The following is a 57,671-nucleotide window of genomic DNA, read 5'->3' as shown; positions in this document are numbered from 1 at the left end:
ATGTACAAACAGTTACCACATGGAGTGAAGATCGGGATTACGCGATCAATTGTTGTTTCTTTTGAGAAGTATATGAAAGAAATTGAATGGCATGAAGAAAAATTTGATATGCAGCAATTTGTTGAACAGTGGAAACAGTATTTATACACAAAATCAACTTGGATTAATAAAGTAGACGAAGAGTTGAAAGGACATCCAGATTTCCATCAAGCATTAGCGATGAAAGTGAATGAAAAAATTAACGAGTTTATTAATGAAAAACCGACCGAAGAGCAAGTGGAGCAATTAAAGAGAAATAAAGTGAACCATGCAGATGAAATGTGCAAATTAGAAGCTGAATATCATATTGAACGTTTATTAGTAACGAAGTAAATTTTACATAAAGAATAAGCTTGTCCAAGGAGGTGTGATGACCATCTTTTTGAACAGGCTTTTTTGTACGAAAAAGAAGAAGAGAGGTAGCTTTGGAAGCAGCCTCTCTTTATTATTAGTCTTGTGGTACAAATGCTTTCCAAGAAGATAGATCCATATCTTCTTTTAATATAGATGAAGCAGGGAAGACAAATGACCACGGTTTTGTAGTGTTCGTTTTAATTTCAAGGTTCGGTAATGTGAAAGCACCTTTAACAACAACTGCACCTGCTGCATCTTCAATGTGAAGAGGAAGTTGCTCTAGTTGAATGTCGTCTTTGCAACCGTTACGAATAAGAAGCGTTGTATGTAAATCACCGTTTTCTTTTCTTGCAGCTTGCAGACCTAGGAAGTTAATTTCACCATCATTTGGAGGTGTTAAATTGTCTACGAAATTACGTAAAGCTTCTTTGCTTGCTTCAGGTAACTGAGCTTCCCAAGATGGGTCTAAATCTAATACATGCTTACTTTCAAGTTCAAACGCTAATTCCCAATCTGTTTGCGATAATTCGGCACCTGTAATTGTTTCTTGCTCAAATGTAAAGATGAATGGCATATTTACATTTGCAGGAATATCTCCTAATGCAGAAAGGTTAAATGTTTTGCGGGCACATAGTTTCTTCTCTTTATTTAGAAGGATTAATGTAACCTCTTCGAAAGAAATTGGTTTCGGGACAGTGCTACGAATAAATACAGCTACGTCATAACCATTATCACGTTTTTCAATCTCAATTCCAGATAAAGAAATTTGATATTCTTGTAAACGTGTTAGTTCTTTATGTAAAAATTGATAAATGTATTTTTGTTCTTGTGCTACTGCACCCCAGCTAGGGTGGAAGTAAAGCGTTGGTTTTACTGTTTTATTTTCAGTATTTGTTTCTTCTTGTCCGAATAATTGATTACTAGAGACAGTCGTATCTTTTCCGCTTTTCTTAGCTCTTTTTAGGAATGATAACATAATCTTTCACCTCGTTATTGTACGTTTTCAGGAACACCTAAATGTCTTGCAACATAGCGGCACATTTCTTTTTCGAAATTACCATATGTGTATAAAAAGATATCTAAGCCTTCTTTTTGATAAAGACGAGTAGGGTCTTCCTGTTGATATTGTCTTAGCCCGATGCCTTCTTTTAAGTGAGTCATTGCATCTAAGTGATTTACCCAGTTCTGATCTAGGAAATGAAGGGAAACATATCGTAGCGACTGCTGTAAATCAGTATGGCTATTTAGCTCATTTACGCGCTCTTTATAAAGAGATAATGTTTCTTTCAAAACGGATTGTAAATCTTCCGGTGAATGTACATTATTCGCTGATAGTGATGGCATGTTTTCTACTGGTAAAATTTCATTTATATTTGCTGTTAAACTAGCGAAATCCCATTCTTCTGGAAGCATACCTTCCAAAAGATATTGCTTAGAAATGGCTTCTACAGCATGATCAATCATTGGAATAATAATTTCAATCATATTTATATCTTCTTGTAACAAGTTATTACGTAATTTATAAATAACGTTACGTTGGTCATTTATTACATCATCTAACTTTAAATTGTACTCACGCATTGAGAAATGGCTACCTTCACAAATTAATTGTGTACGGTTCACGAAGTCATGAACTTTAGAAGTTAGAATAAGTCCTGTTTCATCTGACTTCAGTGATTTATTTAATTTCTCCATTTCTTCATGTGCGAAACGTTTTAACATTTCATCTTCTAAAGAAAGGAAGAACTGAGAACTACCTGGATCTCCTTGACGACCAGCACGACCTTTTAACTGATTGTCAACGCGTCTTGATTCATGGCGTTCTGTCCCGATTACATGTAATCCACCAAGTTCGTGAACACCCTCACCTAGTATAATATCAGTACCTCGTCCGGCCATATTCGTCGCAATTGTAACTTGTCCTTTTTGTCCAGCTGTTGCAATTAAATCGGCTTCTTGTTCTGCGCTTTTCGCATTCAATAATTGATATGTAATATGCGCTTCATCTAAGTAACGCGCAACGGTTTCAGATTGTAAAATAGACATTGTCCCAATTAAAATCGGGCGTCCTTGTTTATTGTGCTTTAAAACATCTTCACGTACAGCTTTATATTTAGCATCGGCTGTTACGTACACGACGTCATTTTTGTCTTCACGAATGATAGAACGGTTTGTCGGAATTGGCATAACTTCCATGTTATATACACGGTTAAATTCTTTTTCTTCCGTTTTTGCTGTACCTGTCATACCAGATAATGCTGGATACATACGGAAGAAGTTTTGAATTGTAATGGATGCTTGCGTTTGGTTTTCTTCCGTGATTTCTAAACCTTCTTTTGCTTCAAGAGCTTGGTGTAAACCGTCACTTAAAGAGCGACCATCCATAACGCGGCCCGTGAAAATATCTACAAGTAAAATTTTTTCATCATGTACAATATAGTCAACATCACATTGGAAAGCGACATGAGCTCGTAATGCTTGGATCATATAATGATATAAAGTTTGATGTTCTAAATCATATAGGTTATCGATATCAAATAAATCTTCTATTTTTGTAATACCGTCTTCTGTAAAACTAGCAGATTTCGATTCTGCATCGTACGTGTAATGAAGAGTATCCTGGAATGATTTAATAACTTTTGCACATAAATAGTGTAAATCAGTGCTGCTTGATTTCTTACCCGCGATAATAAGAGGCGTCTTCGCTTCATCAATTAAAACGCTATCAATCTCATCGATAATAGCAAAATGATAGGGACGTTGTACCTTTTCATTTTTTGAAGAGGCCATATTATCACGTAGATAGTCAAAGCCGAATTCTGTTCCAATACCATATGTAATATCAGCTTCGTAAGCAAGTTTCTTTTCGGTAGGATCGATTTGAGGAATATTCAATCCAACCGTTAAACCTAGAAATTCATGAACTTGGCCAATTAATTCTTTATCTCGTTTTGCTAAATAGTCATTTACAGTAATAACGTGAACGCCTTTTCCTTCAAGAGCACGTACGTATGTTGGAAGAGAAGAAACTAATGTTTTTCCTTCGCCAGTTGGCATCTCTGCAATATTACCTTCTAATAGTACAAGGCCACCAATTAACTGCACATCGTAGTGTCGTAATCCAAGTACACGCTTTGCTGCTTCACGTACAACAGCGAACGCCTCTACTTTTATATCATCCACTGTTTTTCCATCATGTAGCATGTTTTTAAATATAATAGTTTTATGACGTAATTCTTCATCAGATAAATCAGATAGTTTTGCTTCTAGATTATTAATGTCTTGAACAAGTTGTTCATATTTTTTTAGTTTTCTCTTTTGAGAATCTCCTAACAGCTTTTTTACCGAATTCAGCATGTTGTAAACACTCCTCTTACTGACAATAGCTACATTATAGCACATGTTTATCTGGAATAAGTAGAAGTAGTAAATTGAAGAAAAAACTGGATATAAATAAGGTGTTATTGCACATGCTATATTTGAAGGGCATAAAGAAAGAGAGTATTCAATGTATAAGAAATTTGGTATGATAGCTAAATGAGATAAAGTGAAAATTTTCAAAAAAGAGAAGAATATAGCTATCTCGTTTTATGATGTAATAAGTATTTAAATTATATATTGAAAGAAAAGAGCTAGAAGATGAATAATAAGTTTGTGAAAGGCGCTGCGATTTTAACGATTACAACGTTTCTATCGAAAGTGTTGGGAAGTTTTTTTCAAATCCCATTACAAAATATAGCAGGAGATGAAGTGCTTGGGATTTTCCGCCTTGTTTTTCCTGTATATATGATAGCTTTAACTTTATCAGTAGCGGGAGTACCGCTAGCTATATCACAGTTAATCGCTGAACTTCATGAGAAGAATGACCAGGGCGGGATTGCCAAACTATTTACGTCAGCATCTATTATTGGAGTAATATTTGGGGTGCTTGGATTTTCGGTTATTATGATTGGATCAAGTATGTTTGCAAATATGCTTGGTGGACAAGATACGAGACTCCCATTAATTGTCACTTCGTTTGCTTTATTAATCGCACCATATATGGCGGTATATCGAGGGTATTTCCAAGGTTTTGGAGATATGATTCCTACCGGGGTGTCACAAGTGATTGAGCAGTTCATTCGTGTTTTCTTTATGTTAGCAATTGCATTCTTATTCGTATCTTGGAATAAAGATAGTGATGTTGTAACAGGCGGCGCAATGATTGGTTCTTGCCTTGGGGTAATTACGTCACTTATCTATTTGAGATTGAAGTATGTAAAAAGTATATATCGTTATAAAAGTAATACATATTCACTGCAAGATTTTAAAGAAAATGCAAAAAAGATACTTCAGGTTTCGATTCCAATTGCGATTGGAGCATTATCGATGCCGTTGTTAAATTTAGTTGATTCTGTAACGATTCCACATATGTTGCATGAATCCACTACAACGATTCAAGAACAATTTGGTATATATAGTCGTGGCTTTGCGTTTACACAATTAATTGTCGTGTTTGCAAGCGCGATGGTATTTCCGTTAATCCCGTTGTTAACTGCTGCATTAACAAAGAAAGATATAGCGTTAGCAAAACACACAATTGAACGAACAAATGAGCTTGCTCATGTTTTAACAACGCCGATAACAATCTGGCTCATGGCACTTACAGTCCCGTTAAATGTTGGGTTGTTTACAGATGCTAAAGGGAGCGGCATGTTAGCTATTTTAATTGGTAGTTCGTATTTCACATCACTTATGGTATTATCAATAGGGATTTTGCAAGGAATTAACCGTTCTAAGCAAGCGGCGTGGATAGTTGTTGGAGCGAGTTTTGTAAAAGTCATATTAAATATAGTACTCGTAAGTCAATTTGGCATAACTGGTGCGGCTTATAGTACACTGATCATATATATCATAATTTGTATCGTAAATTATATATACATTCGAAAAGAATTGGCTTATTCAATTCGCATGGGGAGATTTTTTGCTGTAATCGGAGTATCTAGTATAGTAGGTATAGGATTATATTTCACATCTACTGTAATAAATGTGGTAGATTCTAGATTTATTGCAATGATGTATAGTGGTTTAGCATTTTGTGTGGCCTTGTTCATATATGGCATATGCGCATTAAAGTTGAACTGGATATCCAAAAAGCAAATTCCATTTTTAAGTAAGTAAATTTGTCTATAAATGAGTATGGCTATGTATATGTTTGTGAAAGAAATCAATTTGAAGTTATCCAACTTTTCTTATTAAAGAGTTGATAGCAATTTGTTGAATGACAAAAAGTTGATTGCGAAATGTTGGAGGAGATTAAGAGTGCGGTTAGTTTTATCAGGATATTATGGTTTTTATAATGTTGGGGACGAAGCAATTTTGCAATCAATTATTAAAGCGCTACATGAAGAGAATCCTACTCTTGAGCTTGTTGTACTTTCGAATGACCCCGACTATACAAGAAAAATGTACGGTGTAGAGGCAGTAAATCGCTGGGATATAAGAGCAATTTATAAGGAAATAAAGAGAAGTAACGGTTTAATTAGCGGAGGGGGAAGTCTCCTTCAAGATAAAACGAGTATTAAAAGCATTTTGTACTATACAGGTATTATGCGGATTGCTCGTTTTTTGAAGAAGCCGTATTATATTTACGCGCAAGGAATTGGTCCAATTACGAAAAGACAAAATCGTTTATTAGTGAAATGGCAAGTATCAAAAGCGGCATATATATCAGTTCGTGATGAAGATTCATTTTTGTATTTAAAAGAAATGGGTATTAAGAAAGAGATCGAACTAGTTCCAGATCCAGTATTGGCATGTCAACCAGAAGGAATGAAGTCGGATTGGCTGCAAAAACATTCGATTCAAGGGAAAGTAATTGCAGTTAGTGTGAGGTATTGGGACGCGAAAGAAGATTATATGAAGAAGCTAGCAGATACGCTGAAAAAATTTAAGCGTGAAGGATACCATATTTTATTCGTACCAATGCACGGACCATTTGATCAAAATGCATCACGCGATATTATTAACTTAATGGGAGAAGAAGCTCATATGCTTCCGTATAAGCTGGATATTCATGAGAAAATTTCAATTTTGTCGGAATGTTCGCTTCTAATAGGTATGAGACTTCATGCGCTTATATTATCAGCGGTTGCTAATATTCCTATGGTCGGTATTTCATATGATCCAAAGATCGATTCATTTTTACAACAAGTAAATCAGCCGATTATCGGAAACGTAGATGGTGACTGGACGGCTGAAACTTTGTATAACGTGGCAACGAAACAACTGGAACAAAAAGAATATGTACAAGAAACATTGGAACAAAGAGTAGAAGAATTGAGAGAACAAATTTCAACAGCGTCTCGCTACATCATAAGTGACTTGAATTCAAAAGAGTTCGAAAAAAGGGGAATGTAATCTTAATTTAAGAGGACATCCTCTTTTTTTATTAGTTGAAAAATATAAAATGTCGAAAGAAAATAAATATTTGTAGAAAAATGTCGAATTGTATAAATACTTTTAAATGTATGCTCATAAAAAAGAAGTTTGAGAGATAAGATGTATGTTTGATAATCCTAACATTCTTATATAGAGAATGTTAGGATTATGCGTTTTATTTGGTAAATTATAAGAAAATAGGTTTGTTAATTTTAAAGAATGAGAATGTAATAAAAATGTCGAAGTATATAAAAATAAGCTGTCGATTAATGTCGTAATATCTTTATAGTTAAATATTAAAATTGGAAACGTTTTTCTGTTATAGTTGTAAATGGTTATAAGAAGATGGTTGAAAATGTAATTCTGACGCGTTTTTCCGTTCATTTAAAATATTCTGATTTTATAATCTGGATGTTTTAAAATAAAAGTCGAAAAAATGATCGTTCAGAATTTCGAAAATTCACTTTTTTGTCGAATTTGAGATTTTAAATTGGATGAAAAGGGTGTATGATTTCTTTACGATTCCGTAATACAGGATATTCTATTATTCTGTACAAAGAATACGTTAACCACATTTATATCTACTAGTTTCAAAAATAAATAGAATATCTATTTAAAAACTTATGGAACTAGTATTACATTCCTAAGGAGGAAATATATAAAATGGCAAAGACTAACTCTTACAAAAAAGTAATCGCTGGTACAATGACAGCAGCAATGGTAGCAGGTGTTGTTTCTCCAGTAGCAGCAGCAGGAAAATCATTCCCAGACGTTCAACCTGGTTCTTGGAGTGCAGAGTACATTGATTATTTAGTAGCAAAAAAAGCAATCGAAGGTAAGCCAGACGGAACATTCGCTCCAACTGAAGCAATTGACCGTGCTTCTGCTGCGAAAATTATGGCAATTACATTAGGTTTAGAAGTTAAAGAGGGTGCAAAACCATCTTTCAAAGATGCTCAAGATTCATGGGCTGCTAAATATATCGCAGCTGTTGAAAAAGCTGGTGTGATTCAAGGGGATGAAACTGGTAAGTTTAATCCAAACAACCAAATTAATCGTGCTTCTATGGCAACAATGATCGTAAAAGCATACAAATTAGACAGCAAAGTAAGCGGAGAATTAGAAACTAAATTCTCTGATTTAGAAAAGCACTGGGGTAAAAAAGCTGCTAACATTTTAGTTGCTTTAGGTATCACTAATGGTACTGGTAATGGTTGGGAGCCAGATAAATCTGTAACTCGTGCAGAAGCTGCTAAATTCATTGCTAAGACTGACATGCAGTTCGGACAAAAAGCAGAAGCTAAAGTTGAGTCTATTAAAGCAATCAACGCTAAAGAGATCGAAGTTAAATTCGGTACTGAAGTTAAAGATGTAACTGCTGCAAACTTTGCAGTTGTAGAAGGTTCAAAAGAACTTGATATTGAAAAAGTTGAGTTAAGCAAAGATAAAAAATCAGCAACTATTACACTAAAAAATGCACTTGTAAATAAACAAGCTTATGTTGCACATGTTAAAGATGTTAAATCTGTAGATGGAAAAGACATTCCAAAAGCATTAGAAGTAATTTTCTTTAACGATGAAGTAGCTCCAACTGTATCTACAGTATCTACTCCAGACGGAAATGTTAAAGTAGTATTCAGTGAAAAGTTAAGTGCAGATGAAGTAACTGTTGTTATTAACGGTACGAAATTCACAGCTTCTCCTGTAGACAATACAGTTACATTAACAAAAGCTGATGTTGCATCTGTAGTTAAAAACGGTGAAGCATTTAACGTAATCGTAACTGGTGCTAAAGATTTAGTTGGTAACACAATGGAAATGTACGAAGGTAAAGCTACTTATAAAGTAGAAAAAGATGTTACAGCTCCAGAAGTTAAAGAAGTTAAAGTGAAAGAACTTGCTGAAGGCGTAGCTACATTAGAAGTTACATTCTCAGAAGAACTTTCTGCAGAAGGTAAAGTAGTAGTTAAAAAAGGTAATAAAGTAGTAGAAGGTACTACAATCGCTCTTGATCAAGATACTACAAAAGCAATTGTTACAGTACCAGGAGCTCTTACAGAGAAAGAAACAGCTGCAAACATTACAGTTGAATTTGTTGGCTACAAAGATGCAGCTAACAATGTAGGTACTAAAGTAACTAAAGAAGTAAAAATTACAAAAGATGTTGTAGCTCCTAACTTCGTAAAAGTTGAAGCTAATGAAAATAAAGCAGCAACACTTACTTTCGATAAAGATGTAACTGCGCAAGAAGGAAAACTTCGTGTAATTAACTTAGATACAAGTAAAGATGTAACTAAAGAAGTAGCTGTTGCTCCAGTTGAGGATAATAAAAAAGCTATCACTTTAACATTCCCAGAAAAGGGTAACTATAAAGTTGCTGCTACAAAAGGATTTGTAAAAGATACAGCTGGTAATGAATCTGCAGCATTTACTAAAGAAGTAAAAGTTGTAGAGAAAAAAGAAGAAGGTAAAAAAGATGAAGTAGCACCAAAAGCAACTAAAGTTGAGCGTGTTGCAGATAGCAAAACTAAGTTTACAGTAACATTTGATAAAGAAGTAAAAGGTGGCCAAGGCACTGATTCAGCTTCTAATGCAAACAACTACACTTTAGCTGGTGCTAAATTACCAGAAGGTACTTTAATCGTTGTTAATGCTGATGGAAAATCAGTAACAATTGAATTACCAGAAACATTTACTTTCGAAAAATCAGAAACAGTGAAATTCACAGTAGCTAACGTTGCAAACAAAGATGGAGTAAAAATGGGTACAACAAACTTATTAGTAAATGTTGTAGATACAAAAGCTCCTGAATTCAAATCAGCTAAAATTACAAAAGTTGATGCTAAAGAAATCACTTTAACATTCTCTGAAGCTGTAAACGTTGATGCAAATGACTTTGTAATTGACCTAAACGGTGTAGTATTAACTACGACAAAAGCTGATGTAACAGCTGAAGCTTCTAAAGACGTAGTTCTTAAAGTAACAGCTCCAACAGATGTTAACTTAGCAACTGGTACAGTTACAGTAAAAGCTAAAGAACTAGAAAATAATGCTAAATATGAGTTTAAGACTACTGACAAAGCAGGAAATGCACTTGCTGCTTTCAAATCAGTAACAGCAACTCGCTAATTGAAATTTATTTCAATGAAAAGAGTCCACAATATGTGGGCTCTTTTTTTATGGTTAATTTCTATATAAAACGATCTCTAAAAAATAGATTATATTTTGCAAATTAGTAGTTCGTTTTATTGAGAAATAAATCGAAAGCGTTTTCAAAAATAGAAGAATATCTCATTAATATGTAAATTATTTGTAAATTCACACCTTTTTTTGTTAAAAAAACATTCGAAAAGAAGAATAAAATGTCGAAATTCAATAATTTTAGTCGAATGCAGTCTGAAAATTGTATTTATTGTAAAAAACATTTAAGTGATGAAGTGGAAATATGTGCTATAATTCCAATTGTGTATTCGATATGAAAAATATACGAAGCGCAGTGAGAGTGGTTTATAGGAAAACAGTTTGTTCATTTCTATATTTGAGTATTATTAATATACTAATAATACAATGAAAAGACTGAATTATCAGAATGTGTCGAATCTTCTTTTGAGAAAGTTCTTGATAACGAATAGTTTTGTATAGTATGATGAACTTGTTTCAAAAAATGGTATTTAAACCTTATATTTACATTTAACGGTTTGTATCATTTTATTATATGAACTACTTTTCATTATAGTATTTTTGTTTGTGCTTTTATTGTTTTATGGTTTTTCTAACTAGCTAGTTTTCAAATTTAATATGATATGAAACTAGTAGCATATTCCTGAAGGAGGAAATTTATAAAATGGCAAAGACTAACTCTTACAAAAAAGTAATCGCAGGTACAATGACAGCAGCAATGGTAGCAGGTGTTGTATCTCCAGTAGCAGCAGCGGGAAAATCATTCCCAGACGTTCCAGCTGGTCATTGGGGATTAGATTCTATCAATTACTTAGTAGATAAAGGTGCAATCGAAGGTAAGCCAGATGGTACATACGCTCCAGCTGAAGAAATTGATCGTGCTTCTGCTGCGAAAATTATGGCAATTACTTTAGGTTTAAAAGTTGAAGAGGGTGCACAACCATCTTTCAAAGATGCTAAAAATCATTGGGCTTCTAAATACATTGCAGCTGTTGAAAAAGCGGGTGTTGTTAGAGGTGATGGTAAAGAAAACTTTTCTCCAGATAAAAAGATTGACCGTGCTTCTTTCGCTTCTATGATAGTAGGTGCTTATAACTTAAAAGATAAAGTTAACGGCGAGTTAGTTACAAAATTTGAAGATTTATTAGATCATTGGGGTGAAGAAAAAGCAAACATCCTAATCAATCTTGGACTTTCTGAAGGAACAGGCGGAAATAAATGGGAGCCAAATAAATCTGTATCTCGTGCAGAAGCAGCTAAATTTATCGCAGTAGCAGATAAAAAATATGGCAAAAAAGATAATGCACAAGCATATGTAACTGATGTGAAAATTTCTGAACCAACGAAATTAACATTAACAGGTACTGGTTTAGATAAGCTTGCTGCTGAAGATGTAACTCTTGATGGAGACAAAGCTGTTGCGATTGAAGCAAGTGCTGACGGTACTTCTGCAGTTGTAACACTTGGTGGTAAAGTAGCTCCAAATAAAAATCTTACTGTAAAAGTGAAAAATCAATCATTCGTAACGAAATTCGTATACGAAGTGAAAAAATTAGCAGTAGAAAAACTTACATTTGACGATGATCGTGCTGGTCAAACAGTTGCTTTCAAATTAAACGATGAAAAAGGTAACGCTGATGTTGAGTACTTAAACTTAGCAGATCATGACGTCAAATTTGTAGCAAATAACTTAGATGGTACATCAGCAAACATCTTTGAAGGTGGAGAAGCTACTTCTACTACAGGTAAACTAGCTGTTGGCATTAAGCAAGGTGACTACAAAGTAGAAGTACAAGTTACAAAACGCGGTGGTTTAACAGTTTCTAACACTGGTATTATTACAGTGAAAAACCTTGATACACCAGCTTCTGCAATTAAAAATGTTGTATTTGCGGTAGATGCTGATAATGATGGTGCTGTAAACTATGGCAGCAAGCTTGCTGGTAAAGACTTTGCTTTAAATAGCCAAACTTTAGTTGTTGGTGAAAAAGCATCTCTTAGTAAATTAGTTGCTACAATTGCTGGAGAAGATAAAGTAGTTGATCCAGGGTCAATTAGCATCAAATCTTCAAACCACGGTATTATCTCTGTAGTAAACAACTATATTACTGCTGAGGCTGCTGGTGAAGCTACACTTACTATTAAAGTAGGTGACGTAACGAAAGATGTTAAATTTAAAGTAACGACTGATTCTCGTAAATTAGTATCAGTAAAAGCTAACCCAGACAAATTACAAGTTGTTCAAAATAAAACATTACCTGTTACATTCGTAACAACTGACCAATATGGTGATCCATTTGGTGCTAACTCAGCTGCAATTAAAGAAGTTCTTCCAAAAACAGGTGTAGTTGCAGAAGGTGGATTAGATGTAGTAACAACGGATGCTGGCTCAATCGGTACAAAAACTGTATCGGTTACAGGTAACGAAGTAGGCGAAGGTACAGTTCACTTCCAAAATGCTAATGGAGCTACTTTAGGTTCATTATATGTGAATGTAACAGAAGGTAACGTTGCATTTAAAAACTTTGAACTTGTATCTAAAGTAGGTCAATACGGCCAATCACCTGATACGAAACTTGACCTAAATGTTTCTAACAAAGTTGAGTATCAATTATCTAAGTACACTTCAGATCGCGTATACTCTGATCCTGAAAACTTAGAGGGTTATGTAGTTGAGTCTAAAAACAAAGATATAGCTGATGCTAAAATTGTTGGAAATAAAGTTGTTGTAACAGGTAAAGCACCAGGTAAAGTTGATATCCACTTAACGAAAAATGGTGCAACTGCTGGTAAAGCGACAGTTGAAATCGTTCAAGAAACAATCGCTATTAAATCTGTAAACTTCAAACCAGTTCAAACAGAAAACTTCGTTGAGAAGAAAATCAACATCGGTACTGTATTAGAGCTTGAGAAGAGTAACCTTGATGATATCGTAAAAGGTATTAACTTAACGAAAGAAACACAACATAAAGTACGTGTTGTAAAATCTGGTGACGAGCAAGGTAAACTTTACTTAGATAGAAACGGCGATGCTGTATTTAACGCTGGCGATGTAAAACTTGGAGATGTAACAGTATCTCAAACAAGTGATTCTACACTTCCAAACTTCAAGGCAGACCTTTACGATACTTTAACTACTAAGTACACTGACAAAGGTACATTAGTATTCAAAGTATTAACAGATAAAAATGTTATTACAAGCGAAATCGGTTCCCAAGCTGTACACGTTAACGTTCTTAACAACCCAAATCTATAATTCAATTATAGATGAAGTGAAAAATCAGTGGGGATTCATCCCCACTGATTTTTTAATAGAAAGAAGGCTCTTGTACATTTACAAGAGCCTTCTTTCTATTTCTTAAACTTAAACATATCCCCACTCAAATTTGAATCACTATACACGAACAATACCATGTTAATGTTGTTGTCTTTAATGTATTGATATACATCTTTTTCGTGATAGTGACGCAGGTCGAGGATAGATGTGTGTTTGAAGCTTTGTGCTAAGTGTGGCACGATTGCGTTTGCGAATGAGTCTTTTAGGACTAAGGCGCGTACTTCATTTGGTGCATTGTTATTTTCGGTGACGATTTCTGGATAGTCGTCCGTGTAATATCCTGCGTATGATGTTGTATCTTTTTGTTTTTCTACGCCGTATATGTCATCTAAGTTTTGATGAACAGTACCTTTCACATCTTTTGCGGTAACGCTTGTGAAGTTGAAACCGCCTTTCGGTGTGTAGTAGCACAATTTTTCCCCAGTTGCATCGATGAGTTGGTATAGTTGGTTGTTGAAGCTTCCGACTAAATGTTTATTTTGCGCACATGTACGAGTGTAGTCTTCTTTTTTTATTTCTTTTCCTTTATATATAGAAGACTGTTGCCCGATTGTGTTCATTATATATTGGTAGCCTAAGAAGGCACCGTCCATATTCCAATGATGATCTGTTTTGAAATACATGTCCTGTATTTCTTCGTTCGTATAGTTCTGTTTATAGTGTTCCATAAGTTTTATTGGCTTTACGTCAGCTGGAAGTTTTGTTAGAAAGTAATTTAAATTGTCCTGTGCATAAGTGTGAATATGAGAAGGTAATTTAAATGATAATGCATTCGTTTTTGACGGTGGTAAAGCAAAGTAAAACTCGACGTTTTGTTCTTTTAAAAACTGAGATAAGTCGTTTATAGCAGGCATGGATTGGTCAATTTCGTTATATTTTGTCGTCCACGCCGGGTTTTTTAGGAGCCATTTATCATCAGTTAAAATAATGTCGTTAATGAGAGACTTGCCCATATTAATTTGGGCAATCGTATAGTTTTTAATAAGCTCATCTCGTCCGATTAATTGATCATTTGTGTATGTTTCAAAATCTTTAAAGAAGCTGCCAGTTAGGAGAGCTTCTTTCGTAAGTGCTGGTTTTTGAGCGAGCGGCCGATTTTCAACTGGTGAAATGTCTCGGTCTGTTTTGAGTAACGATAATATGCCAAATGAAAAGATAATGGTGAGAAAACCGATAAACAGGATGAGGTTCCCCAATTTTTTCATAATAACTTTTCCTTCCTACATCAGTTAAAACCTGAAATAAATAAATGGATTATATGTTGAGTTAATCAAGTACATAACCGAAATCATAAATAATGTTAGTAATAATATAGGACGTACAAATTGCGTCGTGAACATATACGTTTTTGGCGCAAGTTCTAGTATGTTTTTCATTCGTTTTAAAATTGGTGTCGCTGCGATAAAGGCAATGAGAAATACGATAATGTATTCATGTACGTATAACATTGTATTGTCATCGATGAAAGAGTGCCCACCTATGCCGAACATCGCTTTTAAATATTGGAACGAGTAAGCGAAGTTGTCAGCTCGGAAGAAGACCCAACCGATCATAACGATTAATAATACGTATGCATGTTGCAGCGGTTTCCATAGTTTGTTTAATATTTTTTCGAATCCAGCTTTTTCAATTGAAATAATAAAGCCGTAATATAAGCCCCAGGCGATAAATGTCCAGCTCGCCCCGTGCCATAAACCAGTTAATCCCCATACGATGAAGAGGTTACGATAATTCGCTAGTTTTGAAACACGGTTTCCGCCGAGCGGGATATATATGTAATCGCGGAACCAAGAACCAAGTGTAATATGCCATCTTCTCCAAAACTCTGAAATAGATTTAGAGATGTACGGGTAGTTGAAGTTTTTCGGGAAATCAAATCCGAACATTTTTCCAATTCCGATTGCCATATCAGAGTACCCTGAGAAATCGAAATAAATTTGGAGAGTGTAGGCGATAATACCAATCCATGCCGTTCCAACACTTATTTCAGATGGTGGTAAGGCAAATATTTTATCGGCGACAAATCCTACTTGGTTGGCGATTAATATTTTTTTTGCTAGTCCGAGAACGAAAATTTGAATACCTTCTGTGAATCGTTCAAAAGAATGGATGCGCGTTTTAATTTGCTCAGCGACGATATTGTAACGAACAATTGGTCCGGCAATAAGCTGAGGGAAAATAGATATATATAGCGCTAAATTAAGTGGATTTTTTTGAACATCCCCATCTTTACGGTATATATCGATGACATAGGACATCGCTTGGAATGTATAAAATGAAATTCCGATTGGTAGTGGAATAGGTTCCACATGAATAGATAAATGCAATGATTTGTTTAAAATGTCTGTGAAAAATGAAATATATTTAAAATAAGAAAGTAATAAAATATTTCCGACCACAGCCATAACTAAAAATGTGACTTTCATATTTTTTCGTTTATCATAATGATGCACAAGTAGGCCAAAGCAGTAGTTTAATACGATGGAAAAGAGCATTAAAAGAACGAAACGCGGTTCGCCCCATGCATAGAAAATTAAACTAAATGCAAGTAATACGAAATTACGTAGCTCGGCACGCACTATAAAATAGAGAAATAATACGAGAGGTAAAAAGATAAATAAGAAAATCGAACTACTAAATACCAAAGGACTCTCCTCACTTTTTTCGAAATACATTTCGTGCAAAAAAAAACCGACATATCTATTATATATTCTTTTATATAATAGTGCCTTTAATATTTTATCATGTTAATAATTTGATTAAAATAATTATTCTATATAAGTAGTTTCTCATTTCATACATAAGAAAGGTGTGCCATTAAGTGTTTTTTTATGGAAATTATTAATTTTGAGATAAGAGAAGTGGCATAATTAGGGGGAGAAGAATGAGTAAATTCGGATTGTATGGTAAGTTTATTGTGGAAGAACGTAATCGGGAAGAATTAACGAATATTTTGCTAGAGGCTGCGGAATCGATGAACGTACTTCATAGTTGTGAGGTATATATTGTAAGTACTTCTGATGACGAGCCAAATGCTGTATATGTTTTTGAAGTATGGAGTAATGAAGAAGCACATAAAGCATCTTTAACGTTAGAGTCTACACAAAATTTAATAAAGCGAGCAAAACCAATGATTACTGGAGCAGAAAGAATTAGCACTTTGAATGCTAGAGGCGGTAAAGGGTTGGAATAGAAAAGAAGCAGCATCCATCTGGATGCTGCTTCTTTTCTATTCTATTTCTAAATCAACAATTAAGTAAGCGAGTATCACAACAAAGAAAATGCTAACGGCTGGTGCTGTTAATACGTGTCCAGACATAAAGCCGATACCGAGCGATAGGACGAGTGTACTAGCTAGTAGCATATGTTTTACGCTAAATAGTTTCTTGAAGTTTGTGATGATGCGAATGAATATTTTTATACCGAAATAAAGAAGTGGCAGTAAGTACATAAGGAAGCCAACAATTCCGAATGCGAAGAATAGGTCGTGGAAATCCATTTCGACTAACTTCATTTTCGTTGTATAGTTACCAGCGTACCCCATTCCAAATAGTTTTTGAGATAGTGGTGCTTCTTTATAGTATTGTTTATATACTTTTAAAAACTTGTCGCGATCACTGTAAATTAAACTTTTCATTTCAGAGTCTGTTAGTTCGCCTTGCTCATGTTCTTCTTCTGTAACTACTTTTCCTTCTTTTCGGTCTTTTTCTTCTTGTACTGATTTTTTGTATTCATATATTTGTAAATGGATGGTCATGTTTTTTGCGATAGGAGTTTGCGGTGTAAGTACGAGTAACCCTCCTAATACGACAGCAGCAACAACTGTATTTACAAGATATGTGAATCCTTTTCCTTCTTTTTTACGATGTATTATATATTCAATGAATAAGAAGAAAAGGGCGATACCAAGTGTAATAACGATGGCACCATAGCCTACTTTCGTTCCAATCATAATGCTTGCATACATTGCAACTACAGTTGGAATCCAGTAATACGCTTTTGAGAAAGAAGTTGTTTTATGAACTGAGTATAAGACAACGATTGGGAACATAATTGCAAAAATGGAACTTAAATCATTTCCAGCAAAGAACCATCCTCTTGAACCGATCTTTGAGTTCGGATAGCTTGGGAAATCTGTACCAGTTGCCATAGCCGCGATGATTGAAATACTTAAAATTAACGTTGCATATAAGAAATACGTAATGATTTTATGAAACGCGTAGTCGTTATTTTTTAATTCTTTTAGTGCGATAATATATCCAAACAGTAGTACTATTGGATATACACTTTTCAAAATAAATTTCACTTCTTCTCCAAATGAAACTGGAGATTTGACCATTAAATTATTCACAAGGCCAATTGCGAGTACAATGCCAAATAGACATAAATAAAGAATATACTTTTTCGCGCCTTGTTGTTTATGATGAAGAAGTAGATAACCTAATGTAAGAAGCATAAAGGCGAAACGGACTACGATTCCGACTGTTGCGCTCATGTGTAATACATAGATTGAAAAAGACGTTAATAAATCTAAAATTGGTTGCAACACAATGAATAGCAGTAGGAAATGCGGGAAGTAGTTATCCGTCTGTTTGAACTTAGTAACCATATGTTCCTCCATTTCTTCATTCCTTTATTTCAGAACCTCTATATAAATAGGAAGGAGAATGAATTTCTATATTTAATTTTTATATCAGACTTAAGAATACACCATTTCATTGTAATGGTAAATAGATGAAGAGAGGTGATAAACCGACTTTAATTTCTATATTTTTCAACGGAATTGTATGTTTTATACAAGGTCATATACAAATTACGAGATTATTAGACAGAAAATTGAGAAAAAAGAAGGGTTTTTCACCACCTTTCTATAATTATATAAGTATAATCTTTATGTAGAAAAGAGGGGTATATATAATGGAAGTAACAAGTAAAACAGAATCTGTCGTTGTGAAATATGAAGGGCACGTTGCAACGGTTATGGTCAATCGCCCAGAGGTGTTAAATGCATTAGATGAGCCAACATTAAAAGAGTTATTACAAAAATTGAAAGAAGTAGCGGAGAGTTCTGCACACATTGTTGTGTTATGCGGAAGTGGTCGTGGTTTTTCTGCGGGTGGAGATATTAAATCGATGCTTTCAAGTAATGATGAAAGCAAGTTTGATGGCATTATGAATACCATTTCTGAAGTTGTTGTGACTTTATATACGATGCCGAAGCTTGTTATTAGTGCGATTCATGGACCAACTGCTGGTCTTGGGTTAAGTATTGCGTTAACAGCTGACTATGTGATGGCAGATATATCATCCATTATTGCGATGAACTTTATTGGAATCGCTTTAATTCCAGATGGTGGCGGCCATTTCTTCCTTCAAAAGCGTGTCGGTGAAAATATGACGAAGCAAATTATTTGGGAAGGAAAGAAATTATCAGCAACAGAAGCGCTTGATATCGGTTTAATTGATGAAGTAATCGGCGAGGATTTCCAAACGGCTGTGAAGCAAAAAATTAGTGAATGGTCACAAAAGCCGATTAAAGCGATGGTTCAAACGAAGCAAATTTTATGTGAAGTAAACCGCTCTAATTTAGAACAAACATTGCAGCTTGAAAAACGCGGCCAATATGCGATGAGACAAACAGCGGATCATAAAGAAGGCATTGCTGCATTTTTAGAAAAACGTTTGCCTGCATTTAAAGGGGAATAAAGTGAAATTTGAATTAATAGTAGTTTTACTGCCGGTTAATTTAAGGTAAAGGGGAGAAAGTGCTAACACATTTTAGTATAATTGTGTTAGCACTTTTTTTTAGGAGTAATATATGAAGAAAATTATTGGTGTTATCGGCATGATTGTAATAGCATATTATACTTTGCATAGTACACCATCTATGGCTGTGCGAACTGCGTTGTTTTTTGAAGGACATCCAAGCGTTGCGTTTTCTGGCGAAGTGACGAAAGAAAAAGATGTGAAAAAAGAAGCAATTCCAGCTGAGTACCAAACTCTATATGGTAAGGAAGAAGAATCAGAGCACTATTTCTTTCCTCACGTAAGGGCACATGGATCAGGAATTGATATGCTTAGTGCGTGCGTGAAGAAAAAATGGTTTTTCTATAAAGCAGAGCTCGGATGTTATTAAACATAGGAGGATGAATGATGTCAGCATATAACAAGTTAGTAAGAGATCGTGTTCCAGAGAAGATTTTAAGGTCTGGAAAAACATATACAGCACAAAAATTAACAGGACAAGCATACATACAAGCTTTAGCGAAAATTGGAACGGAAGAAATTCGTGAATTTGCTTCTATGAAAGAGCGTGAACATGCGCTAGATTCTCTTGCGGATGCACTGGAAGTGATCATTTCATTAGCGCGTGCAGAAGGTGCAACAATTGAAGATGTAGAACGTCTTCGTAAGAAAAAAGAAATAGAGCGCGGTGGATTTGAAAGAGGCATTTATTTGTTGGATGTTTCAGAAGAATAGTTTCGTAGGGAAAGCATAGCGTTAGTGAGTAACGCTATGCTTTTTTGTTGCAATTAAACTAATAATGAAGAAGATAACTGTTAATACCCAGCCAATTGTAATAGAAGTAGTAGTGTGAACTGCATAAGAAACTTGTAAACAAAATAATGATGCTAAAAACCAAATGAGTGCAATGTGTATATATTTTTTTGATATATTCATATTTTATAACTCCTTTTGTATACTAAAAAGAATTTTACCGCAATTTAGAAAATTAAGCTATATGAGTAGAGGATTTATAGTAAATTCGGTATACTAAATAATAGAGAAAATGAGGAGGGAACGACAATGGCACATCATGCGAAAGAAACGATGGAACTTATTAAGGAGCTTGTCTCTATTCCAAGTCCATCTGGAAATACAGAGAAAATCATTCGTTTTATTGAAAACTATGTAAGTGAGTGGAATGTAGAAACGAAGCGTAACAATAAAGGCGCTCTCATTTTAACGGTAAAAGGGAAAAATGATGCACAGCACCGTTTATTAACGGCACACGTTGATACGTTAGGTGCGATGGTGAAAGAAATTAAGCCTGACGGTCGTCTGAGTCTTTCTATGATTGGCGGATTTCGCTGGAACTCTGTAGAAGGAGAATATTGCGAAATTGAAACATCAAGCGGTAAGACGTATACAGGAACGATTTTAATGCATCAAACATCTGTGCATGTATATAAAGATGCAGGTGAAGCGAAACGCGATGAGAAAAATATTGAAGTTCGTATTGATGAGCGTGTATTTTCAGCTGATGAAGTACGCGAATTAGGAATTGAAGTAGGAGACTTCGTTTCATTTGACCCGCGCGTTCAAATTACAGAAAGTGGATACATAAAATCACGTCATTTAGATGACAAAGTAAGTGTTGCGATTCTATTAAAATTAATTAAGAGATTACAAGATGAAAACATAACATTACCATATACAACTCATTTCTTAATTTCTAATAATGAAGAGATTGGATACGGTGGTAACTCTAACATTCCAGAAGAAACGGTTGAATATTTAGCAGTTGATATGGGAGCGCTAGGTGATGGACAAGCATCTGACGAGTATACTGTATCTATTTGTGCAAAAGACTCTAGTGGTCCGTATCATTATGCACTGCGTAAACATTTAGTAGAGCTTGCGAAAAAGAATCATATTGAATATAAAGTAGATATTTATCCGTACTATGGATCGGATGCATCAGCTGCGATTCACGCTGGATTTGATGTGAAACATGCATTAATTGGAGCGGGTATTGATTCTTCTCATGCATTTGAGCGTACACATGAAAGTTCGATTGCTCATACAGAAGCACTTGTTTATGCATATGTATTATCAGAGATGATTGCAGAATAAGAAAAGAAATAGGCTACCTCTAGTAGCCTATTTTTTGTTTGCAGGGAAATCGACTTTATTTAACAAAAAGTAAATTAATTGTATTTTATTTTACAATATTAAGAAAGTAGGTTTACTACATAATTCGAGTATTATAAAATGATAGAGGCGCATTAATTTTTTTTGTTCGGATTTATTGAAATTTATATATTAAGATTACGCGTTATTAAAAATTGATTGTCGAGAGGAGTATTATTTTTTATGAAGTATCGTGCAGTCGCGGCAGGTATTTTAGCCGCAAGTTTATTATCGTCTCCAGTAAGTAGTTTCGCAGCAGCAAAGAAGTTTTCGGATGTTCCTACATGGGCGCAAGAATCAGTTGAATATTTAGTAGGAAAAAAAGCGCTTGATGGAAAGCCAGATGGAACGTTTTCTCCATCTGAAGCAGTAGATAGAGGATCAGCTGCAAAAATCATAGCAGTCGTTCTTGGTTTACCGATTGATCCAAAAGCAAAACCATCTTTTAAAGACGCACAGAGCCATTGGGCAGCACCGTACATTGCTGCAGTGGAAAAAGCAGGTGTAATTAATGGAGATGGTACTGGTAAATTTAATCCATTCAATAAAATGAACCGTGCATCTATGGCATCTATGTTAGTACAAGCGTACTCATTAGATAAGAAAATTATTGGAGAACTTCCAACACAGTTTAAAGATTTGGAACCTCATTGGGGTAAGAAACAAGCTAATATTTTAGTAGCCTTAGAGATTTCTAATGGTACGGGAAATGGCTGGAATCCTGAAGGAACTGTAACTCGTGCAGAAGCAGCTCAGTTCATTGCGATGGCTGATAAAAATAAAACAAATACATCAAAAAGAATGTATATGAACAGAAACTTTATTACATATCATCAACCATCATTATCATCTGGTATTACTGACGTTCAGCATAAGCCACAAATGGTTGAAGTGAAAGAGCAAAGAGCAGACGGCTGGTTGAAAATTGTAACAAGTAAAGGTGAGAAGTGGACACCTCTACAAGAAAAAACAGAAACAATTAACCAAGACTTTACTGCATATGAAACAGCTTCACATAGTTCTCAAGTGCTAGGTACATATAATGCACAAACAGTAACGATTATGGAGGAGAGTGGCAGCTGGATTCGTATTCGCGTAGGCGCTGGATTCCAGTGGGTTGATAAAAATCAATTAAACCCAGTAAAACAAGAGAACTTCTTAGAAAGTAAAGCGATTATTATTGATCCAGGTCATGGTGGAATTGACTCAGGTAATCCTGGTTATTATGAGAAAGAAAGTGAAACTGTATTAGATGTATCATTACGATTACAGAAAATATTTGAGCAAAGAGCACCATTTACTGTGATGTTCACTCGTACAGATAATACACGTCCAGGAGTAGACTCAACAGATTCATTGAAAAAGCGAGTAGAGTTTGCACAGGAACATAATGGAGATATTTTTGTAAGTATCCATGCTAATGGCTCTCAATATAAAAATGGACAAGGTACAGAAACATTATATTATCAGTCAGCAAGAGCAAAAGTAACAAATCCGCATGTAGAAGACAGTAAGTTATTAGCACAAAAAATTCAAGACCGTCTTGTAGCAGCACTTGGAACAAAAGATCGTGGTATAAAACATCAAGACTTATACGTAACTAGAGAAAATACAATGCCAGCTGTATTAACAGAATTAGCATTTGTAGATAATAAAAGTGATGCAGATAAAATTGCTACACCAAAACAGAGACAAGCTGCAGCAGAAGCGATTTATCAAGGTATTTTAGATTATTACGAAGCAAAGGGTAAGAAAGTATCTTCTTTCCGTTAATAAATAAAAAGAGATTGCCAATAGGCAGTCTCTTTTATTTATTAACGTTTCTCTTTATTTCCGGCATGTGATATCATTTAATTTTATATGAAAAAGTATTGTAATTATAACGATATAGAGGATGATAATAGATTGAATAATCATAGTAAAACACCTGCATGTATATATACGTATGCATTTCGTGAGGAGGAGCGTGCTTTATGTTATTTGGAAATGCGCTCGTTCTTTGGAATGGAGTCTCACGTTAATATTTTGAAAAGTGATGTCAAAATTGACCCGAGTAGAAGTGCATTTATTAAAGAGCGCGTTGAGGTTATGTATGAAGGAGACGACTTAGAAAGTATTTTAAAACAAGTAGAACAAATTGATTTGGCGGGGGCGTCATTTAAAGTTATCTTCGTTAAAATTAATGACCTCGTTGGAGAGAATAAAATTGAATATGGAGAAAGACGTCTTATTGAACGAGATCTTGGCATGCATATTGAAGGAGAAGCGGATGTTCGTAATCCAGAGCGTGTATTTGGGATTGTTCCTCTTGGAGGACGCTGGTACTTCGGGCACTATGTAGAAAGTGAGCCAGTTTGGTATCATCACATAAAAAAACCGCATAGTTATTCGACATCTCTTAGCACACGTGTTGCGAGATCAGTTGCAAACATCGCTGTACCAAATCCAGATGGAGTACGAGCAATTGACCCGTGCTGCGGTATTGGAACAGTAGTAGTAGAAGCACTTTCTATGGGAATTAACATCGTTGGTAGAGATATAAATCCACTTGTAGTTCTTGGAACGAGAAAAAACATCGCACATTTCGGATTTGAAGGGACAGTAACAATAGGTCCAATTGAGGAAATTACTGAGAACTACGACGTTGCAATTATCGATATGCCGTACGACTTATTTACGCATGCAACACCAGAAGACCAGTTCTCCATTCTTTCAAGTGCGCGCCGCATCGCTAAAAAGGTAGTCGTTGTCACGATGGAAACAATGGACGACATGATTCATGAAGCAGGATTTGAAATTACAGATCGCTGTATTACAAGAAAAGGATCATTTACTAGACAAATTCTTGTTTGTGAATAAGAAAGGAAGGTCACCCGTTTGGGTGACCTTTTTTGTTTGATATTAATGTGTGATTGGTTGGTAGTGTAGATAGATGAATTAGGGGGATTTGTCGGTAAGTCGATATCCTATGTCGAATCGTCGATAAATTTAAAAAATCGTTGATATATTCCGAGAATCGCCGATATCTCTACATTAGTATATTACTGTTCTTTTAATTTCTCTTGTTGTACAAGTAATAAATTGCGTAAAACGTGTCCGCGGTAACTTTCTAGTTTTCGTCCTTCGTGATAGCGTACGCCTAATTTTTTTAGTTCGGCTACGTACCAGCCTTTTGTTCCATAATACATGGGATCACTTCCTTTTTGCTTTTGAACAGTATATGTGGCGGGGGGAGAGAATTTTCTTTTTTATTCAGCATTAGGGCAACAAAATTGAAAAAACATGTAAGGGGAATATGATATTACTTCTATTTCTAGGTTATTAAAATAGGCTTTATAGTAAGAATTTCTAAAAATATAAAGGGGGAATATGCTTTGTTTCCAGGTACTTTATATGAAACACATGTTAAAACAAGAAATTTAGAAGTAGCAAAAGAGTTTTATACGAAACTTGGATTATTTCATGCTCGCACAATTGAAGAAAGACGTGTAGCATTCTTTTGGTTTGATAAAGATAATAAGAAGGAACAAATGCTGGGCATTTGGGAGGTATCAGAAGAAGCATTTCATACAAGTCACTTTGCATTCAAGGTTAACTATGAAGAAATCATTCATGCAAGAGAATGGCTTCTTAATAAAGGAATAAACCCAAGGTCCGCTTTCGGTCTTGAACCGTCTGAGCCTATGGTTCAGACGTGGACACCTACTGCGAATCTTTACTTTTATGATCCGGACGGTAATTCTTTAGAATTTCTATGTTTACTTCCTGAAAAGAAAAACGTAAAACAAGATGTCATGCATTTAAGTGAGTGGGAAAAATTGCCGAGTGAAATATAAAGTGAAACTTTAATCAGTGGGGGTTTTGTTCATCCCCCACTGATTATTAGTTGAACCAATCGGGCTTTTACGGGCAGTTGATCCCCCACCTAACTTCTTTGCTTTCGCTGAATTTTGAGGTGGGGGTCTTACTGCCCGTTAAATGCGGGATAAATTTGATTTTGGCTCCAATCCCGCGAAATAATTTAAGAAGGAACCATAACTTTGCTCAAGTAGTGACGTTATGGCTTTTTTGTTTTGTGCGGGCTAAGAATCACTCACTGTCTACTGTATAAAAAAATAGACAGTAGTGTATGCTTTTTTACACAATGTATACAAATTTATACCCTATGCGTTGGCATGATATTTGCAATAAAAAGAGTATCAACATATAGGGGAGAGATAGAAATGAAGGTTAGTAAAGTGTACACGACAATTGATGCTCACGTAGCTGGGGAACCGCTTCGAATTATTACAGGCGGTGTGCCAGAAATAAAAGGAGAAACGCAGCTAGAAAGACGCGCGTACTGTATGGAGCATTTGGATCATCTTCGAGAGGTTCTTATGTATGAACCGAGAGGACATCACGGTATGTACGGTTGTATCATTACTCCACCTGCAAGTGCTCACGCTGATTTTGGTGTATTATTTATGCACAATGAAGGCTGGAGTACGATGTGTGGTCATGGCATTATTGCTGTTATTACAGTCGGAATTGAAACTGGTATGTTTGAAGTGACAGGTGAGAAACAAAAGTTCATTATTGATAGCCCTGCCGGGGAAGTGATTGCGTATGCAACATATAACGGGAGCGAAGTAGAGTCTGTATCATTTGAAAACGTTCCTTCATTTGTATATAAGAAAGATGTTCCTATTAAAATAGATAACTATGAATTTCAAGTAGATATCGCGTTTGGCGGAGCCTTTTATGCGGTAGTAGATAGTAAAGAATTTGGTTTGAAAGTCGATTTCAAAGACTTAGCTGCTATTCAAGCGTGGGGCAGTAAAATTAAGCACTACATCGAGAGCAAAATGGAAGTAAAACATCCACTTGAAGAAGGGTTAAAAGGAATATACGGCGTTATTTTCTCAGATGGACCGAAAGGGGAAGGCGCAACTTTACGAAATGTAACAATCTTCGCTGATGGGCAAGTAGACCGTTCTCCTTGCGGCACAGGAACTTCCGCAAGAATCGCAACTCTTTTTGAAAAAGATGCTTTACAAAAGGGAGAAATTTTCATCCACGAATGCATTACTGACGGGAAATTCGAGGGGGAAGTATTGTCGGTAACCACAGTAGATACATATGAAGCTGTCATTCCGAAAGTAACGGGGAATGCATTTATTACAGGATTTCATCAGTTTGTTGTAGACCCGAGAGATGATTTGAATCGGGGATTTTTGTTAGGATAAGAGGAGGAGGTGGAAAGATATGCTAGTCATAAGCGCGAACGAACAACGAAACTTAGTAAATATGAACGAAGTCATTGAATACGCGGCGCTTGCTTTAAAAGAATTTTCCGCAGAAAGGACGATCACACCAATTCGCGGCTCATTACCATTTGCGAACGAGAAAAATACGGCATTAATTATGCCTTCAGTAGCGGAAGGACTTGAGGCACTTGGTTTAAAAGTAGTAACAGTAGTCCCCGAGAACAAAAAGATAGGAAAGAAAACAATAAACGGGATTGTGATGCTATCAGACTTTCAAACGGGAGAACCGCTCGCGCTTTTAGAAGGATCCTACTTAACAATGATTCGAACAGGCGCCCTATCTGGAGTAGCGACAAAACATTTAGCTCAACATAACGCAAAAACGTTATCCATTATTGGGACAGGAGAACAGGCGAAGGGAATTGCTGAAGCTGTATTTGCGGTAAGAGATATCGACAAAGTCATTTTATACAATCGAACAGAAGAAAAAGCGTATGCATTTGCGCAATATATACAAGAGAGATTCAATAAACCTGCATATGTTCACATAAATGCAAATGAAGCAATAAGCGAAGCAGACATCATCGTCACAACTACGAACGCCTCCACACCAGTCTTCTCAGAAAAACTACAAAAAGGCGTCCACGTAAACGCCGTCGGCTCATTTAGACCGAACATGCAAGAACTACCATCCCACGCCATCGCGGGCGCAAACAAAGTAGTAGTCGAATCAAAAGAAGCAGCATTAGAAGAAACGGGGGACCTTCAAGTTCCGATACAGGAAGGTTTATTTGAAGCAAACAACATCCACGCTGAACTCGGCCAAATCATAAGCGGGGAAAAAGCCGGCCGCGAAAACGATGAAGAGATTACCGTTTTCAAATCGGTTGGTTTGGCGGTAGTGGATATTATTGTTGCGAAGTATTTGTATGAGAAAGCGGTGGAGCGTGGAGTGGGGAATAGGATTGAGTTTTGAGGGAGACTGCCTTTTGGTGGTCTTTTATTTTGGGGATAAGTTCCTTTATTTGGCGACTTATATATTTTTGTACATGAAAGTGTGTTGAGATTGTGGTGTTCTTTTTGTTTATGATGCGTGTATGCATTTCAAATGTGATGTGTAAGGATTGCAGATAACGGATATTGTACTGTGAATGGCAGCTGGGGTACTAAATATTGGACACAACTTAGTGAGAAGTATAGGGAGTAGTGTTATTGATGTAAGAGGTAATATAAATATAAGGGATGCTAAGCAAGCTCTATTTATGGATAGAAATATGTTTAATGTATTAGCAACAGGTGTTTTTGAGTGTTGTTTTAATGTGTTTTATGCTTTTTTATGTGAATATGAAAAATTTACAGGGTACCAGTCTCCGAAGTTTGAGGTTGCTTCTGCAGCTTCTATTTTAGAGAACACTAAGAAATATATTTTAGAAAAGGTTAGTCCCTCACTCCACTCCAGCTAAAAACCTCACACCCGAAAACAAAGGGGAACTCAATTGTTCAAACTCATATAAAGTTTCAATATTGTCTAAGCATCCCTTAAAATATACAATTGATCATCTATTTTTCTTTACATAATCTCCAGATACAGTCCATATCAACTATAGATTCTTGTCTTATGCTAAATGTAATCAAAAAGCAAGTAGATAAAGATAATGACTAAAACATTAACTCTAGATACTTTTTTGATGAATATTACAAATAAACAGGAGGTAATGAAAAATGATTAAAACATTATTAGCAGGAGCACTTTTAAGTACAGGATTGGTAGCGGGAGGTGCAGTAGGTGCAGATGATGCGAAAATGGACAATTTAAAGTCAAATGAAGATAGTTCAAATCAAGTAATTACACAAAGTGCAGATGGAACAACGTCTTTCTCACAAAACTTTGATTTGCCTAAAGATGCAGTGCCAGCAACTCCTAAAGGAGACGCAAAAACTGTTGAAAGAACAGAAGGTACAGGTTCTCAAGAAGGAAAAATGGTACCAACAAAAGAAGGTACAGATTCTCAATCTGGATTTGAAATGGGAGCCCCTGAAAAACTAGAACATGCAAAAACTGTTGAAAGAACAGAGGGTACAGACTCTCAAGAAGGAAAAATGGTACCAGCAAAAGAAGGAAATTAAATAATATATAGTTATAACGAAGAGCATCCAAAAAGTGGTGCTCTTTTTATATTATAGGAATTAACTAGTTCTACTGAATATAGAACAGTAGGAGGAATTGAGACTAGAACACGGGGCCTATCTCTTCAAATCATGGTGTGTAGGGCAATAGTTTTGGTGGTAACGTTACAATACAAACATTTTATTAGAGATTTTCTAAATTTACATACACTCTAGATAGACTACATATCAACTTCAGATACTTGTTTTATGATACAAGTAATCAAACAAAAGGAGGGCAATACAAAATGATTACAACAGTATTAACAGGGCACTCTTTTATGTACAGGAGAGTATTAGCAGGTGGAGCAAATGTTGAAGATGTACAGACAGATAAGCATATTCCATATGAACAAAATGAATTGTAGCAAATTCTAGAAAAGTACGATTTAAAGAAGTTTGAGTTATAAAAAGAAAATAGATAAATATAGTGAAATAGATAAATTAACAAGAGAAAAGTACTTTGTGTATATCACAGGTGATTTTTATTTTCATTTGGATATAGGACTTGAATCAAACTTTTATACTAAAATATATACGGCAAAAAGGAGGGAGTATATTGCACAAAATTATTTATGGAATATTAATTTTAATGTATACTTTGTATTCATTTTTTGTAAGTGACGGAAGTGAAGTAAGGTTTATTATGCTGTTAACTATAGTACTTATCTTTTCTGTGGTTTTAGAAAAAGGAAATGCAAACAAAACGACTGATTAAAGGTCTTTTTGTTTGCATTTTTTAGTTGGCTATTAAAGTCCAGATGTTTTAGGGATAGCACCAAATCGCCATCAAGCTTAAAGAATGATTTATCCCCAAACAATAAAAATGAGCTTTTTATTACAAGTTAGCACCAAATTTCGTTTTTGGGACACTATTAAATTTTTAGTTGATGAAAACACCCGCCTAAAATAGAAAACTTTTAACATATTATCATTTATTCCGTAGCTTTTAAGGTATTTAACACGACTTTGGTTGCGTCTGCAATAAGTTTATCATCGTATTTAGCATCTTCTTTATCATGATTAGAAAGTATAGCAAGAACAATTGGCTTTTTATTTGGTGGCCAAATAATTGCGATATCATTTCTTATTCCGTAAGATCCCGCGCCTGTTTTATCAGCTACTTCCCATCCTTTTGGTACGCCCGCACGAATCAATTTATCTCCAGTTGTATTTCTCTTCATCCAATCTACTAATAGTTCACGTTTTTCTGTTGGAAGTGCAGTCCCTAATGTAAATGATTGAAGCGTCTTAGCTATTGCTTCTGGTGTACTGGTATCATGTGTTTCTCCTGGATGCACTTCATTTAATTCAGGTTCAAATCGTTCTGAAGTAGTAACAGTATCTCCCATTTCTCTCAAGATTTTTTCAAATTCAGAGGGACCTCCTAACTGTTTAAGAATCAAATTATGTGCTGTGCTGTCACTATATCGAACAGAAGCATCTGCAAGTTCTTTTAACGTCATTCCTGTATCAACATGCTTTTCAGTAATTGGATTATAATTAGAAAGATCTTCATGAGTATACGTAATCCTTTGATCGAGAGCTTCTAATGAGTTCTTGCGTAAAAGAGCGCCCACAGCTAATGATTTAGATGTAGATGCAAACGCAAAATGATCATCTGAATGATAAGCAATAGTTTGATTCGTACCTGTGTCCAGTGCATAAATACCAAGCTTAGCATCATATTCTTTTTCAAGTTTAGCGAAAGATTGGTTACCTGTATTTTCTTGTTTAATTTGATTAGCTTGATTCGTTTGTTTAGGTGGTTCAGATTGAGTGTTACTATTGGAACATCCTATAAGTGATACACATGAAAGTAATACTACAGGCACAATCTTTTTGTAATGTAAAATGTTAAAGAACTTGTTTAAAACGAACATAAATTTTCAACCTCTTTCAAGAATATATGGATTTTGTCTAGGTATTCTAAATACTAATGCAATTAAAGATGGCATTGGGTAACAATACTACTGCAGCTAAAATTTCACAGGTTAAACGACATCCAAAACGTTTATCCCGCATTAACGGGCAGTAAGACCCCCGCTGATTAAAGTTTCACTTTATATGATTGATAAGTCACAGTTTGCGTTATTTCTTTTTTGTTTCCACTTGTAATACTTAACTGTAGTATTACAATACATGTTTTTTACTTTTGGGAATAATAAGTCCTTTCATTTTTTTGTAATACATAAAAATAGATGTCAAACGGGATATGTTGTATCCAATCTGGACAACTCATATTAGAAATACACTTATTAGACACTCTAAGTAATAAATTTGTTCCACTTTAAGATGAGGAAGAATTTGGGTTTTGTAAAATAACAATGGAACTACGTGTTTTTTCGTCATACAAAAACCTCTACATATAAGTAGAGGTTTTTGAATTTCATATTAATGAATAATGCTTTTTCAGATAAACGAAGATTATAGAATACATCATTTTAACTAGATTTATTATTAACTAATTTATCCCCACCACCAAGCTCCGCCTCAATTTGTGAAGTCTTCGATGACTCAGCCATACGCCAATACGTAATAAAGCTGATCGCAATACATCCAGCTACGTAGAAGTAGAATAGTGATTCCATCCCGATACTTTTTAGCCATAAAGCGATGAACTCAGCTGTTCCGCCAAATATCGCAACAGTTAGTGCATACGGTAAACCTACGCCAAGTGCACGAATTTCGGTTGGGAAGAGTTCTGCTTTTACAATTGCGTTAATGGAAGTGTAACCAGTAACGATAATGAGGCCGACCATCATAAGTAAAAATGCTACGATTGGTTCTGTCGTTTTTTCCAGGAAGAAAAAGATTGGTGCTGTTAGTAATGTTCCGAGAATACCGAATGCCATTAATAGTGGGCGACGTCCAATTTTATCGGATAGTAGCCCCGCAATTGGTTGAAGTACGACGAAAATAAGCAGTGCGACAAAGTTAATCCAGCTTACAACTTCTTTCGGAAGACCGACTGTGTTTACCATGAACTTTTGTAAATATGTTGTGTACGTGTAGAAAGCGACAGTGCCTCCTAATGTTAGACCTACTACTGTTAATACTGCTTTCGGGTGTTTCATAAGCGCGCGAACGGTTCCTGCGCTTTCGCGTTTTTGTGATTTTATGTTTGCAAACTGTTCTGATTCATCCATCGTGCGGCGAAGCCATAATACAGCTACTGCGCCCATCGCTCCAATAATGAATGGAATGCGCCAGCCCCAAGCTTTCATATCTGGTTCGCTTAGTAATTGCTGAAGAACAATTTGAACGCCTAACGCAACCATTTGCCCGGCAACGAGCGTTACATATTGGAAGCTTGAATAAAAGCCACGGCGACCACTACTAGCCATTTCAGATAAATATGTTGCGGAAGTTCCGTACTCTCCGCCAAGCGATAATCCTTGCAGTAAACGGGCAAGAACTAAAATAATTGGTGCCATGATCCCGATGCTTTCGTAACTAGGTGTACAGGCGATAATTAAAGAACCACCGGCCATAACTGTAATCGAAAGCGTTAATGCTGCTCGGCGTCCGTGCCGATCCGCATAGCGTCCCATTAATAAACTTCCGATAGGGCGCATTAAAAATCCAACTGCGAAAATAGCTGCTGTGTTCAGTAACTGACTCGTTGGATCGCCTTTAGGAAAGAACTCTGCTGAAAAGTAAACAGCGAAAGCAGAGTAAACGTACCAATCATACCATTCAATTAAATTGCCGACTGAACCTTTGAAAATATTGCCGGCGACTCGATTAGATTTTGCTTGAGCCATAATCATTCCTCCTCTTGCTTAGTAATAAAAGGTATATATGAAAGCGTGTTCATTGTAGTTGAATTGTACTGTCTATAGAGTAAAATCTCAATATTATGACAATTTTATTCTTTTTGTACTTTATGTACATGGAGAGTTTTAATAGTTGCTTCATTATTAGTTTTGTCATAATAATAGAAAGGAGATTGATAGTTTTGAATATTTTATCAAAGGATATGAAGTATGAAGAAATCACGCAAAGTGTCATTACAAACGAAAATAGTAAGCTTAATTATCGCGTTAATTTTATTTGTTGTTCTCCTATTAGCGGGAATATTTGTTTACATTCAGTCCGTTGATACGAAGCGACAAGTGGAACAGTTAGCACTGCAAACAGCGAAGTCGCTTTCTTTTATGCCAGCTATAAAAGATGCTTTTCAAAATAATGAGCATAAAAGTACGATTCAATCCATTGCGGAACAAGTTCGTGAGCAAGCTGGCGCAGATTATGTCATTATAGAAGATCGCTTTGGGGTGATGTATTCCCATTCTAATTCGGAGTTAATTGGCACAAAGAGTAATAATTCATATAACTATGAAGCACTCACTTTTGGTGGCTATTATACCCTTGAAGGAAATGGTGAAAGTGGTCCTGCTTTAATGGCGAAGGCGCCCATTATTGTTCATAACGGAGACTACGATCAAGTTGTAGGTGTTGTGACAGTAGAGTTTTTAATAAAAGGTATTGAATCTAACATACTGAGCAGAACGAAAGAAATTATACTCTTTTCCTTAGCGGTATTATTAGCTGGAATTGTTGGCGGCATTCTTTTAGCACGTAGCATTCGGAAAGATACACTCGGTTTGGAACCGAATGAAATCGCAGCGCTATACCGGGAACGAAGCGCAATACTACTATCTATAAAAGAAGGAATTATCGCTATCGATCAAAACGGTTTTATTACGATGATGAATACGTCGGCAGAAGAAATGCTACATGTAAATGATGATTATATGCAGCAGCACATTTCAAAAGTTTTACCAGAATTTAATATGGAAAGAGTGTTAGAAAGCGATCAAGAAATCGCGTTTCAAGATAAAGTGTTTATTTTAAATAGGACACCGATACTTGAAAATAACAGTACGGTAGGAGTTGTATGTAGTTTTAGAGATAAAACAGAACTGCAAAACCTTGTGAACACGATATCTGAGGTAAGAAAGTATTCCGAGGACTTACGTGCTCAAACACATGAATTTACAAATAAGCTGTTCGTCTTATCAGGATTACTTCAGTTAGGACATTACAAAGAAGCGATTGAATTTATTCAGCAAGAATCTAATATTCATCAAAGCCAAAACCATATTTTATTCCATCAAATTCATGATGCGAAAGTACAAGCTATTTTATTAGGGAAAATCGGAACAGCGTCTGAGAAGAAAATTGATTTTCATATTGAAGGAGAGAGTGCGCTTCATCCGTTACCAGACCATATAAAAGTTTCACACCTTATTACGATCCTTGGAAACATAATCGACAATGCGTTTGATGCGGTGAGTACACAAGAGGAGAAGAATGTTTCTTTCTTTGTTACGGATATTGGACACGATATTGTGTTTGAAGTGATAGATAGCGGGATAGGAATACCGGCAGAAAAAATAACGACCATTTTTCAAAAAGGATTTTCAACGAAAGGAACTGATCGCGGTTACGGACTAGCAAACGTGAAAGAAATGGTAGATCTACTAGAGGGAACAATTGAAATTCAAAACGAGAAAAATGGGGGAGCTATTTTTACAATTTACCTTCCGAAAACATTGAGAGAAAGTACATGACAAACAGGGGGATGGGCATATGTTGAAGGTTGCAATTGCAGAAGATGATTTCCGCGTCGCGCAAATTCAGGAAGAGTTTTTATCAAAAATAAAGGACGTAAAAGTGATTGGAAAAGCATTGAATGCGAAAGAAACGATGGAACTACTACAAAGGGAAGAAATCGATTTACTTCTATTAGATAATTACTTACCAGACGGAATCGGAACAGACTTATTGCCGAAAATTCATGCAGACTTTCCAAACGTTGACGTCATTATGGTTACTGCGGCAAATGAAAATCATATGTTAGAAAAAGCAATTCGAAACGGCGTAAGTAACTATCTTATAAAACCAGTCACGTTAGAAAAATTTGTTCGCACCATTGAAGACTATAAAAGAAAGAAGCAACTATTACATAGTAACAATGAAGTAAATCAAGCACTCATCGATAACTTCTTCGGCAATTCGCAAACACAAGACATAAAAAACTTACCGACAGGTGTGGATCCGTTAACACTGCAAAAGGTAAAAGGAATAATAAAAGGGTTTGAAGAGGGCATTACAATAGAAGAAATGGGAGAACAAATGGGTGCCTCCCGAACAACCGCAAGAAGATATTTAGAATACTTAGTAGCAACAAACGAATGCACAGTAGAATACACATACGGCATTATCGGACGACCAGAACGAAAGTACCGAATAGGACGAGGGCTATGAAAAAACGATTATTACTATGTATATGGATTATGACAGGAGTAATAGCTGGTTGTTCCTTGGAAAAAACTCAAACGAATACAGTAAACATAGACAAAGTAGAAATCGTAGCGCCGAACGTTCAAGGGGCCGGATGGGACTTAACAGCACGAGCGATGCAAAAAACGCTAACAGAAGAAAAAATCTTCACAAAACCAATCACAGTCACAAACAAAGTCGGTGGCAGCGGTGACGTCGGATGGAAATATACGAAACAAAAAGGCGGTCACGTACTGGCGATTAACTCAAGCTTACTCATAACGAACAACCTACTAGGTCACAGTAAATTAACATATAAAGACTTCACACCGCTCGCAACACTCGCATCGGACTGGGAAGTCGTTGTCGTATCAAGGGAATCAAACATAGAAAACGCAAAACAACTCATGGAACAACTAAAACAAGACAAGAAAAACTTCAAAATAGGTGTTGCCCCAGGCCTAGGAAACGACGATCACCTATCATTCGTACAAGTAAGCAAAGCATTCGGCATAAACCCTGCCGAACTACAATTCTTCGTCTACGAAAACAAAGAAAAAATCATAAACGCCCTAACGAACAAACAAATCAGCGCCGCAACCATGACCCTATCCGAAGCCGAAAAACAATACAAAGCCGGCAAAATAAAAATACTAGCCGTATCCGCACCCAAACGCCTAGACCGCCTACCAGAAATCCCAACATGGAAAGAACAAGGCATCAACGTCATCTTCCAGCACTGGAAAGGAATTATGGGACCAAAAGATATGACGGAGGAAGAGGTTGCTTATTGGGATGGTGTTATTAAGAAGATGGTGGAGAGTGATAGTTGGAAGGGGATTTTGAGGGAGCGGGGGTGGGAGAGTTTTTATAAGGGGAGTGTGGAGATTAGGGGGTTTTTGGAGGAATGTCATTTTAGGTATGAGGAAATGGTGAAAAAAGAGGCTTAAGAGGGAAGTATTCAATCAGGCTTTATTTTTGTAGTTACTTCTATATAATATAAAAGAGATGAGAGTGTTAGGCTAATTGTATTAAAAGGGCTAGATAGGGATAGATAAAATCTAGCTTACTGATTAAAAATATATTAGTCGTTAAAAGATATAAAAGGCATTTTTCAGTCTATAAAGTGTGGAAACATAAAGTATAGAGTTTCTGTGAGATTTAAGGAGGACATAATGAAGAAAAATATTTATGTTGTTGGAGCAGTAATTGTTCAAGATGAGAAAATTTTATGTGCACAAAGAGGACCATCTAAATCGCTACCTCTTATGTGGGAATTTCCAGGTGGGAAAATAGAAGAGGGAGAAACACCTCAAGAGGCGTTAAAGCGTGAAATTGATGAAGAAATGCATTGTAGCGTGCAGATTGGTGAGCAAATAGATTATACAGACTATGAGTATGATTTTGGTATTGTTCATTTGAAAACTTTCTATTGTAAACTTGTTGAAGGAAGTCCGGTTCTAACTGAGCACGTAGCAATTAAATGGTTATATCCGAATGAACTAGCAGCTTTAGATTGGGCACCTGCGGATATCCCAACTATTGAGAAGTTATCAAAAGAATCTATTGTAAAGTAATTTGATAAAAAACTATCCGTTTTAGGCGGATAGTTTTTTATATTGTAATAAATTTGCACTTTAAATCAGTGAGTAATACAATTAATATAAAAATTTGTCATAAATGGTGATCATATGGAGAATTTTATTCAAAAATTAGAGGGGTCTTTATATAAAGGGTTTATTGATCAAAAACATAGTCATCCCGGAATATATAAGCCTAAATTATTAGTAAACAATACGAAAAAAAATGAAAATGTTTTAAGTTCATTGTTAGAGGAGCTAGAAAATAGTACATCCTTTATTTTTTCAGTGGCTTTTATTACGGAAAGTGGACTGGCGACTTTAAAATCGCATTTCCTTGATCTTAAACAAAGAGGGGTTAAAGGACGTATATTAACATCTACATTCTTAAATTTTAATACACCAAAAGTGTTTAGAGAATTAATGAAACTTGAAAATGTAGAAGTAAGATTAACAAACTTATCTGGTTTTCATTCAAAGGGGTACATATTTGATAATAAAACACATTGTTCATTAATTGTCGGTAGTTCGAATCTGACTGCACATGCTTTGAAGGTAAACTATGAATGGAACGTCAAGTTAACATCGCATGAAGATGGAGAGATTGTTCAACATTTTAAAAATCAATTTGAAGAAGTCTGGGAGCATTCTCAAGTATTAACTGAAGAGTTAATTGCAAATTACGAAACAATATATGAACAAGTTGCAGAAAATAAGTTGCTAGATCGAGTTATAGAATTACCTGGTCAATATCATAATGCAATTGAAGAAGCGTTGAAAATTACGCCAAATAAAATGCAACAAGCTGCATTAAAAGAAATACAAGCTATTCGAGAAGCTGGAGAAGCAAAAGGCTTAGTTATTTCCGCAACAGGAACGGGGAAAACATATCTTTCAGCATTTGATGTTAGAAATTTTGCACCTAAACGGATGCTATTTATTGTTCACCGAGAGCAAATATTAAATAAAGCAAAATCAGATTTTCAAAAGGTGCTTGGCGGAGCCGATGAAGACTTTGGAGTTTTATCAGGATCAAATAAGCAAATAAATGCTAAATATTTATTCGCGACAATCCAGACTATTTCAAAGGAAGAAAATTTACAACAATTTGATCCTGGGCTATTTGATTATATTTTAATAGATGAAGTTCATAAAGCTGGTGCTAGTTCTTATCATAGGGTTATTGATTATTTTAAACCGAAATTTTTAATGGGAATGACTGCTACACCTGAGCGTACAGACAATTTTAATATTTATGAGCTATTTGATTACAATATTGCTTATGAAATTCGTTTGCAAGAAGCACTTGAAGAAGATATGCTTTGTCCTTTCCATTATTTTGGAGTAACTGATTTTGAATATAATGGTGAAAAGATAGATGACACTACAGTTTTATCTAAACTTGTTACGGAAGAGCGAGTAGATCATATAGTTGAAAAAGTAAAATATTATGGTTTTTCTGGTGAGAAAGTAACAGGATTAATGTTTTGCAGCCGAAAAGATGAGGCAGAACAATTATCATATGCCTTAAATAGTAGAGGTTTTCGCACATTTGCATTAACCGGCGATCATTCCCAAGAGGAAAGAGAACTGCGGGTAAATCAATTAGAAAATGGCATACTGGATTATATTTTAACAGTAGATATTTTTAATGAAGGAATCGATATTCCAAGTGTTAACCAAGTTGTCATGTTAAGACAAACTCAATCAAGTATTATCTTTATACAGCAGCTGGGGCGTGGACTTCGAAAACACGATTCGAAAGATTTTGTTACGATCATTGATTTTATTGGAAACTATAAAAACAACTATTTAATTCCAATTGCTCTTTCAGGAGATAGATCACAAAATAAAGATAATATACGTCGATATACAAATGACACGAGTTATATTAAAGGTATTTCAACAGTTAACTTTGAAGAAATAGCAAAAAAGCAGATCTTTAAAGCAATTAATAATAGTAATTTAACAGCAATGAAAGTATTGAAGGAAGCTTTTGCTGAGTTGAAAAATAGAATAGGAAGAACTCCATATCTATATGACTTTATAGTAAACCATTCTATTGATCCAGTTGTACTTGTAGAAGGATATTCGAACTATTATCAATTCCTATTGAAAATGAAAGAAGATGTCCCTACATTAACAGAGTACGAAAATAAAGTTTTAACAATGCTTTCATTGGAAGTACTAAATGGAAAACGTAAAAACGAAATCGTTTTGTTAGACTTATTATTAAAGCAAGAAAAAGTTGATAAGGATGAGTATATAAAACAACTTGAAGAATCTAATTGCTTAACAGATGATGCTACGATTACTTCTGTGCAGCGGGTTTTTGAGTTATCGTTTTTCACACAGAATAACCAGAAAAAATATGGTGAAAAGCCAATTCTCGCATTACAAGAAGATAATACGTACATGTTTAATGATCTAATCCGAGAAAGCTTAGAACAGAATGAATACTTTAAGTACATGGTAATGGACATCATTAAAAGTGCGAAAGACAAGAACAAAAATTATGAGTGTGATAGTAACCTTACTATATATAAAAAATACTCAAGAAAAGATGCATGTAAACTTTTAAATTGGCACATTGATGAGACTTCAACTATGTATGGCTATAAAACCAAATACGCTACTTGCCCAATATTTGTCACATATCATAAAAACGATGAGGTAGAATCGAGTGTGAACTATGGTGATGAATTCCTTAATCAAGATGTTCTTAAATGGTATACTAGAAGTAATAGAACGTTAAAGTCAAAGGAAGTTCAAACAATTATTGATGCTAAAGAAAATAATATTGACGTCCATATTTTTGTGAAAAAAGATGATGACGAGGGAAGCGACTTTTACTATTTAGGAAAAGCGAGACCCGATAAAACAAGTGTAGAACAAACTGAAATGCAAGATAAAAATGGAAAAGAACTGCCGGTTGTTACGATGAATATGATTATGGAGAAATCGGTGGATAATAAGCTCTATGATTATTTAAAGGATAGTAATGTTTTGTAGGTAGATTAAAAGTTCAATAATATTATTACTTTAAAATAATAAAAAGAAGTTTAAGTTTTTAAAGTAATATCTATATGCAAGATAAGGCCGTATCAAACTAACATTAGAGTATGTTTTTGATATGGCCTTATTTATTGAATTATAATATATTGTTTAAATAGTTATTGTATGCAAATAGAAAGAAAAGTACTAAATCTTGTATAATATAATCAAAAAGTTACAATATTAGCCATGGAGGAATTCAAATGCCAACCTACAACAAATTAGTAAGAGATCGCATACCAGAAATTATCGAGAATAATGGAAAAACATTCACAACTAGAATACTAGATGAAAAAGAATATATAGAAGAAGTGAGTAAGAAAACACAAGAGGAGTTAGCTGAGTATTTAGAGGCTGAAAGTAAAGAACATAAAGTAGAAGAATTAGCTGATTTATTAGAGCTAGTGAATGCATTAGCGCAATATGAAGGTGTAACGTTAGAGGCTGTTGAGCAAGTACGTAAACAGAAGGCTGAAAAACGTGGTGGTTTTCAGGAGAGGATTTTTTTAGTTGAGGTACATGATGACTAATGTACAGCTCGTTACGAATAATTTGATCTATAAGCTAGAGCGCTATATGGATGATGCAAAATCAATATATATTTTAACTTCATTTGTTATGAAATCGGGGGTAGATGTCTTAGCCCCTCTTTTGCGGAAAGCAGCCGAAAAGAATGTAGATATTAAGGTTTGTACAGGAGATTATTTGTATATTACGCAACCAGATGCTTTAGAGAAATTGTATGAAATTCATCCTGATATTGAGATTCGACTGTGGAGGAGTGCTGGGAAATCATTTCATCCGAAGGCTTATTTATTTGAGTGTGAGAGCGACGGAGTTATGATTGTTGGTTCTTCTAATATGTCTCGTTCCGCGTTAACAAGTGGCGTGGAATGGAGCTTGCTTGTGAAAGAGAGTGTTGGAGAGGAAGCTTTTTCGGAGGCGATTGATCAATTTTTACATATTCATATGAATGAAGCAACTCAGCCTATCAATATAGAAACAATTAAACAATATCGTAAAGAGTATGAAGAATTTCATACAACTCATTCGAGTCTAGTCCGAACTTGGACAAAGCAAGAAGAGATTGAAATGATGATTCCCTCGGGACAAAAGGATTATACTGCGAGCTCAGGAGTAGAAATTGAATTAGAGGAATCAGCTGTATATGAAATAAAGATCACACCACGCTTTGCACAATTACCTGCATTGGAACAATTAGAGAATGTACTGGAAGAAGGATACAACAAAGCGATGGTTGTTATGGCAACAGGACTTGGCAAGACTTATTTAGCTGCTTTTTTTGCAAAACGTTTTAAGCGAGTTTTATTTATTGCGCATTTAGAAGAAATATTAAATCAAGCAGAAAAATCTTTTCTGCGTGTAATCGATAATAAGACTACGGGGATTTACAATGGGAAGAAAAAGGAAGGCGAGAAGGATGTTGTTTTTGCATCTATTCAAACGTTGAGTAGAAAGCGTCACTTAGAAAACTTCTCACCTAATGATTTTGACCTTATTATTGTAGACGAGTTCCACCATGCTGCAGCTAACAGTTATCAAAGGGTACTAGATTATTTTGATCCTAATTTCTTATTGGGAATAACAGCAACGCCAGATCGAAATGATTTTCGTGATATTTATTCGATTTGTGATGGGAACGTTGCGTATCGAATTGATTTTATGGAAGCGATTCAGCGTGGATGGTTATCTCCGTTTCACTATTATGGAGTACATGATGATACGGATTACTCACAAATACGTTGGATAGGCAATAAGTATGACCGTGAGGAACTTACACAAATTCAGTTAAGAGAGGAACTCGCCTTAAATATTTTAGAAGCTTGGAAGAAATATAAGAAAACTAGAACAATTGTCTTTTGCTCTAGTATTAGGCAAGCAGTTTTTTTGTCTACATATTTTAATGAGAACGGTTATAGTACAATTTCACTTCATTCGGAAACAAAACATATTTCGAGAGAACATGCGATTAATCAGCTGGATAATAATGAACTAGATGCTATTTTCACAGTAGATTTATTTAACGAAGGTGTTGATATTCCATCTGTCGATACACTTTTATTTGTTCGCCCAACAGAATCGTTAACAATTTTTACGCAACAAATTGGTCGTGGTTTACGATTGCATGAGCATAAGGAGTATTGTGTTGTAATTGATTTAATTGCAAATTATAGAAATGCAGATATAAAAATGCAAATGCTTCGAGTTGATGATGGAAAGACGAAAAGAAATGGTACACAAAAGATATTGCCAGCTGGATGTACAGTAGAGTTTGAATTAGAAGCAAAGCAGTTATTAGATGAATTACTGAAAAAGAAAATGCCGAGAAAAGAAAAATTACAGCAGGGTTATCAAACTGTAAAAATAGATCTTGGGCGTCGACCTACATATTTAGAATTACATAAGCTTGGTACAGAAGAAAGTAAAGAGTATCGCCAAGAGTTTAAATCATATGTTGGCTTTTTAGCATGGAATGATGAATTAACAGAACTGGAAAAAACAGTGTTTTTACATTGTGAAGCGTGGTTGCAAGAAGTTGAAACAACAGGAATGGCAAAAAGTTATAAAATGCTACTACTGTTAGCGATGTTACAACGCGGAAAAGAGGAATGGTACCATCCTATCTCACCAGAAGAAGTTGCACCATTCTTCCATCAGTTTTTAATGGAAAAAGAATACCGCAAGAGAATCGATTTTAGTGACAAGCAAGCAAAACGTATGTGGGAGTATGATGAAGAAAAAATTAGTAAATTAATTGCTACAATGCCAATGACAAAATGGAGTGGTAGCTCGAAAGGTTTACTATCATTTGATGAAAACTTCTTTTCTCTAAATATGGATGTTAGAAAAGAAGATGAAGAAATTTTATTTAAATGGACGAAGGAGATATGTGAATATCGTCTTCATACATATTTTGGAAGAAGGACAGCGGCGCTGAAATAAGTGTTGCTGTTTTTAAATTAAAATTCCCCTTGCACCTCCCCCAACGTCACCCCCTAACCTAAAGAAGACAAATCAAAAAAGGGGGATCAAACCGCTCATGAAAACCACCAAAAAAGAAAAAAGAAACACCATCATCATGCTACTACTCTCAGCCGCAATAGGAATCTTTTCGCCACTACTCATGTACATCACACTGGCACGTAAAACTGAAGTGTACAAATATCATTGCCGAAAGGCGTTCAATTTTCATTTGTTAATCTTTCTTCTATTTAATACTAGTTCGCGTATTAGTGATGTTTTGTTTTGGGGTGTATTTGCCTTTGAGGTTGTTCAAGTGACCATTATTGCGTGGAAGGTAATACGCGACGAGCCATATCGTTATTTCATTCGAATTCCGTTATTTAAAGAAGATAAGTATGCATTGGAAGGAGAATAGGTGATGAAACAAGAAGTGGAGATAAAGGAGAAGCAATTTTTCGTTATGATTGCAGTATTGTTTATTGCGATTTATATTGTTTTACGAAAAAGAAAGTATGAGTACCTTTATGATGGTATTAGTGAGTATGAAAATCGTTATAGGGGGAATGTTCCTTTTGTATTGCTTGTTGTAGGTTTATTTCAATATTGTCGGCAGAATGAGATGAGTTTTTCTCATATGCTTCAGTATGTGAAAGAGAAGTTAGCGGAGTAGGTGATGGTATGGCGTGGATGATTAGTGAGTTTGCAAGTGTTGGGGATGTTACGGTGCGGACGCTTCGTTATTATGACAAGATTACTTTATTAAAGCCGAGCGATTATACTGAGGGTGGGCATCGGTTATATACGAAAGATGATTTGTATGTGCTGCAACAAATTCAATCGTTTAAGCATCTCGGTTTTTCGCTTGGGGAAATTCAAAATATTATATTGCAGCGTGATATAGAGACGGAAGAATTTTTAAGACAAATGCATTTTCAAAGGGAATTGCTTTTGGCAGAGCAAGAAAGAATTGCGAAGGTGCTTTCGCATATGGATGGGATGACGAAGAGGTTTCAAAAGGAAGAACGAGTGGATGTCGCTTTGTTTTCTTCTTTTCTGCAAACTTTTATATGGGAGAAAGAAAATAAGGAATGGTTAGTGGAGCATTTTTCAAAAGAGAGTGTTCAACCGTTTTATAATAATGAGGAACTAAAAGAAAAATTCGATCGGCGCTTTATGGATGTGATAGGGAAGTTGAAAAAGTATAAAGTAGAAGAGAAGGATCCGAGTCATCATGACGTTCAAGTTACCTTAAAGGAATTTTTCAATGTAATAGAAGAGATAACGAATTATCTTGATACACCTCAAAGCGATATAGAGGATATAATCCAAAAATCAAACCTCCCATTATCCGAATTCCCAACCCTTTTCACAACCGAAGAAGAAAACTATATAAAAGAAGCAATGAAGCAGTTTAACACCTAGTTAAACTGCTTTTCCATTATAATAGAAGAAAAACCTAACGGAGGGAAATCCCATGCCAACCTACAACAAACTAATCCGAAACAAAATCCCACAAATAATAAAAGCTAACGGAAAAACACCCACAACAAGAACCCTACCCGAAGACGAATAGATAAAAGAAATCTGCAAAAAAACACAAGAAGAACTAACAGAATACATCGAAGCGAAAACAAAAACCGATAAACTCGAAGAACTATCCGACCTACTAGAACTAATAAACGCCCTAGCCGAATACGAAGGCACAACACTAGAAGAAATCAACAACATCCGTAAAAAGAAAGCAGAAGAACGAGGCGGCTTCTCGGATCGTGTATTTCTAATCGAAGTAACCGATAACAAGCCCCTCCTAAGCCCCTTACAAGCCCCTACCAAGTAATAAATCACTAAGAAAAAACATAACAAAATAAAAACACCAACAAACACCGTAGTAGGAGTCGAAAAATTTTTTGAAATAACAAGCCAAAACCCCAGCCCTCCTTCCTATATATAGTACAAAGAGGAAATTTTCATTTTTGAATTAGGACGGGAGGAATTGGGATGGCGGTGTATCGTACTGTGCAGGTGAATTTTTGGCAGGATGATTTTGTTTTGGATTTGACGCCGGAGGAGCGGTATTTTTATGTGTATTTGCTGACTTGTTCGAAGACGACGCAGTGTGGGATTTTTCCTTTTCCGAAGCGGTTAGCTGAGATGGAGACGGGTTATAATCGGGAGACTGTTGATAAGCTTGTGCAGCGCTTTATTGATTATGGGAAGATTCTTTATGATGCGGATACTCGTGAGTTATTCGTTTTAAATTGGCTGCGTTATAATCCGGTGACGAATACGAATGTGGAGAAGTGTGTGCTTCGTGAGCTTAAGGGTGTGAAGAATAAGGAGTTTGTACATATGTTTCTTCAGAAGTGTGTAGAGGAGGAGCTGAATGTTCCGATGCTTTTAGCACATTTCGGTATGCCGAGTGATTTGGCTGTGGATGATGTTGAGCCAGTTTGTGAGGAGACAGAGGCGGAAGAAGAGGTTATAGAGGAAGAAACGGGAAGGCGCGTATTTTCTTTTTATGAGGAGCATTTCGGTAGTTTGTCTCCGCATACTGTGGAGGAACTGAGTGCGTGGATGGAAGATTTGTCAGAGGAGCTTGTGCTGAAGGCTCTTCAAATTGCGTTTGAGAATAATAAGCGGACGGTTGCTTATGTAAAGGGGATTTTGAGAGGCTGGCACGGGAAAGGATTTACGAAAGTTTCTGAGGTTGAGGCGGATACGGCGAGCTTTAGGAAGAAGGAGTCGTCTGTTAGTACGGGGGAGACGGAGGAGTTTTTGGCGAGGTGTGAGGAATGGGAGAAGAATGCGCCGTCAGAGGAAGAGTTGCAGCGCTTTTTAGCGGAGCGCGGGTGGCGGCCATGAGTATTCAAAATGTGGAGGCGGAAAAGACGGTATTAGGTTCTCTACTAATTGATGGAGAGCTTATTAAGGAGTGCGGTTTGACGGAGCAGTATTTTTCGCTGTCGGTGCATAAGTCTATATTTCAGTTAATGCGGAAAATGGAAGAAGAGGGGCAACCGATTGATCTTGTGACGTTCATTTCTAGGGTAGATCCGAAGTTTTTAGAGGGGATCGGGGGAATGGAGTATTTTATAGGGTTAATGGATGGTGTGCCTACAACTGCGAACTTCTCGTATTATGAGGGGCTTGTTCGAGGTGCCTGGAAAATGTATCAGGCGGGTGTTCTCGGGCACAAGATGGGAGAGCGTCTTATTACGGAGAAGAATGAAAAAATTATTGGTGAGACGATTACGGCACTTTGTGAGTTAGAGGAAAAGGACTGTGTATGTGAGTTTGATTTGAAGGATGCGTTAGTTGATTTATATGAAGAGCTTCATCAAGGTGAGAAAGAGATTACTGGTATTGAGACTGGTTATACATCGCTAAATAAAATGACGTGCGGATTGCAGGAGGGGGATTTTGTCGTTCTTGGTGCACGCCCTTCTATGGGGAAAACTGCGTTTGCGCTAAATGTTGGACTGCATGCGGCGAAGTCTGGAGCGGCGGTAGGATTGTTTTCCTTAGAGATGAGTAGTAAGCAATTGTTGAAAAGGATGGCGTCTTGCGTAGGTGAAGTGTCGGGAGGTAGGCTAAAAAATCCAAAGCATCGTTTTGCATTAGAGGACTGGGAAAAGGTGAGTAAGGCGTTTGCGGAGATCGGAGAATTACCATTTGAGATTTACGATAACGCAGGCATTTCGGTACAAGATATTTGGATGCAAACTCGTAAGTTAAAGAGGAAGCATGGAGATAAAAAGCTTTTAGTCATTGTAGATTACTTGCAGCTTATTACGGGGGATCCGAAGCATAAGGGCAATCGATTTCAAGAGATTAGTGAGATTTCTCGTAAGCTTAAGGTATTGGCGCGTGAATTAAATGTTTGTGTAGTAGCGTTGTCGCAGTTGTCTCGTTCGGTAGAAGCACGTCAAGATAAGCGCCCTCTTTTATCTGATTTAAGAGAGACAGGACAAATTGAGCAAGATGCGGATGTCATTATGCTTATGTATCGTGAAGATTATTACGATAAGGAAACGATGCAGAAAGAGATGACGGAGATTCATGTGGCAAAGCATCGGAATGGGCCTGTTGGTAGTTTTAAATTGAGATTCTTGAAGGAGTTTGGGCGGTTTGAGGAGGGGAAATAGTGAAAAGACTTGAGTATCACTTTGCAAATAAAATAAAGCATAAGTTTTTCATTTCATTAACTTATGCTTTATTCTTTGATTCTTTCAATATATTTCTTATTTTCCCATAAAGAAGGATTTTCTCTCTGTAGTGATCCATTGCTCCAAGTCGTCTTGGCTACGTCGGACAAGTCGATTTACTAAAACATCGTGCCATACATAATCCTCTAGTAAGTATATATGAACGGGGTCATCTGTATAAAAAGCAATATTACGCTCTTCAATTGATGGTCCGTAAATCATCTCTTTAGAATCTATCGATAAAATAAACCAATGTTCTGTAGAGAGGGTTTCTGTATAAGGTGTGATACGATGAGCTTCTAGATTTTTAATTGGATTTTCAACATGTAAGGTAATACCTTGTACTGAAACTTTATCAGCTACCTCACATAGTTCCTCTTTTAACGCTTCATACATCTCATCCCACATTGAAATGACAATACGTTGTTCTGCTTTTTTTATTAATGCCTGACAATAGCTAAGTATTGTTTTGTTGTCTTTTAAAGTAATGACTCGATTATCCGTTTTTTCCTCGGAAGTTTCGAGTTTTTTTAATGAATCACTGATTCCTTCATAAGTAGACTGCCATTCTGATTGAGCTTTCTGTAAAAAGATTTCAACAGGTAGAGGTGAATAGCGAGTGGTGTCATTTATTTCTTCTTTCATGACAATTCCTTTTTCTACAAGGTTACCTAAAATCTCATAAATTCGTGCTCTTGGGACACCTGAATCCTTACTCACTTGGTAGGCTGTAGCAGGCCCCTGTTTTACAAGAGATACATAAGATTTAGCTTCATATTCATTAAAACCAATTTTTTTAAGCTGTTGTACTATGTAGTCCACTTTCTCGTCCTCCGATGTTTGCTTTTATATTTCAACGTTACAATAACTCTTTACATTTAGCAAATTGATAGTTACTATTACAATAGTGACTAAAGGGGGAGGCTACTAATATGGATTTTTATTTAGACCCATCTGTATTAATGATTTTGATTGTTTTTGGATTTGTTGCCGCATTTATTGATTCAGTTGTAGGTGGTGGTGGACTCATTGCTTTACCAGCTTTATTATTTACAGGGCTGAATCCAGCAAGTGCAGTAGCCACGAATAAATTAGCATCAACAATGGGGAGTGCAACTAGTAATATTGTGTTTTATCGTTCTGGTAATCTTGATTTGAAATCGGCTTTAAAATTATTTCCAATCACTTTCATAGGCTCTATAGTAGGTGCATGGACCGTTCATTTAATGAACCCAGAAGTACTGAAGCCATTGATGCTGATAATGCTTGGTGCAGTCGCTATTTATACAATATTTAAAAAGGATTGGGGTAGTATTTCTACTCATAAGAAATTATCTGGTCGACACGTCATTATTTTTACCTTTTTTATTTTTACAATTGGTTTTTATGATGGATTTCTAGGGCCTGGCACAGGTTCGTTTTTAATGTTTGCTCTTTTATTTATTGGGTATGATTTTTTAAAAGCAGCAGGTAATGCGAAGTTTCTTAATTTAGGAAGTAATGTTGGTGCATTGTTGATATTTATGTATGTGGGGCAAGTAAACTATGCGTATGGTTTTATAATGGGGATTGCTCAAATTGCTGGAGGAGTCGTTGGCTCCAAATTCGCTATAAAAAAAGGAAGCGGGTATGTTCGTGCTCTTTTCATTACAGTAACTTGTTTATTGTTAGCGAAAAATCTGTATGACTATGTGCAGTAAATAATGTAGAAAAGGTTAACTATGCAGGCTACATAAATATAATAATTCTTTGTAACATGTTTTAGATGCTATCTTATTCGAAGATAGCATCTAAAAAAATTAAGGTAAGAGGGTGAAAATAATATAAACTCATATTTTTCTGGGGTATGTTTATTGATTATAGTGAAATGTTTACTCTATATTCCTCTTATAATTAAGCCTCAACAATCCCTTAAAATCCACCTCAGCAATCAACACACTGACTAATATAAGTGTCGCGCCTAAGTATCCTTTTCCTGTGAGCGTTTCACCTGTGAAAACGAAAGCGAAGCCTGCGGAAAAGACAGGTTCTAATGAGAAAATAAGCCCTGTATGTGTAGGCGTCGTGTATTGCTGGGCGATTACTTGCACGATGAATGCGACTGCGGTGCAGAATATGCTTAAGGCTAGGATGATTAGCCATGAGTTGGTTGTGCTAGGCAGTTTTGGCGTTTCGATAATGAATGAAAAAATAAGACTAAATAGGCCGACGAAACCGAGTTGTATGACTCCAAGTGCAATGGAGTTCACATGTTTCGTTACGCTTCCAGTAATGATGACGTGAATGGCATAAAATAAGGCAGACAGTATGCAAAATATATCGCCGTTACCGATCTTGAATTCGCTAGTTAATGTTAATAAGCCGATTCCTATTATCGTTAAAATGATTCCTACTATAACTTTCTTTTCCGGAATGTGTTTTAAAAATATAGCTGATAAGATCGGAATGAAGATGACTGTGAGACATAGTAAGAAACCAGCGTTAGAAACACTCGTGTACTTTGTGCCGAAAGTCGCGAAAATGTAAACGATAAATAAGACAGAAGCGAGTATAAATGCATATTTTACAGTTTTAAAATCGACTTTGAATAAATGTTTGTAAAATATTAAACCTGATAAAAGAAAGGCAATGATAAATCGTAATGCGATTAAGTTGTATTCTTCTATGCCTTCAAGTCCAACCTTTGTAAGTAAGATGGATGCACCCCAAAAGAATGTAACTAGTAGTAGTCCTAAATCCGCTTTTAATTGTAGTTTCATTTCTATTCCCTCGTTATGTATAAATTTTACCCCGCATTAACGGGCAGTAAGACTCCCACCTCAAAATTCGGCTGGAGCAAAGAAGTTAGGTGAGAGATCAACTGCCCGTAAATGCCCGATTGGTTCAACTAATAATCAGTGGGGGATGAACAAAACCCCCACTGATGAAAGTTCCACTTTATAATCCCATACCCCTATCCCCATTCTTCATTTTAATATTAATTCTGAATATTTGTAACTTAAATTTATCGACGTTTTTCCCCGCATTATAACGGGCTGTAAAACTCCCACCTCAAAATTCGGTTTTAACAAAGAAGTTAGGTGGGAGTCGGGCTGCCCGTAAATGTCCGATTAGTTGAACTTTACCCAATAAGAAAGAGGCTGTTTTATAATCCGGTTCAATCGGTTTATAAAACAGCCTCTTTTCATTTAAAAGTTCCTATCTAGCAACAACCCAAGTTGCTCCGCGACAACTTCCGGCGGATCAGGAAGTCCTTTCATAAAGTATGTTTCCACAACTCCTACAATAGCGTATCCGAAGAAGGTAATGATCATGTCTTCACTAAATCCTTTGTTTACACCTTCTTTAATATCTATGTCATCTTTTATTTGTTCGATGATGTAATCGAAGAAGTGTTTGCGGAAAGCGGAAGCTCCTTTTCCTGCTAGCATCGTTGAGAAGAAGAAGTAGTGCTGTTCCATGTTTTCGAACCAAGCGATGCAAGCTTCTCTAAAGCTTAAATCATGGAGGGGAGCGCACAGTGTTTTTAGCGCTTCGATACGTTCTACAACGAGTTTGTCGAGTAAATCATATTTATCTAGATAATGAAGGTAGAATGTTCTATTTCCGACGTCCGCCGTGGTGCAAATGTCCTTTACTGTAATTTTATCAAATCCTTTTTCGGCCATGAGTTCAATAAAAGCATTTTTGATTGCTTCTTTTGATTTAATAATCCTTCGATCGACTTTTTCCATTGTGTCACCAAACTTTCTTTATAGTTAATACACAATTTTTATGGATGTGTGTATTAATGCGTGAATTCACTAAAATTGACGTTTGAAAACATCTCTTTTTCATTTTATATTATACACACGGGAGAGATAATACATCAACGTGCATTAATTCTTCCGAGTATCATTTCTTAATGAAAGAGGGGGATGCAGTCACATTTCGTGCTCTAAGTAACTTTCTTCAAAAGAACAAATAACAAAATAATGACAATTTTATATATGAAAAACAACGAGAAAGAGGTTAATTATGAATCCGAAATATAACAACTTATTTGAAGCATTTACATTTAAATCTGGCGTTACTCTGAAAAATAAAGTCGTGATGGCGCCGATGACAACTTGGGCAGGTAATGATGATTATACGATTTCAGATGAAGAAGTAACGTATTACAAAAAGAGAGTGAACGGAGTCGGGCTTGTGATTACGGGATGTACACACGTACAGGCGAACGGGATCGCTTTTACTAATGAGTTTGCAGGTTATGACGATATGTTTATCCCAAGTTTACGCAAATTAGCGGATGCGGCTAAGAGCGGCGGAGCTCCGGCTATTCTTCAAATTTTCCATGCAGGGAACAAAGCGTTACCTGATTTTACGCCAGGCGGGGATGTAGTGAGTGCAAGTGCTTTAGAAACAGAAGCTTCTCCGTTTGCACCATCTGTATTACCGAGAGAACTTTCGCACGATGAAATTTTAGAAGTGATTCGTGATTTTGGAGAAACGACGCGAAGAGCAATTGAAGCTGGTTTTGACGGCGTTGAAATTCATGGTGCGCACGGATTTTTACTACAAAACTTCTTCTCACCATTCTTTAATAGACGTGAAGATGAGTGGGGCGGTTCTTTAGAAAATCGCTTACGTTTCCCGCTAGCAGTCGTTCGTGAAATTCAAGCTGTTATTAAAAAGCACGCGAAGAAGCCGTTCGCGTTAGGATACAGATTTTCACCTGACGAACCGCAAGAAGGTGCTTTAAGAATGAAAGATACGTATGAGTTAATCAATCATCTGATTGAAGCGGACGTTGACTATGTTCACGCTTCATTAGCGAGTGCTCTTACTGCAAAACCAGTGGATAGTCAGGACGAGAAAACGTACCTTGAGTTAATCGCCGAGCATGTAAACGGCAGAATTCCGTTAATGGCCGCTGGTTCTATGCTAACGCCAGATGATGTTTCGTTAGCGCTAGAAAAAGGAATCACACTTGCGGCAATCGGCCACGGGTTAATTATGAATCCAGACTGGGTAGAGAAAGTGCAGGACGGAAAAGAAGATGAAATTCAAGTATCAATTAAGAAATCAACAGTAAGTGAACTGGAGCTTCCAGAAAAGCTGTGGAATGTTATTCAGGCTTCAGGACCATGGTTTAACATCGAAGATTAATTATGAAAATGTATTAATAAAAACGAATATGAAATGGAGAGGTTAATATGAAAAAGCAAGTAACGTTTAAAAAATATAATTTGAACATGGCTGGTAATCTTCATGTACCAAACGAAATGGATGATAACAAGAAATACCCAGTTCTTATCGTTTTACATCCGGGTGGTGGAGTGAAAGAACAAACAGCGGGCCTTTATGCTCAAAAGTTAGCGGATGAAGGGTATGTCGCGTTAGCATTTGATGCGGCTTATCAAGGGGAAAGTGAAGGGCTACCTCGCTATCTTGATGATCCAACATCTAGAGTAGAAGATGTGCGCGCGGCGGTAGATTACGTAACGACACTTCCTTTCGTTGATTCAGAGCGAATTGGTGTAGTTGGTATTTGCGCTGGTGGTGGTTATGCGATACGTACAGCGCAAACGGAACGTCGTATTAAAGCGGTTGTAGGAATTAGCGCAGCAGATATGGGAAGAACGTTCCGCGAAGGCTGGAATGGTGATGCTCCAATATCGAATGCAATTGAGACGCTTGATGCAGTTGCAAAACAACGTACTGCTGAAGCAAATGGTGCGGATCCGATGTATCTTTCTTACGTACCACATGAAATTGATGAAAATACAGATTCAGAAACAGCTGAAGGATATGAATATTACAGAACAGCTAGAGCGCAGCATCCGAATTCAGTAAATAAACTGCTGTTTTCAAGCTTTGATAAAATTTTAGCGTTTACGGCAATCGATGAAAAAATGAGCTCTTTATTAACACAACCACTTCTATTAGTTGCAGGAAGTAAAGCAGGAACACTTTGGCAAAGTAAAGAAGCATATGAATTAGCGAACGAACCGAAAGAATTAGTTGTTTTGGAAGGTGGATCTCACTTTGATCTGTACGATATTCCTGAGTATGTCGATCAAGCTGTAGTGAAGGCAACGGAGTTCCTTGGAAAACATTTATAATTTGATTCTCACGAGGCAGTAGAAACATTTTCTACTGCCTTATAAAAAATAGGAAAGGGAGTTATGACTATGACGAACGTATTAATTGTTGGGGCAAACGGACAAATTGCGCGTTATGCGATTGATATATTCTTAAATGAAACGCACGTAAAGTTAACATTATATTTACGAAATGCATATCGAGTACAGCAATACGCTTCTGATCGTGTACGTATTGTGGAAGGTGACGTTTTAAATCGTGCAACGTTACAAGAGGCGATGGTAAATCAAGATGTAGTGTATGCTAATTTAGCTGGTGATGATTTAGAAGAGCAGGCAAAAACGGTTGTGAATGTGATGGAAGAGATGGAAGTAAAACGTCTTATTTTTATTAGCACGCTCGGCATTTATGATGAAGTGCCAGGAGAGTTTGGGAAATGGAATAACCGTACGATTGGTCAATATTTAGGACCGTACCGAAAAGCTGTTGATGTAATCGAGGCTTCAAATCTTGCATACACCGTATTACGACCAGCGTGGTTAACGGATTATGATGAAGTGGAATATGAAATTACAGAAAAAGGTGAGCCGTATAAAGGAACGGAAGTGTCACGTAAAAGTGTTGCGGCTTTCGTTGTGAAGTTGGCACAGTCACCTGATTTACACGTTGGCGGAAACTTAGGTGTAAATAAACCGAATACAGACGGTGATAAACCAGCCTTTTTATCCGGCAGTAATGGGCAGTAAAACGCCCACCTCAAAATTCGGCTGGAACAAAGAAGTTAGGTAGAGTCGAATTTTGAGGTGGGCTAATAATGAGTATAATCCATACCACATTAGAGTTGTAATGTCGTATTTTGAGAGTATATGGGCAATAACACTGATGATAAGTAATCAAAGATTACGTAGAATCTCCAACCCTGTTCTTGTTAAATTAATCCCTGCTCTACCTCTTTTTATTTGCACATACCCTTTCATTTTTAGGAAGTTCAATCGGTGTCTCACTTGTGCTTCAGATAAATTTATTGCGACTTCTTGGCTCTTTTCAGAAATAATTCTTCTTCCGATTGCTTTTCCTTTTTCTTCATAATTCATGATGAGGGTAAGGATGAAAAGTGATTCTTGATCAAGAGCGTTTGAACTTGAAGAAAGGGGTGATATACCCTCGACCTGATCACTATCTGTTTTCCTATGTGGAGGCTTTTGAAAATAATGTTGATTAGGCAAGTCATTTTTTGTTATTTGGTTTCCGGTACGGACAGCAAGCATGTAATCTATCGTATTTTTAAGTTCTCTTACATTTCCGTACCATGGATATCCTTGCAGTTCTTCAATTAATTCTTGTTCGATTTTAACTTTAGGGTCCGATAGCGCAACAAAATGTTTAGCCAATAATTCAATGTCATTTCGACGAGTTCTTAATTCGGGAAGGTGTATAAAGAGTACTTTAAGCCTATGGTATAAATCTTCTCTAAACACATTTTCTTGAATCATTTTCAGTAAATCTTTATTGGTTGCTGCAATAATCCGAACGTCTATCGGGATAATTTGGCTTCCGCCAACGCGCATGATCTCTTTTTCCTGCAATACTCGAAGTAGTCGTGCTTGAAGTTTCAGGCTAATATCTCCAATCTCATCTAAAAAAATAGTGCCACCATTTGCTTGTTCAAATAACCCCATTTTCCCGCCCTTTTTGGCTCCGGTAAACGCTCCGTCTTCATAACCAAATAATTCACTCTCGACTAAATCATCCGATAAAGCACTGAAGTTAACAGCAAGAAAAGGGCCGCTATTTCGCTTGGAAGCATTATGGATAGCGCTTGCAAAAAGCTCTTTTCCAGTGCCACTTTCACCCTCAATTAATACAGTTAGATCCGTCTTAGCTAACCTTTTGGCAATTTGTTTCGTGTCTTGAATAGTAGAGCTAATCCCAACGATATTATGGAAGTTGTATTTTGCTACATATCCTTTTTTGACAAATTCTTTTCTCAATTTCCGTTCAAATCCGATGGTCTTAAGAGCATTTCTAAAAGTAACAATAATTGATTGATCATTTATATGTAGACGTTCCACTATTACATCCAAGCCGTTTACAACAAATATCCCGCTTTCTTGTTGCTTATCTGAAAGGATGAAGTTCACTAAATCGATATTATCAATAATGGCATCAATTGGATGACCAATAGCGTTTTTACTTTTTATTTTCAGCATGCTTTCCAGGAATTCATTAAAGACAACAATTCTTCCTTCATAATCAATAGCTAGTATGCCATCACCAACACCATCAATAACTTGATGAAGTTGTCGATGAGCTTTAGCTAAATTCTTTGTTAAATCTACTATTTTTCGATAGTATCTTTCAGAAACGTGGTTACCTGATTCTTCCATTAAATGAAATCGATCTAGAATGGACATGATTGTCGTAATATCTATTAATCTATGACCAATATTAATTACTTTTTCTACAAAGTCAGGGATAATTTCAAGTTCGCCAGGTGTAATTGCGAGCTTGATCATTTGTATATTCGTTTTTCCAGGATAGTATGGGAAATATTCAATGTGGTTCAGCCCCAATTGACGCATCGTTTCAATCGATTCGTATACTGTTTCATGATTATCATTCACATATAGGGCTTGTGTTCCTTCTGGTAAAAATAAAAGCTGGTCCACGTTTTCATAATTTAATGTTCGTTTTGCTATTATTACTTCGCAGTTTTCCCCAATAAAGTCTTTCACCGTTTCTATAGTAAACGTATTAGGTAATACAATTAATGTAGAATGAAATACTTTTGGAATACTTTCTTCTACAGAAAAACTTTCGATATCTATGAGGTCACCTACCATCTCCGTTAGTTGTTGATGTAGGGCTTTTCGTGTTTCTTTTAAAACGGTGATCAATACAATGTGGTTGGTTTCAAATTTGTTCATAGAGCACCTCTTTAGTTGAATGTAATTGGTCTAAAGTTGGTTATTAATTGGTTATTATGTAACCAATTAATAACCAATTATAATACATTTCAACATAGTAAACACCGATAAAACGACAAAATATTTAAAAATATGTAAATAATCACTTTAATTTCAATGTTGGCACGATATTTGCTTATATCAATGGTGTGTAAAGAAATAATGAAATGAGTAGAGTCATAATTTACATATTCATTCTTTACCACTTGCTAGAAAAGGGAGGTTAAGAGTATACAATTTCAGCAGAGAAAGACAACGAAACCATTTAAATTATGAGGTGAGAGAAAATGAAACCACTAATAGGTGTTACGGGGTATTATATTGATCATAGTGAAATAGGGAAGGAGGGCTTACGAGGGCTACCAGGTCAAGATATGGCTATCTTTTCTTACGACTACATCCGTTCACTTCAACGAGCAGGTGCAACGGTTGTTCTACTTCCAATTGAGGAAGTTGATCAAATTGAGTCCACACTTAATCAATTAGATGGATTGTTATTGGCTGGTGGCGCGGACATCAATCCAGTTTATTACGGTGATATTCCAAAATCGTATATAGGTACTGTAGAGGAAGAACGAGATAATTTTGAATTAAATCTGGCAAAGCAGGCTTTAGAAAAAGATATTCCTATTCTAGGAATTTGCCGAGGATTACAGGTGTTAAATGTTGCAGCTGGTGGATCTCTTTATCAAGACTTAGAGCACGAGATGGGACCAGAATATTTCCATGTTCGAGAACAGTTCCGTAAATGGCAAGGCTCTCATTCTGTAGATCTTTTGGAAGAGGGAAAAATTTATGAGGCTATTGGCCAAAAATCTTTAATGGTTAATTCTTTTCACCATCAAGCAGTGAAAACATTAGGAAAAGATTTTGAGGCAAGCGCATGGTCCTTTGATGGTGTAATAGAGGCTATTGAATCGAAGGCTCATCGTTATGTAGCAGCGGTTCAATGGCATCCAGAAATGATGTCGGAAAAGGATGCTCTACAGCAACGTTTATTTAACCAATTTGTAAATGAAATTAGTAAAAAGGTAGTTAAATCATAGCGTGTTATAGGTAAAAGAATTGATGGATGGCTTGGTACGTCATGGTAGTGGGGAAGCCAGACTGCCGGCTGCCAATTGGTGTGGGTTAATAATCATTGGGGGATGAACACCCCCCAATGATTAAAGTTTCACTTTATTGCAAAGGGGATTGGTATATGAGTCAAGTATCAGAAAAGGCAGTTTCATTCGAGCCAGAAGAAAAAAAGGAAAAAAAAGAATGGAAAATAAACGTATTTGCAATGTTACTTGTCTTGTTAGTTATTGCGGCTGTGATTACACATATATTGCCAGCAGGAAAATATGAACAGATTGAAAAAAATGGGTATACAACAGTAGATCCAAATTCATTTAAATGGATTGAATCAACGCCACTTGGATTTTTTGATACGGTAAAATCTATTCCTACAGGGATGGTAGAAGCTGCTAATATTATCTTTTTTATTCTTATTATCGGAGGGTTTTTTGGTGTATTAAAGGCATCCGGCACAGTTGAGGCTCTTGTTTCAACGATGGCAAAAAAACTTGCTAACCGTGAAAAGTTAATGATTCCTATTATCATGCTGTTCTTTGCACTTGGCGGGTCATTAATGGGAATGGCTGAGGAAGCTTTAGTGTATGTACCTCTATTTATTCCGCTAGCTCTTGCGGTTGGATTTGATACGATAACAGGAACTGCGATGGTACTAGTAGGAGCGTCCGTCGGATTTACAACGGCAATTATGAATCCGTTTACAGTTGGGCTTGCGCAAGGGATAGCGGGTCTTCCTATGTATTCGGGGATGGGGTTCCGCCTCGTTT

The 57,671-nt window shown here is 36.1% G+C and carries 48 protein-coding genes and 2 pseudogenes (1 of these 50 only partly in view); 37 read left to right on the top strand and 13 right to left on the bottom strand.

Annotation, left to right across the window (positions count from 1 at the left end):
- Nucleotides 1-372: a hypothetical protein gene (locus tag AC1DMU_RS18045; RefSeq protein WP_087985747.1), complete on the top strand. Its 372-nt coding sequence runs from the start codon at nt 1-3 to the stop codon at nt 370-372.
- Between the two features lie 115 nt (nt 373-487).
- Here the strand turns inward: AC1DMU_RS18045 and AC1DMU_RS18040 are convergent, their stop codons facing one another.
- Entirely contained in the window at nt 488-1,369 is an 882-nt protein-coding gene (locus AC1DMU_RS18040; RefSeq protein ID WP_088062128.1) for an accessory Sec system S-layer assembly protein, read from the bottom strand.
- A gap of 14 nt (nt 1,370-1,383) precedes the next feature.
- Nucleotides 1,384-3,750: an accessory Sec system translocase SecA2 gene (gene secA2, locus AC1DMU_RS18035; protein WP_215558999.1), complete on the bottom strand. Its 2,367-nt coding sequence runs from the start codon at nt 3,748-3,750 to the stop codon at nt 1,384-1,386.
- Between the two features lie 282 nt (nt 3,751-4,032).
- Here secA2 and AC1DMU_RS18030 point away from each other — a divergent pair, with 282 nt between their 5' ends.
- The 4 genes from AC1DMU_RS18030 (at nt 4,033) to AC1DMU_RS18015 (ending at nt 13,249) form a co-directional block, all read left to right on the top strand.
- Nucleotides 4,033-5,553, top strand: a complete 1,521-nt coding sequence (locus AC1DMU_RS18030; RefSeq protein WP_087985744.1) for a putative polysaccharide biosynthesis protein — start codon at nt 4,033-4,035, stop codon at nt 5,551-5,553.
- Between the two features lie 141 nt (nt 5,554-5,694).
- Nucleotides 5,695-6,792 carry a polysaccharide pyruvyl transferase CsaB gene (gene csaB, locus AC1DMU_RS18025; protein WP_088062132.1) on the top strand — a complete coding sequence of 366 codons (1,098 nt, stop codon included), beginning with the start codon at nt 5,695-5,697 and terminating at the stop codon, nt 6,790-6,792.
- A 684-nt stretch (nt 6,793-7,476) separates the two neighbouring features.
- The gene (locus AC1DMU_RS18020) at nt 7,477-9,942 is read left to right on the top strand and encodes an S-layer homology domain-containing protein (RefSeq protein WP_098082469.1); all 2,466 of its coding nucleotides are present in this window, start codon (nt 7,477-7,479) and stop codon (nt 9,940-9,942) included.
- Nucleotides 9,943-10,657: 715 nt separating this feature from the next.
- Entirely contained in the window at nt 10,658-13,249 is a 2,592-nt protein-coding gene (locus AC1DMU_RS18015) for an S-layer homology domain-containing protein (RefSeq protein WP_088062136.1), read from the top strand.
- A 95-nt stretch (nt 13,250-13,344) separates the two neighbouring features.
- Here AC1DMU_RS18015 and patB1 read toward each other — a convergent pair whose 3' ends face one another.
- Entirely contained in the window at nt 13,345-14,535 is a 1,191-nt protein-coding gene (gene patB1 / locus AC1DMU_RS18010; protein ID WP_087985740.1) for a secondary cell wall polysaccharide O-acetyltransferase PatB1, read from the bottom strand.
- Nucleotides 14,536-14,559: 24 nt separating this feature from the next.
- A complete protein-coding gene (locus tag AC1DMU_RS18005; protein ID WP_088062138.1) occupies nt 14,560-15,975 on the bottom strand; it encodes an MBOAT family O-acyltransferase in 1,416 nt (471 codons plus the stop codon).
- Between the two features lie 239 nt (nt 15,976-16,214).
- On the opposite strand from AC1DMU_RS18005, the gene AC1DMU_RS18000 reads away from it, so the two are divergent.
- Complete coding sequence (locus tag AC1DMU_RS18000) at nt 16,215-16,523, top strand: putative quinol monooxygenase (protein ID WP_088062140.1); 309 nt, start codon at nt 16,215-16,217, stop codon at nt 16,521-16,523.
- A gap of 36 nt (nt 16,524-16,559) precedes the next feature.
- On the opposite strand, the gene AC1DMU_RS17995 is transcribed toward AC1DMU_RS18000, so the two are convergent.
- Complete coding sequence (locus AC1DMU_RS17995) at nt 16,560-17,939, bottom strand: O-antigen ligase family protein (RefSeq protein ID WP_088062142.1); 1,380 nt, start codon at nt 17,937-17,939, stop codon at nt 16,560-16,562.
- A 308-nt stretch (nt 17,940-18,247) separates the two neighbouring features.
- On the opposite strand from AC1DMU_RS17995, the gene AC1DMU_RS17990 reads away from it, so the two are divergent.
- The 3 genes from AC1DMU_RS17990 to AC1DMU_RS17980 all read left to right on the top strand — a co-directional run bounded on the left by AC1DMU_RS17990 (nt 18,248) and on the right by AC1DMU_RS17980 (nt 19,810).
- Nucleotides 18,248-19,036 carry an enoyl-CoA hydratase gene (locus AC1DMU_RS17990; protein WP_088062144.1) on the top strand — a complete coding sequence of 263 codons (789 nt, stop codon included), beginning with the start codon at nt 18,248-18,250 and terminating at the stop codon, nt 19,034-19,036.
- Between the two features lie 112 nt (nt 19,037-19,148).
- Nucleotides 19,149-19,466, top strand: a complete 318-nt coding sequence (locus AC1DMU_RS17985; RefSeq protein ID WP_087985737.1) for a hypothetical protein — start codon at nt 19,149-19,151, stop codon at nt 19,464-19,466.
- Between the two features lie 17 nt (nt 19,467-19,483).
- On the top strand, nt 19,484-19,810 hold the full coding sequence (locus AC1DMU_RS17980; protein ID WP_087985736.1) for a nucleoside triphosphate pyrophosphohydrolase: 327 nt from the start codon (nt 19,484-19,486) through the stop codon (nt 19,808-19,810).
- Nucleotides 19,811-19,831: 21 nt separating this feature from the next.
- Here AC1DMU_RS17980 and AC1DMU_RS17975 read toward each other — a convergent pair whose 3' ends face one another.
- A complete protein-coding gene (locus AC1DMU_RS17975) occupies nt 19,832-20,011 on the bottom strand; it encodes a hypothetical protein (RefSeq protein ID WP_087985735.1) in 180 nt (59 codons plus the stop codon).
- 126 nt (nt 20,012-20,137) lie between these two features.
- On the opposite strand from AC1DMU_RS17975, the gene AC1DMU_RS17970 reads away from it, so the two are divergent.
- The 3 genes from AC1DMU_RS17970 (at nt 20,138) to AC1DMU_RS17960 (ending at nt 24,103) form a co-directional block, all read left to right on the top strand.
- A complete protein-coding gene (locus AC1DMU_RS17970; RefSeq protein ID WP_088062146.1) occupies nt 20,138-21,187 on the top strand; it encodes a M42 family metallopeptidase in 1,050 nt (349 codons plus the stop codon).
- A gap of 240 nt (nt 21,188-21,427) precedes the next feature.
- Nucleotides 21,428-23,017: an N-acetylmuramoyl-L-alanine amidase gene (locus AC1DMU_RS17965; protein WP_088062147.1), complete on the top strand. Its 1,590-nt coding sequence runs from the start codon at nt 21,428-21,430 to the stop codon at nt 23,015-23,017.
- A gap of 132 nt (nt 23,018-23,149) precedes the next feature.
- Entirely contained in the window at nt 23,150-24,103 is a 954-nt protein-coding gene (locus tag AC1DMU_RS17960; protein WP_088062149.1) for a TRM11 family SAM-dependent methyltransferase, read from the top strand.
- Nucleotides 24,104-24,285: 182 nt separating this feature from the next.
- On the opposite strand, the pseudogene AC1DMU_RS17955 reads toward AC1DMU_RS17960, so the two are convergent.
- Nucleotides 24,286-24,486, bottom strand: a pseudogene (locus tag AC1DMU_RS17955) (YflJ family protein); the annotation flags it as partial.
- Nucleotides 24,487-24,618: 132 nt separating this feature from the next.
- On the opposite strand from AC1DMU_RS17955, the gene AC1DMU_RS17950 reads away from it, so the two are divergent.
- The 6 genes from AC1DMU_RS17950 (at nt 24,619) to AC1DMU_RS17925 (ending at nt 29,377) form a co-directional block, all read left to right on the top strand.
- Nucleotides 24,619-25,080 (top strand): VOC family protein, encoded by a 462-nt coding sequence (locus tag AC1DMU_RS17950; RefSeq protein WP_088062151.1) that lies wholly within the window; start codon nt 24,619-24,621, stop codon nt 25,078-25,080.
- A gap of 387 nt (nt 25,081-25,467) precedes the next feature.
- Complete coding sequence (locus tag AC1DMU_RS17945) at nt 25,468-26,472, top strand: proline racemase family protein (protein WP_088062153.1); 1,005 nt, start codon at nt 25,468-25,470, stop codon at nt 26,470-26,472.
- A 19-nt stretch (nt 26,473-26,491) separates the two neighbouring features.
- Nucleotides 26,492-27,469, top strand: a complete 978-nt coding sequence (locus AC1DMU_RS17940) for an ornithine cyclodeaminase family protein (protein ID WP_088062155.1) — start codon at nt 26,492-26,494, stop codon at nt 27,467-27,469.
- Between the two features lie 175 nt (nt 27,470-27,644).
- Nucleotides 27,645-27,956 (top strand): hypothetical protein, encoded by a 312-nt coding sequence (locus tag AC1DMU_RS17935; RefSeq protein WP_088062157.1) that lies wholly within the window; start codon nt 27,645-27,647, stop codon nt 27,954-27,956.
- A 259-nt stretch (nt 27,957-28,215) separates the two neighbouring features.
- Nucleotides 28,216-28,620, top strand: a complete 405-nt coding sequence (locus AC1DMU_RS17930; protein WP_088062159.1) for an alpha-ketoglutarate permease — start codon at nt 28,216-28,218, stop codon at nt 28,618-28,620.
- Nucleotides 28,621-29,218: 598 nt separating this feature from the next.
- Entirely contained in the window at nt 29,219-29,377 is a 159-nt protein-coding gene (locus tag AC1DMU_RS17925; protein ID WP_002159080.1) for a hypothetical protein, read from the top strand.
- A 217-nt stretch (nt 29,378-29,594) separates the two neighbouring features.
- Here the strand turns inward: AC1DMU_RS17925 and blaIII are convergent, their stop codons facing one another.
- Nucleotides 29,595-30,542: a class A beta-lactamase BlaIII gene (gene blaIII, locus AC1DMU_RS17920; protein WP_088062161.1), complete on the bottom strand. Its 948-nt coding sequence runs from the start codon at nt 30,540-30,542 to the stop codon at nt 29,595-29,597.
- A 561-nt stretch (nt 30,543-31,103) separates the two neighbouring features.
- Nucleotides 31,104-32,426, bottom strand: a complete 1,323-nt coding sequence (locus AC1DMU_RS17915) for an MFS transporter (protein WP_088062163.1) — start codon at nt 32,424-32,426, stop codon at nt 31,104-31,106.
- A 222-nt stretch (nt 32,427-32,648) separates the two neighbouring features.
- On the opposite strand from AC1DMU_RS17915, the gene AC1DMU_RS17910 reads away from it, so the two are divergent.
- From AC1DMU_RS17910 to dnaB, 13 genes and pseudogenes are all read left to right on the top strand, one after another.
- Nucleotides 32,649-34,238 (top strand): ATP-binding protein, encoded by a 1,590-nt coding sequence (locus AC1DMU_RS17910; RefSeq protein WP_088062165.1) that lies wholly within the window; start codon nt 32,649-32,651, stop codon nt 34,236-34,238.
- Nucleotides 34,239-34,257: 19 nt separating this feature from the next.
- Nucleotides 34,258-34,935 carry a response regulator gene (locus tag AC1DMU_RS17905; protein WP_088062167.1) on the top strand — a complete coding sequence of 226 codons (678 nt, stop codon included), beginning with the start codon at nt 34,258-34,260 and terminating at the stop codon, nt 34,933-34,935.
- Nucleotides 34,932-35,900, top strand: coding sequence for a tripartite tricarboxylate transporter substrate binding protein (locus tag AC1DMU_RS17900; protein ID WP_088062169.1), 969 nt, complete (start codon nt 34,932-34,934; stop codon nt 35,898-35,900). Before AC1DMU_RS17905 ends, AC1DMU_RS17900 begins: the two co-directional genes overlap by 4 nt.
- A gap of 225 nt (nt 35,901-36,125) precedes the next feature.
- On the top strand, nt 36,126-36,527 hold the full coding sequence (locus AC1DMU_RS17895; protein ID WP_088062171.1) for a (deoxy)nucleoside triphosphate pyrophosphohydrolase: 402 nt from the start codon (nt 36,126-36,128) through the stop codon (nt 36,525-36,527).
- A 114-nt stretch (nt 36,528-36,641) separates the two neighbouring features.
- Nucleotides 36,642-39,542 carry a DEAD/DEAH box helicase gene (locus AC1DMU_RS17890; RefSeq protein ID WP_088062173.1) on the top strand — a complete coding sequence of 967 codons (2,901 nt, stop codon included), beginning with the start codon at nt 36,642-36,644 and terminating at the stop codon, nt 39,540-39,542.
- Nucleotides 39,543-39,787: 245 nt separating this feature from the next.
- On the top strand, nt 39,788-40,114 hold the full coding sequence (locus tag AC1DMU_RS17885) for a nucleoside triphosphate pyrophosphohydrolase (RefSeq protein ID WP_001143692.1): 327 nt from the start codon (nt 39,788-39,790) through the stop codon (nt 40,112-40,114).
- Nucleotides 40,107-42,548, top strand: a complete 2,442-nt coding sequence (locus AC1DMU_RS17880; RefSeq protein WP_088062175.1) for a DEAD/DEAH box helicase family protein — start codon at nt 40,107-40,109, stop codon at nt 42,546-42,548. Before AC1DMU_RS17885 ends, AC1DMU_RS17880 begins: the two co-directional genes overlap by 8 nt.
- 97 nt (nt 42,549-42,645) lie before the next feature.
- Nucleotides 42,646-42,984 carry a magnetosome magnetite crystal formation protein family gene (locus AC1DMU_RS17875; protein ID WP_088062177.1) on the top strand — a complete coding sequence of 113 codons (339 nt, stop codon included), beginning with the start codon at nt 42,646-42,648 and terminating at the stop codon, nt 42,982-42,984.
- Nucleotides 42,985-42,987: 3 nt separating this feature from the next.
- Complete coding sequence (locus AC1DMU_RS17870) at nt 42,988-43,239, top strand: hypothetical protein (protein ID WP_142291683.1); 252 nt, start codon at nt 42,988-42,990, stop codon at nt 43,237-43,239.
- Between the two features lie 8 nt (nt 43,240-43,247).
- Nucleotides 43,248-43,991: a MerR family transcriptional regulator gene (locus tag AC1DMU_RS17865; RefSeq protein WP_088062181.1), complete on the top strand. Its 744-nt coding sequence runs from the start codon at nt 43,248-43,250 to the stop codon at nt 43,989-43,991.
- Nucleotides 43,992-44,043: 52 nt separating this feature from the next.
- A pseudogene (locus tag AC1DMU_RS17860) lies at nt 44,044-44,406 on the top strand (nucleoside triphosphate pyrophosphohydrolase).
- Between the two features lie 161 nt (nt 44,407-44,567).
- Complete coding sequence (locus tag AC1DMU_RS17855; RefSeq protein ID WP_088062183.1) at nt 44,568-45,431, top strand: DnaD domain-containing protein; 864 nt, start codon at nt 44,568-44,570, stop codon at nt 45,429-45,431.
- Entirely contained in the window at nt 45,428-46,714 is a 1,287-nt protein-coding gene (gene dnaB, locus AC1DMU_RS17850; protein WP_098134046.1) for a replicative DNA helicase, read from the top strand. The genes AC1DMU_RS17855 and dnaB overlap by 4 nt, the downstream gene beginning before the upstream one ends.
- Nucleotides 46,715-46,810: 96 nt before the next feature.
- Here dnaB and AC1DMU_RS17845 read toward each other — a convergent pair whose 3' ends face one another.
- Nucleotides 46,811-47,596 carry a TrmB family transcriptional regulator gene (locus tag AC1DMU_RS17845; RefSeq protein WP_088062186.1) on the bottom strand — a complete coding sequence of 262 codons (786 nt, stop codon included), beginning with the start codon at nt 47,594-47,596 and terminating at the stop codon, nt 46,811-46,813.
- Between the two features lie 110 nt (nt 47,597-47,706).
- On the opposite strand from AC1DMU_RS17845, the gene AC1DMU_RS17840 reads away from it, so the two are divergent.
- Nucleotides 47,707-48,474 (top strand): TSUP family transporter, encoded by a 768-nt coding sequence (locus AC1DMU_RS17840; RefSeq protein ID WP_088062188.1) that lies wholly within the window; start codon nt 47,707-47,709, stop codon nt 48,472-48,474.
- A 171-nt stretch (nt 48,475-48,645) separates the two neighbouring features.
- Here AC1DMU_RS17840 and AC1DMU_RS17835 read toward each other — a convergent pair whose 3' ends face one another.
- Both AC1DMU_RS17835 and AC1DMU_RS17830 read right to left on the bottom strand, forming a co-directional pair.
- The gene (locus tag AC1DMU_RS17835; RefSeq protein WP_088062190.1) at nt 48,646-49,533 is read right to left on the bottom strand and encodes a DMT family transporter; all 888 of its coding nucleotides are present in this window, start codon (nt 49,531-49,533) and stop codon (nt 48,646-48,648) included.
- Nucleotides 49,534-49,962: 429 nt separating this feature from the next.
- Nucleotides 49,963-50,508 (bottom strand): TetR/AcrR family transcriptional regulator, encoded by a 546-nt coding sequence (locus tag AC1DMU_RS17830; protein ID WP_073518933.1) that lies wholly within the window; start codon nt 50,506-50,508, stop codon nt 49,963-49,965.
- A 283-nt stretch (nt 50,509-50,791) separates the two neighbouring features.
- Between AC1DMU_RS17830 and AC1DMU_RS17825 the strand changes: the two genes are divergently transcribed.
- The 3 genes from AC1DMU_RS17825 to AC1DMU_RS17815 all read left to right on the top strand — a co-directional run bounded on the left by AC1DMU_RS17825 (nt 50,792) and on the right by AC1DMU_RS17815 (nt 53,607).
- Complete coding sequence (locus tag AC1DMU_RS17825; protein WP_088062193.1) at nt 50,792-51,925, top strand: NADH-dependent flavin oxidoreductase; 1,134 nt, start codon at nt 50,792-50,794, stop codon at nt 51,923-51,925.
- Between the two features lie 47 nt (nt 51,926-51,972).
- Nucleotides 51,973-52,881, top strand: coding sequence for an alpha/beta hydrolase (locus AC1DMU_RS17820; RefSeq protein WP_088062194.1), 909 nt, complete (start codon nt 51,973-51,975; stop codon nt 52,879-52,881).
- A 69-nt stretch (nt 52,882-52,950) separates the two neighbouring features.
- Nucleotides 52,951-53,607 (top strand): SDR family oxidoreductase, encoded by a 657-nt coding sequence (locus tag AC1DMU_RS17815; RefSeq protein WP_088062196.1) that lies wholly within the window; start codon nt 52,951-52,953, stop codon nt 53,605-53,607.
- Nucleotides 53,608-53,754: 147 nt separating this feature from the next.
- On the opposite strand, the gene AC1DMU_RS17810 is transcribed toward AC1DMU_RS17815, so the two are convergent.
- Entirely contained in the window at nt 53,755-55,788 is a 2,034-nt protein-coding gene (locus AC1DMU_RS17810) for a sigma 54-interacting transcriptional regulator (protein WP_088062198.1), read from the bottom strand.
- Nucleotides 55,789-56,114: 326 nt separating this feature from the next.
- On the opposite strand from AC1DMU_RS17810, the gene AC1DMU_RS17805 reads away from it, so the two are divergent.
- A complete protein-coding gene (locus tag AC1DMU_RS17805; protein ID WP_087948031.1) occupies nt 56,115-56,873 on the top strand; it encodes a gamma-glutamyl-gamma-aminobutyrate hydrolase family protein in 759 nt (252 codons plus the stop codon).
- Nucleotides 56,874-57,028: 155 nt separating this feature from the next.
- Nucleotides 57,029-57,671, top strand: the 5' end (the start) of a protein-coding gene (locus AC1DMU_RS17800; protein ID WP_088062200.1) for a YfcC family protein. The gene runs 788 nt beyond the window's last position; only the first 643 of its 1,431 coding nucleotides appear in the window; it begins with the start codon at nt 57,029-57,031; its stop codon lies off the right edge, out of view.

Source organism: Bacillus sp. 01N45, assembly GCF_056399205.1.
This window is presented reverse-complemented; position numbering and strand designations above follow the sequence as displayed.

Coding starts and splice junctions, on each gene's coding strand:
- AC1DMU_RS17915 (WP_088062163.1), bottom strand. CDS start 32,426: ATGGCTCAAGCAAAATCTAATCGAGTCGCCGGCAATATTTTCAAAGGT.
- AC1DMU_RS17840 (WP_088062188.1), top strand. CDS start 47,707: ATGGATTTTTATTTAGACCCATCTGTATTAATGATTTTGATTGTTTTT.
- AC1DMU_RS17810 (WP_088062198.1), bottom strand. CDS start 55,788: ATGAACAAATTTGAAACCAACCACATTGTATTGATCACCGTTTTAAAA.
- AC1DMU_RS17905 (WP_088062167.1), top strand. CDS start 34,258: ATGTTGAAGGTTGCAATTGCAGAAGATGATTTCCGCGTCGCGCAAATT.
- AC1DMU_RS17890 (WP_088062173.1), top strand. CDS start 36,642: ATGGAGAATTTTATTCAAAAATTAGAGGGGTCTTTATATAAAGGGTTT.
- AC1DMU_RS17990 (WP_088062144.1), top strand. CDS start 18,248: ATGGAAGTAACAAGTAAAACAGAATCTGTCGTTGTGAAATATGAAGGG.
- blaIII (WP_088062161.1), bottom strand. CDS start 30,542: ATGTTCGTTTTAAACAAGTTCTTTAACATTTTACATTACAAAAAGATT.
- AC1DMU_RS18030 (WP_087985744.1), top strand. CDS start 4,033: ATGAATAATAAGTTTGTGAAAGGCGCTGCGATTTTAACGATTACAACG.
- AC1DMU_RS17815 (WP_088062196.1), top strand. CDS start 52,951: ATGACGAACGTATTAATTGTTGGGGCAAACGGACAAATTGCGCGTTAT.
- AC1DMU_RS17965 (WP_088062147.1), top strand. CDS start 21,428: ATGAAGTATCGTGCAGTCGCGGCAGGTATTTTAGCCGCAAGTTTATTA.
- AC1DMU_RS17895 (WP_088062171.1), top strand. CDS start 36,126: ATGAAGAAAAATATTTATGTTGTTGGAGCAGTAATTGTTCAAGATGAG.
- AC1DMU_RS17975 (WP_087985735.1), bottom strand. CDS start 20,011: ATGAATATATCAAAAAAATATATACACATTGCACTCATTTGGTTTTTA.
- AC1DMU_RS17980 (WP_087985736.1), top strand. CDS start 19,484: ATGTCAGCATATAACAAGTTAGTAAGAGATCGTGTTCCAGAGAAGATT.
- AC1DMU_RS18045 (WP_087985747.1), top strand. CDS start 1: ATGTACAAACAGTTACCACATGGAGTGAAGATCGGGATTACGCGATCA.
- AC1DMU_RS17940 (WP_088062155.1), top strand. CDS start 26,492: ATGCTAGTCATAAGCGCGAACGAACAACGAAACTTAGTAAATATGAAC.
- patB1 (WP_087985740.1), bottom strand. CDS start 14,535: ATGAAAAAATTGGGGAACCTCATCCTGTTTATCGGTTTTCTCACCATT.
- AC1DMU_RS17820 (WP_088062194.1), top strand. CDS start 51,973: ATGAAAAAGCAAGTAACGTTTAAAAAATATAATTTGAACATGGCTGGT.
- AC1DMU_RS17900 (WP_088062169.1), top strand. CDS start 34,932: ATGAAAAAACGATTATTACTATGTATATGGATTATGACAGGAGTAATA.
- AC1DMU_RS17995 (WP_088062142.1), bottom strand. CDS start 17,939: ATGGTTACTAAGTTCAAACAGACGGATAACTACTTCCCGCATTTCCTA.
- AC1DMU_RS17985 (WP_087985737.1), top strand. CDS start 19,149: ATGAAGAAAATTATTGGTGTTATCGGCATGATTGTAATAGCATATTAT.
- AC1DMU_RS18015 (WP_088062136.1), top strand. CDS start 10,658: ATGGCAAAGACTAACTCTTACAAAAAAGTAATCGCAGGTACAATGACA.
- AC1DMU_RS18020 (WP_098082469.1), top strand. CDS start 7,477: ATGGCAAAGACTAACTCTTACAAAAAAGTAATCGCTGGTACAATGACA.
- AC1DMU_RS17945 (WP_088062153.1), top strand. CDS start 25,468: ATGAAGGTTAGTAAAGTGTACACGACAATTGATGCTCACGTAGCTGGG.
- AC1DMU_RS17885 (WP_001143692.1), top strand. CDS start 39,788: ATGCCAACCTACAACAAATTAGTAAGAGATCGCATACCAGAAATTATC.
- dnaB (WP_098134046.1), top strand. CDS start 45,428: ATGAGTATTCAAAATGTGGAGGCGGAAAAGACGGTATTAGGTTCTCTA.
- AC1DMU_RS17865 (WP_088062181.1), top strand. CDS start 43,248: ATGGCGTGGATGATTAGTGAGTTTGCAAGTGTTGGGGATGTTACGGTG.
- AC1DMU_RS18000 (WP_088062140.1), top strand. CDS start 16,215: ATGAGTAAATTCGGATTGTATGGTAAGTTTATTGTGGAAGAACGTAAT.
- AC1DMU_RS17805 (WP_087948031.1), top strand. CDS start 56,115: ATGAAACCACTAATAGGTGTTACGGGGTATTATATTGATCATAGTGAA.
- AC1DMU_RS17970 (WP_088062146.1), top strand. CDS start 20,138: ATGGCACATCATGCGAAAGAAACGATGGAACTTATTAAGGAGCTTGTC.
- AC1DMU_RS17880 (WP_088062175.1), top strand. CDS start 40,107: ATGACTAATGTACAGCTCGTTACGAATAATTTGATCTATAAGCTAGAG.
- AC1DMU_RS17855 (WP_088062183.1), top strand. CDS start 44,568: ATGGCGGTGTATCGTACTGTGCAGGTGAATTTTTGGCAGGATGATTTT.
- AC1DMU_RS17870 (WP_142291683.1), top strand. CDS start 42,988: ATGAAACAAGAAGTGGAGATAAAGGAGAAGCAATTTTTCGTTATGATT.
- AC1DMU_RS18040 (WP_088062128.1), bottom strand. CDS start 1,369: ATGTTATCATTCCTAAAAAGAGCTAAGAAAAGCGGAAAAGATACGACT.
- AC1DMU_RS17825 (WP_088062193.1), top strand. CDS start 50,792: ATGAATCCGAAATATAACAACTTATTTGAAGCATTTACATTTAAATCT.
- AC1DMU_RS17935 (WP_088062157.1), top strand. CDS start 27,645: ATGGCAGCTGGGGTACTAAATATTGGACACAACTTAGTGAGAAGTATA.
- AC1DMU_RS17875 (WP_088062177.1), top strand. CDS start 42,646: ATGAAAACCACCAAAAAAGAAAAAAGAAACACCATCATCATGCTACTA.
- AC1DMU_RS17830 (WP_073518933.1), bottom strand. CDS start 50,508: ATGGAAAAAGTCGATCGAAGGATTATTAAATCAAAAGAAGCAATCAAA.
- AC1DMU_RS17835 (WP_088062190.1), bottom strand. CDS start 49,533: ATGAAACTACAATTAAAAGCGGATTTAGGACTACTACTAGTTACATTC.
- AC1DMU_RS17930 (WP_088062159.1), top strand. CDS start 28,216: ATGATTAAAACATTATTAGCAGGAGCACTTTTAAGTACAGGATTGGTA.
- secA2 (WP_215558999.1), bottom strand. CDS start 3,750: ATGCTGAATTCGGTAAAAAAGCTGTTAGGAGATTCTCAAAAGAGAAAA.
- AC1DMU_RS17910 (WP_088062165.1), top strand. CDS start 32,649: ATGAAGAAATCACGCAAAGTGTCATTACAAACGAAAATAGTAAGCTTA.